The sequence below is a fragment of the Pseudobutyrivibrio sp. MD2005 genome (genome assembly GCF_000621865.1).
Taxonomy (GTDB): domain Bacteria; phylum Bacillota; class Clostridia; order Lachnospirales; family Lachnospiraceae; genus Pseudobutyrivibrio.
In genome coordinates, this window is sequence record NZ_JHXE01000009.1 from 115,344 (window position 1) to 173,014 (window position 57,671).

The window sequence follows — 57,671 nt, forward strand, 5'->3', positions numbered from 1 at the left end:
CAGGAGATTTAGAACAATTCAAATAAAAATCGTATCTACAATCATCTGTAAATCTTGAATGTTTTTCTATATTAGAAGGAAGCTTTTTATAATCTATAGATGCTTTATCTAACATTTCCCTGTATAGGAATTCTATATCTGACTGATTGGTGCGACATGCTACATAGTAAGCATTTCCATCTCCGTATGAGTTGCGGGTGATGGCAGGTAGTCCGGCGATATAATCATCGCCAAATTTCGCCAGTACATCAGCAGAAACATCCCTTAACATTTCCTGATAGTCGTAAACCTCCACAGAATGTGAGGCACGTCCTAGTTTATCAAGTATTTGGATGCTGTTTTTATCTTCAGGATATAGAGTGTCAATTTCTTCAGAACGAAGTCCAAACACATCTGATAATCCGTCGCCAGGGAAGCCGCCAAGATTGGCTAATAGGTCCTTATTGACATATCCGGTAAAGTAGGTTGCCATAAACTGACCTCCGGCATTTACAAAATCAGAAATCTTGGCACCAATTCCATCATGCAGGACATATAACATAGGGGCACATATTATTTTGTAATCATCCCAATCCATATCAGATGAAATGATATCAGGCTCCACACCTAGGCTCATAAATTCGTTGTAAATACTCATGCAAGTCTTATCAAAATTTTTTGTTTCATTAGAAAGAGCCCAAGCATCATCAATGGCCCAACGATTATCCCAATCAAAAAGAATAGCAACTTTGTTATTAGAAATTGAGCCGGCAACTTCTGATATATTTTTTAAATCAGAACCAAGAGCGGCCACTTCCTTAAAGATTCTGGTATCATTTGTGCCGATATGGTCAATTACAGCTCCATGCCATTGTTCAGAAGAACCTCTGCTTTTTCTGATTTGGAAATACTGAACGGTATCAGAGCCTGTGGCGATGGCCTGCATAGAAATAAGCTTGTGGACGCCAGGACGTCTATATTTGTTGTATGGCCTCCAGTTTACAAGGCCAGGCGCAGATTCCATCATCATAAAAGGCTGGTCCTTTTTCATGCTCCTAAATAAAGCGTGATTAAAGCTTCTCTCTAAAAGCTGATGGGCATCTGACTGCCAGCTGTTGTGCATTTCAGGATAATTGTCCCAGCTTATCACATCTATGAATTTGCTCATGTACCAGTAGTCATAATCATAGAACATTTCCATGAAATTGGTGGTAGTTGGTTCGGTTGCGCCTGCGGCTCTAAGCGTGTCTATTTCAAAGCGCATAAAATCTGTGGCAGACCATGTAGAGAATCTCTTCCAATCTAGATTGAGTCCAAGTACACAGTTTTCACCATTTGAATAAGGCGGATCGATTTGGTCGAAGCTGTTGAATCTGTGTGACCAGAAGGTTGTCCACCAGGCTTTGTTAAGCTTATCGATATCGTGGTCGTAGCGGTCTGCAAGCCATTCCTGGAATTTCTTTCTGCAGGTGTCACAGTAGCAATATCCACTTAGCTCATTAGAAATATGCCACATCAATAGACCAGGATGACCAGCGAAACGTTTAGCTAAGGCTGTATCGATGATATTTACTTTTTCACGAAATTCAGGGGACTGCATGCAATGGTTATGTCGCACACCGTGATGATTTCTAACACCTTTATCATCGCAACGCATTGCAGATGGATATTTTGCATCCAACCATGCTGGTCTTGCACCAGTAGGAGTGGCAAGTATTGTATAGATGCCATTTGAATACAGATTATCCATAATATCAGAAAGCCAGTCCAGATTGATTTGCCCTTCGACAGGCTCGTGAACTGACCATGAGAAAACACCAAGTGTTACACAATTAATATTAGCCTGCTTCATGAGCTTGATATCTTTCTCCAAAATGTCTGGGCTGTCCAGCCATTGTTCTGGATTGTAATCACCGCCATGTAGCAGGCCGTTTATCTGTGGAAATAATTTATTTGTTGTCATAATTTACCCTCTCCTTTTAAATGAATCTTATCATATAAAAGGAGCAAAAACGGATAAAAAAGAGCGGAATATTGTATATTTTCAATCACGCACAAATGTGTTTAGATTATTAAATAATTTAATAGTTTTTTGAACGATTGATAATGTCTTGCCTATCCCTTATAATAATTAGGAGTTTTGGCTGATATCAGCCTTAGAATGGAGAATTAAATGAAATATATTAACACCCTAAAAGAGGGAGACAGAGGAACAGAGACTTACTTATGTAAAAAGAAAACGCAGGGTATATCAAAGACTGGCAAGGCTTTTGAATCACTTACATTATGTGACAAGACTGGCACAATCGATGCCAAGATTTGGGACGTAGATTCAGAAGGCATCAGTGATTATGATGAATTGGATTTTATTACTGTAACAGGTGATATCACAAGTTGGAACGGCGCGTTACAGTTCAATATAAAAAGACTTCGCAAGGCTAATGCAGGCGAATTTGAAATTGCGGATTACATTCCTTCAAGCAAGAAGGATGTTAATGTGATGTGGAACGATTTGATGAGTCTTATTAATTCAATCAAGGCCACATACATGAAGGCATTACTTAAGAAATATTTTGTAGAGGACAAAAATTTTATCGAGCAGTTTAAGGCTCATTCAGCGGCTAAATCAGTGCATCACGGATTTACAGGCGGCCTTTTGGAACACACTCTTTCAGTTGCAACAAACTGTGATTACTTCAGCAAACAGTATCCATTTCTCGACAGAGATTTGCTTATAACAGCAGCTATTTTCCACGACATAGGAAAGGTTAAGGAGCTTTCTGAGTTCCCTAGAAATGATTATACAGATGAGGGGCAGTTGCTTGGTCACATCTATGTAGGTGCTAATATGGTAGACAGAGCAATCGATGAGATCCCAGATTTCCCAGCGGTAAAGCGCAAAGAGCTTATCCACTGTATCTTATCTCACCATGGCGAGCTTGAGTTTGGCTCACCTAAGAAGCCAGCCATTGCAGAAGCTATTGCACTTTCATTTGCTGATAACATCGATGCAAAGCTTGAGACTATCTACGAAGCTCTTGAAAATGTTGATGAGAACAACTTAACATGGCAAGGATTTAATCGTTTGTTGGATTCAAATATCCGTAGAACAGGTAAGAATTAATGAATAAAAATGATATTGTAAGACTTACAATTGAAGATATGTCCCTTGAGGGGGCTGGAATTGGTCACACTGATGGTGTGACCATTTTTGTAAAAGACGCAGTAGTTGGAGATGTGTGCGACGTCATTATCACAAAGGTTAAAAAGACCTATTGTTTCGCTGCATTGAAGGAGGTTGTTGAGGCTAGTCCATATCGCGTACAACCTGAATGTCCTAATGCTAAACAGTGTGGCGGCTGCCAGATTATGCAGGTAGCTTATGATAAGCAACTTGAAATAAAGGACAATATTGTTGCCAACAATCTAGTAAAGATTGGCGGATATTCTCGCGATTATGTTGAGTCTATCCGAGAGCCAATCCTTGGAATGGCTGAACCATTTCGCTATCGCAATAAGGCTCAGGTTCCTATTGGATTGGACAAGGAAGGCAAAATTATCGCAGGATTTTATGGTGCTAGAAGCCACAGAATCGTACCATCAGATGATTGTAAGATTTGCTCTAAAAAGAGTATGGATATCGTATATGCGGTAATTGATTATATGAATGAATGTGGTGTGATTCCTTATGATGAGGCTATAGGAAAAGGTGTGATACGTCATGTGCTTGTCCGCGAAGGCAAGGCTACTGGTGAGACAATGGTGTGCTTGGTGGTAAACGGAGAGTCACTTCCTAAAGTGGATTCCTTGGTCGCTCATGTGAAGGCAGTTGAGCCTGAGCTTGCATCACTTGTTCTCAATATTAATACCCGTCGAGATAACGTTATCATGGGTTACGAAACCAAGGTGCTTTATGGTAAGGAAGCCATCAGGGATACCATTACTCTTACAAATGGCGACACTATTGCCTTTGATATCAGTGCCAATTCCTTCTATCAGGTCAATCATGATCAAATGGAGAGACTGTATAGCAAAGCCTTAGAATATGCTGGACTGACAGGTGTTGAGGATGTGTGGGATCTTTATTGCGGCATCGGTACTATTTCACTTTCTATGGCAAAACATGCTGGGCGTGTAATCGGTATCGAGGTAGTGCCACAGGCCATCGAAAATGCCAAGGCTAATGCTGAGCTTAATGGACTCACAAACGCGGAATTCTACTGCGGCGAGGCGGAAGTAGTGCTTCCTGAAATCTACGAGAAGATGTCTCATCCAGATGTCATTATGGTAGACCCACCTAGAAAAGGCTGCGATGTGGTAGCTTTAGATACAATGGTAAAGATGCAGCCAACCCGCATCGTCTACGTCAGCTGCGACAGCGCCACCCTGGCCCGCGACCTGAAGCATTTGGGGGAAAATGGATATCATTTGCAGAAGTACACAGTCTGCGATCAATTTAGCCACACAATGCATACAGAGACAGTTGCGTTATTGTCCAAGAATTAGTCACAAGCTAGACTATGTGAGAAGGGATTGTTCTGATGAGCATTGGAAGCCTATTGAAGAGGCACTGAAGTTTTTTAAGATTGTATAGAATATGGATTATTAGAAAAGGCAGGTGGCAATCCTGTCTTTTTTAGTTACAGTATCTAAAGCTAATATATTATCTTTTGGGGCATACTTTCGAGACCAAGTATTTTAGATAACCTACCGGAAAATTTGATATAATATATATAAACTATCTTCAAAATTTTGAGGAAAACAATCTCCATAATAGATGTGTAAATGATAATTATAGGAGTAATTAGTATTATTTCTACCGCAACTATAAGGCGAAAAGCACATGAAATGTTTCAACATAGGTCATGACTACGATTGAAGCCGATGATATTCCTAAACAATCATAGGTAAGTGTGTTGGACAAGAAACATAAAATTGGATTTTGTGCGTAAATTAAACAAATTTTTGCCACTCATTGAGTGGCATTTTTCGTATCAAAATTTATTAATGACAACCAACCATAGCTATGATATTATATACGATAAATCGAATTTTTGAAACGGTTTGGCGATTTATTGTATAAGGAATATGGATAATCTAGGGCAGCTGATGTAGTGCAAAACTGGTTGAGAAATAGGAAAACACTAGATTTTTTATCTACATGGGTAGAAATATATACATTTCAAATTTTAGAGTGTTCGAATCTGAACACTTTAAAAAGAGGCGGAATTAGTTGGATTTGTACCTATTGTGTTTTATGTAATACTTAATCAATACAATATAATTCGTAATTTTTAGAGGAAGAACAATGACAATTACAGAACGCATTTTTAATCTTATAAAACAAAAAGGAATGACACAGAAAGATTTTTCAGTAGCCACTGGAATAGCGCCTAGTACAATTAGCGATTGGAAGAGGAAAGGATTTACCCCGTCGGCTGACAAGATTATGGATATATGTGGAGCGTTAAATGTATCGCCAGAGCAGTTGCTTACAGGCAAAGGAATTGATGATGAAAGTGTTAATGTATCTGAAAATCTATTCTTAACTAAGAAGGATTATGAATTGATAGAAATCGTACACAGCCTTAAAGCAGAACAGTCCAAAAGATTGATGGCGTATTTGAAGACATTGAAGCAATTGGAAGAATTAGAAGATTTTTAAACTAATAGAAAGGATTAATGGTAAAGATTAGGTGGTCAGATATAAATATACTTGCTATATACCTGCACTGCGTGTATAATTTGCTTATAGAGATTTATGATATTAGAATTTAAAAATATAGCCACAAAAAGAGTGTATGAGCAACATTTTGTTAAATCGATACCAAATGACGTGGCGAGAATAGCATTGCGAAAGCTTATAATGATAGATAATGCTAATTGTATTAATGATTTGAGAGTTCCTCCTGGAAATAGATTGGAAAAACTTTCGGGAGATAGAGAAGGACAATATAGCATTAGGATTAATGATCAATATAGAATCTGCTTCAAGGAACAGGATGGAGATTTTTATGATGTTGAGATAACAGATTATCATTAGGATTTTCTGTTGCTAGGAGGAAAAGAAAATGGCAGTAATTATTCAGACACCAACAATGGGTGAGATTCTAAAAGAAGAATTCATGGACCCATTAGGCATTTCTGCATACAGGTTGGCACACGAAATATTTGTGCCTGTTTCTAGAATACAGGATATAATTCATGACCGTAGACAGATAACAGTTGATACCTCACTGAGACTTGGAAAGTTCTTTGGAGTAAGTGACGATTATTTTTTGAAAATGCAAAATGATATAAACCTTAGAAACGCGAGAATAGAGTTGGAAGAGGAATTATCTAAGATTAGATTGTATAAATAAAAAAGAAACGAGTAACCTTTTAGAACCTATCACATCCCATAAACATCTCACAGAAAGTTTACATAAATTTACTTATTACACAACAATATATTTCCGAACGATTTTTCATCTCCAGTATCCCAGTCTTTTTTGTGGGCGTCTCTAATATCTTTCGCAATTTTCTTTAAATCAGATTCTGGTAAATCGCCAAAGTATTCATCACCATTAATAGTGGATTTTTCCATAGTTTTCATATAGAAGTCATCGTCAGGAATATCAGCTTTCTTTTTTATATGATCACGCATTTCAGTAATGTATGAATTAAGATAATCAATATAGGAACCTGCAAGATTATCCACATAAATCTGTAAATCAGACATAAGATTTCCAAAGGATGGGTGTTTGATTACTTCGCATAGAAGGCGGTTATTAATCTTTTTTTCTTTTAAAATTCTCACAGTATCATCATCTAAATGTAAATCATCGATGGATGATTTTGACTCGGTTAGATTATCTGTAATACCCATAAGGTAAGTTAGTGGAACATTATAAAAGTCCGCAAGCTTTTGCAGTATAGAAGGCTGCATTTCTTTGTATTCATCATTTTCATAATTACTAATGGTAGATTTTCCAAGACCAGTTGCAAAATGAGACATTTTTATCTTTTAGCAAATTAGAAGGAAAGTGCTTGAAATTGGAAAGAATAAAATAATAACAGTACAAGATATACCTATTACGGTAAGTGTTGGTGATGTGGATGATTTTATATGTATTACAGACATGGCAGCTGCTAGAACAGATGGTTCGCGAGCTTCCGATGTAATAAAGAATTGGATTAGAAATAGATCGACACTTGAGTACTTAGGAACTTGGAAACAAATGTATAATCCAAATTTTAAAGTGGTCGAATTCGACCACTTTAAAAAGCAAGCAGGATTGCCACTGTTTACATTGAGTGTTTTAGATTGGGTTGAATCTACGGATGCAATTGGTATGTATGTAAAGAAAGGTTCGTTCACCAGAGTTTCAATGTAAAGGATTTTATGAGCCAATAAAAAAAGTTGTTGAAGCTGCTCCAGAAGAACGAATTACAATTTTGAATGAATACCTTGAGAAAAAGTGGTATAAAAGCAACAGACAACAGTATTGGTATGATAGTCATAAGAGTGCCAATAATACATATTTTGGATATTGGAGTTTTGAGTCAGCAGCAGTAATGAAAATATTAGGTGAGGATGATTCATTGCTTAAAGACCAAAAATATTACCCTTATTATATGAATCATATGTAAGATTTGTAACGGAAAGGGAGACGGATTCAAAGATGTTAGTAAGCTAATAAGAAGCTTTAGATTTTAAACTTTATATAGAACGCGGTTAAAACAGGATTCCACATGGAGTCCTTTTTTGCTGTAAATGAATGAAATGGGGGTTGAGAATGATTTTTGACATCAAATTGACAAGTGTGATATTCTGAGAAGCATATGTTTTAGAATAAATTATTAATGAAAGGGGCTACGTACAATGGGAGTTGACGTAACTATTCGCAATAAGAAGCTCATAAAAAGGCCGCTGACTATATCCGATGTGGCAGGCAACAATCCTTATGGACATGCTGATGAGTATTTTAGGTTTGAGGACGGGCTTATACAAGGTGTTAATATCATTTATGATAGAAGTCATATCGGAAGAGGTTTTGAATTCAATTGGACTGGAGATGACCGGAACGAGATTTCATTAAGGTTAAACTATTTGTCTACTAATTACGATATCCATCTGTTTTATGATTGCATCAGAAATATCATGACCCGCTGGGGTGCAAAGGAATTTATGCAGGATGGTTCTAGCTACAGGCTGAGTGATATAGATGCATGTGAGGCAATGACTCGTGAAAATAATATTAAATATCTTTCAGAGCAGAAGGAAAGGGCCGAGGAATTTGGAACAACAATTATCCTAGGGGCACAAAATCCAGTAGTTCTTGAATGTAACGCTATTGCAGAATTTGCTGATAAAGGAAATCTTGAAGGTTATGCCATGCTTTTACATAACACTCAGGCTCAGGATTTGTATTATGCAGTTCCTAGGATTTACAGGACTGGACAGGGCACTTTCTTTGGCAATTACTCCGTAACAGCGACTGCAGACGCGGTATTTCCACTAAAAGCCTGCGCGCCTATATTATTCAAGAATCCCGATACAGGAGAAGATCCTGAATGTGATTTCTTTGCTGTGTCTTTCTATTCCATTAAGAAAGATGCCATCGTAGGCAGAATATCTTTTGATGACTTCAAAAAGGAAGTGGAGCTTGATTCGTTGCCTAGGTATGATGCAGAGCATGTAATCTTGCGCGACATGACCGAGAAACGCATTGACCAGATTGTAGCTAAAAATTATCCAGACCCATTAGCGTAGTTTTTATAGATATTTAAGCGATTAGATAATAGAAAGAGGAGAATTTATGGAAAGAATATTTGAAGATGAATTTACAGATTTACAAGCAGACTATATTTCGTTGTGTTTGGAATTTACAGAGAAAAAAGTAGATGAAATATACGTCTATATCTACAGAAATGAAGGTATGCGTATGTTTAATGCATTCTTTACAAAAAATGGGAAATATGTTTCAACTGCGGATATAGCTGACAAGGAATTTGTTTATGAATTTTTGCATGTTGGAATGGGCGATATACATAAATTTAAAGATTTATGTGACGAGTTTGGAAAGCCATGTCCTAATGAGTTTAAATTGATATACAATGTTAATTCTGGAAGCTTTGATGCTGATTATGGATATGAAGATTATTCGATTAAAGGTGAAACATCCGGAATGGAAGAATATGAAGTGTGGAAAGACGAAATAAAGGCACAGTTAGGAAAGTTATAATATATATTCTCACCTTACATCTCATTCGTTAAATTTTGCACCCACTTATATTTCCTAAATCGAAGCATTACCCATGGAATCTTGCCTACCTCATCAAGGCAGGTGCAAGCGTAGACAAGTAGCACAGGCCAGTGGAACACAAAAGCGCCAAGGAGGGCTAGAGGGATGGCGATGCCCCACATGCAGACAGCAAGGCTGTACATATCGAAAATGGTATCACCGCCACCATCCAAAACGCCATTGATGGTTACAGTGTTTACACAACGACCAATCATATAAATTGCCATGATAACCATCATACCTGTCAGGTATTTCTGGGCCACATCTGTTAGAACTACAAAATGAACAATGATAGGTGTGATGGCAAGGATTATAGCTGTTGAGGCTAATCCTATCACATATGAAATATTCTTTAATCTGATGCCATATTCTTTTCCCTTTTCAAGATTTCCGGCACCTAGTTCGTTTCCAACCATAATTCCTGCAGCACCGCCTACGCCATTACAAACACAGCACATTAAATCGCGCACAACAGCAGCTACAGAATTTGCAGCAGCGGCATCGACGCCCATGTGTCCCATGATAGCAGTGTAAGATGTAAAGCCTACGCCCCAGAAAAGCGAGCCTCCTAAAAGAGGTAATAGCTGTCGCATGAAATCCTTTACTAGCTGCTTATGTACAGAAAAGAATCTATTAATTGCTGGACGTATAAAACTGTCTTGACTAGATATGCCAATACATAATCCCAGCTCCACAACTCTTGCAATGGAAGTGGCTAAAGCGGCTCCATTTGCTTCCATCCTTGGGGCGCCCATAAATCCAAATATAAATATAGCGTTTAGAATTACGTTTAGGATAACAGCGCTGCTACTAATCCATGCACAAGGCAATACATGATCTGTTACTTTCATTATGGCAAGATAGCACTGTGATATACCGGTAATTAGATAGGACCATCCGGCAATTCGTAAATACGAACTGCCAATAGATATAAGCTCTGAATCGCTGGCAAAAATGTGCATTAAAACACCTGGTGTGATTTCACATGCTAAGAAAAATATGAGAGATATTATTCCAGCGGAAAACAGCATCAGATTAAATAAGCTTTTTAAAGTCTCTTTATCGCCTTTACCCCAATACTGAGCACCTAAAATCGATCCTGCAGCAGTAAGGGATGCTAGAAACATGTTTTGTACAAATTGAATCTGTGTTGCCAAAGAAACTGCTGTCATCTGCGCTTGTGCTACTTGTCCAAGCATTAAAGCATCACAAGCTGCTACAAGTGCAAGCATGAGACTTTGAAATGCGATTGGCAAAGATAGTGTTTTTAATTTCCAATAAAAATTGTCATTCATTAATATCTGACCTCTGTGCCTTATTTCTATAAATAACTATTGTCTGTAAATAATCATCAATTTATTAGTAGTTTATTAAATGACAATACTGCTGGTCAAGTTGATTGAAAAAAGTAATGTTTAGAATTGTGAAAAACACATCGAAAACCTTAGAAAATGGCTCATTAGGGTTGACGGTGGCATACAAGTAAAATATCATATAATAGTTAAAATATTGGAGGAATTCCATAATTCAAGGAGGGAATAATGAACACAATTACTTACATGACAGGTTTACTTACATTCTATTTGAAAGGAGAAATCTCTACAGATACTAACTTCTTAAAGCTTAGAATTCCTAACACAATCTTAGCTTTAATTCCACTTGGAGCACAGAAGGACATCATCCCAGTACAGCAGGTTGCTACAGTATCTACAAGCTTTAGACTTGAGTTCAAGAAGTTGCTTTACGGTCTATTAGGCGTTATCGTAGGTCTTGCTAGCTTAGGAAGTAGCGTTGTATTTGGTCTTCTCTTGGTATTATGGGGTGTTTCAGCTGTTATCACTGCTTTCATCACAAACTTAATCATAACAACAACTTCAGGAGTTGTCTACGGTGTACCTTTCTTAGTATTTGAGAAGGACAAGGCTAATCAGGCTGAGGCTATGATCAATCAGAGGATCGCTGCTAGATTACAGGATACAAACGTACGCCAGGTAACAGAAGCTCAGACAAACGCAATCGTTGACGCAATTGCAAACAAATAAATAGTTGATATTGCACCCTCATAACTGGAACTATATAATCCAGTTATGAGGGTTTTTTAATATACAAATCGCGAAAGAGGCACAATATGAAAAAAATATTATCTGCTGCCAAAATGCAGGCCTGTGACAACAAAACAATAGAAGACCATGGAATCCCATCACTGGTGCTAATGGAGCGTGCGGCACTATCTGTTGTTCAAACTATTGAAAAGGAATATCCAGAAGCGAATAGCTTTGCGGTAATATGTGGTCCAGGAAATAATGGTGGAGATGGAGTAGCTATTGCAAGGCTTCTAAAGTTGAATAGCAAAATAGTTAATTGTGTTGTAATAGGAAATCCAGAAAAGTTTTCTAATCAGCTAAAGCAGGAGATTTCTATAGCAGAAAGCTACGGCCTAAGCATTGAAAATAAACTCAACGAGCAAGCTATAGAACAAGCGGATATAACAATTGATGCAATGTTTGGAATAGGCCTTACCAGAGGCCTATCAGGTGATTATGAATATGCAGCAGTTATCATCAATCAGAACGCAAACAAGGTGTTTGCTGTGGATATTCCATCTGGATTTAATGCAGATTGTGGAAAGCTTTTAGGGGACACTGGCGTAGAGGCTGATGCAACGGTAACCTTTGCATATATGAAAAAGGGATTAGTGCTTGGAGATTGCAAGGCGGCTGCAGGAAAAGTGCATGTGGCCGATGTTGGAATCTATCTTGATGCAGAAGAAAAATGTGATTATATAGTTGAAAAAGATATTTTAAAGCTTATCAAGCCAAGGCCAGTAAATGCCAATAAAGGAAGCTGTGGGAAGCTGCTTATTATTGCCGGTAGTGAAAGCATTTATGGGGCCTGCTATTTATCTGCCAAAGCATCGCTTGTGACAGGAACAGGCTTGGTGAAAATCTACACTCACAAGAACAATATAATGAGTATTCAGCAAAATTTGCCAGAGGCCATGTACTTAGGTTTTGATTCTTATAATAAAAACGAATTGTCGAATCAGATAAATTGGGCTGACGCTTTATTGATTGGCCCGGGACTTGGAACTAGTGATGTATCAAAGAATATTCTAAAACAGGTCCTTGATGAGGCATCAGTGCCTCTTGTTATAGACGCTGATGGTCTGAATCTGCTTGCAGATGACGAAATGAAGAGCGCCTTTAAGAAAGCTGCAGCAAAGGTGCCGGTAGTAATTACACCTCACTTAAAGGAGATGGAGCGCCTGACTAATATTCCTGTAACTGATATAAATTATGAGATGGAAAAAGTGGCAACAAACTTTGCCAAAGAATATGGATGTATCGTAGTCCTAAAAAATCACACTACAACAATAGCATCTAGGGATAATATATGTTTTGTTACAAGCGGCAATGAAGCCCTGGCAACCCCAGGTTCTGGAGATGTTTTAGCAGGAGCTATAGCGTCTCTCATTGTACAGAAAGCTTGCCTAAACATCGAAGTGGATGTAGAGGCAGCCACCTATCTTCATGGTGCAGCAGGCACCATGGCATCAGAAAAATATGGTACCCGTGGCGTGCTCGCAACTCATATAATTGACCACTTAAATCAAATATGACTTCTTTCACAGTCTTTTCACACACTTGGCAAATATTTGTAAGAATAATTTGTTAGAGTTAGTGTATGTTAAAATCGTTTTTTAGATTTACAGAAAAGAGCAAAGTTGAAAATCAGCAAATTAGAACCTATTTCAATGAGTGCATGGACCCAATAAATAGGTCTAATTTGTTTATGCTAAGAAAAGTTTGTATGTATACTTCTCTTAGCTTAGTTTTCTTGCCTATTTTAGCTTCATTTATCATGGAAGATTATAGGATAACCTTTGCCCATTTGATGATTGTAGCTTTGCTTTGCGTCTATTTTTTTATAAATCTATATATCAGAAAGCATGAGTGGGATATCAGTACACATGTTACTGGTGTGACTTGCGGTATTTTTTATTTCACCCTATGTTTTAGCTTTATTCTGATGGATACAGTGGCATTTCCTAACTCTCAATGCATATGGACGCCGATGATAATAGTGGTATTTCCAATGGTGTATATTGATCGAATGTACAAATACGGAATTGAGGAACTGATTGTCATTATTGCCTTTATAATTCTATCTTATACCCAAAAGTCAGAAATCCATTTCTCAAGAGATATGTATACGATTTTGGCAGCATATGTATTATCTATGCTGTCTGCGCAAATTGTTCTTGAAATGCGTAGCCGTGAGGGGCTGGCCATGATTGAACTGAAAAAAATCAGTTCCCTTGATAAGCTGACACATGTGTTAAACAAAGGTGCATTGCTCCAGAAAATAGATGATTTTTATTTCAAAAAAGATGCCGATGTTGTATGCGCAATGTGCGTAATAGATTTGGATGATTTTAAACAGGTGAATGATAATTTGGGCCATAGTACCGGCGATTTATTGCTAGAGAGAGTAGGGCAGCTCCTTATAGATGGCTTCCGCTCTTATGATATTATTGGACGCTATGGAGGTGACGAGTTTGTTGTATTTATGCCTAATATGACAGATATAACAATTCTTCAGATGCGATGCAGAACACTGCAAATGTTTCTTACAGATTTTAGCGTAGGAAATGGAAAGCCATTTTCAGTAAGTATAGGCGCTATTATTGACGAAGGAAATCACTCAAGTGAAGATGTATTTAGAATGGCTGACGATGCCCTATATAAATCTAAGATTCGCGGTAAAAACTGCTGTACAACCTGGGTGATAGAAAAAAATAAATATTCAAATAAGCCACTATTACTATTAATTTCAAATGGAAAAACAGATGGTGCTGCGGAACTATACAGAAATGAAAATGATAGATTTGAAATTTTATCAGCTTTTACAGCAGATGATGGATTGCGTTATATTAGCCAGTACCATAGTCTGATAAGGCTTATTGTGCTTGAAACCTACTTGGAAAATCGTGAAAGTGAGATAGTTATCAATTATGTTAAAACCAGAGAAGGCTTTAACAGATTGCCAATACTGGCAGTAGCAGATACAGAAGAAAATAGTTACATGGCAAAGGATTTAGGTGCAGATGAAGTTCTTATGACTGATACACCTAAAGAAGTTTATAGAGATATAATTGGTAATTTAATAGGGATGTAAAAAATATGAATCGGCGGCAAGCACAACAGTGTCGCCGGTTTTTATTTTTAAATCAGAAAGTGGTACAAGAGCTTCCCCATCTCGCATAATCATAGCAGGCATAAATCCATCAGGCGCACCTATTTCTGCAACAGCAAGACCATTCCAGCAATGTGCGTCATTTACATGCACAGTTATCAAATCGATGTGTTCATCTCTGGCAAATTTATCAAGTAGCTTAACTCTTGAATAATGTTCAACGAATCCGGCACTGATAATACCAGTTGGGATGGCAACAACACCGACACCTAAGAAAGCGGTAATGATAGCCATAATTCGTCCGGCAACAGTGATAGGGTAGATATCTCCATATCCTACAGTGAGAAGAGTGGATACAGACCACCATATTCCAGAAAATGCATTTTGAAATACCTCTGGCTGGGCATCGTGCTCAGCATAATAAACTCCAATTGAGCTTGCAAGCATTAATATCAGCACAATAATCATAGATGACAATATCTGATTTTTCTTTTCATGGAGTACTGAAAAAATAACTGCGAAGGAATCATATTGTCCGTTGATTCTAAACAGGTGAAAAATTCTAATGATTCTAAGGATTCTAAAAGCAATAAAGCCAGAAAAAAAGAAAAATGGAAGTATTGTAAGTAAATCAACAACTCCATCATAGGAAATCAAAAACTTGGAAATAGCCTTAGATTTGGACAGGGTTGGATATAATAAATCCGCTGTCCAAATTCTAAGTGCGTATTCAATGCAGAAAATAATAATTGTAACAAGAGCGATGCTATCAAGGATAGGAAAATAAGCCGATAGATTGCTGTATGTTTCTGCAACCATAACAATGATATTTACAGATATTACAACAGTGATGAATATATCGAATATTCGACTTGCAATATCATCCTTATTTCCAATTTGAATAATGTTAAAAATACGCTGCTTGTCCAATGTAATTCTCCCCAATAAATTATCTATTACTTAAGTTTAAGTCCGTAGTAGTTTGCGATACCAGTTGCATCAGCAATACCAAGCTGCTGATACTGTTCAGGTGTGCTTAGGTGATTAACTCTGTCAGATGTATTTGTACAGAATGCGTGCTCAACAATGACTGCTGTGAATCCTGCTGTTTTAGCCTGATTAATAAGTGCGTAGTAATCCTTTGCACTTCCATCTGGATATGTGGCAGACTCAGAATCGCGAGTAACGATACCTGTACCATTTGGGCAATATTTCCAGTTGTTTACTGTTAAACCTGTTGTTGTAAGCTGACCTAAAATAGACTGTCCAAGAGCTGTACCCTTAGCAGCGATTGCTGGCTTGTAGTTAGCATTTGGAACGATTACCTTTGAGCCATTCTGAGATGCATCCAAATCTGGATCGTAGTCGTTGTGAAGGCTGACAAGCACATCTGCATTTACGGATTTTGCATAATTTACACGAGATGTAAGGCAAGATGCTTTAGAGTCAGGATTTGCACCATAAGGGCAATCGAAACCGTAGCGAGTCATGTAAACTGTTACGCCGTTGTATTTTTCTAACTCCTGCTTGCAGTAGTAAGCGATGTAAAGATTAGCAAGACCTTCTTCAAAGCCTTCGTAGTGACATCCCAGATGAGTGTTGTCGTGACCAGGATCAAGGACAACAACGATGTTTTTTGCTTTTGAAGTTTTAGCTTCTGAATAGATGGTGTTACTAGAAAATAGTAAGAGTGCACAAGCCATGCATGTGAGAATGCTTATGCATTTTTTTAGTATAGATTTCATTTTTGTTCCTCCCATAAATTTACTTAATTTTACCATAAGGCTAAACATGTTATCAAATTTATGTTGACATGGCGAAATCGAAGTTGTAATATAAACGCAACTTAATAAAAGATAGAGGTTGCGAGAAACAACAGTAATCTTGTTGATGGGACAGGCCCAGTAGATATGAGATGAAAGGGGATTTCGCCGAAGGAGAGCATTACCTGAAATTGCTTGTCCTGGGCATACGAAGAATATTCGTATGACTGTCATCTGACACAACAGTGTAGATGGGGAGCTATCATGGTGTTTGATTAGACTAGGCTGCTCATTTGCATGAGTAGCTTTTTTTAGTATATAGAGGAGGATTTGAAATGAGTATTTTTACAGGCGCAGCAGTAGCAATCGTTACTCCTATGAATAGTGATGGCTCTGTTAATTATGAAAAGTTAGATAATTTGATTGAGTTTCAGATTAAGAACAACACAGATGCAATTGTAATTTGTGGTACAACTGGAGAAGCATCAACACTTTCTCATGAGGAACACATTGATGTTATTAAGCACTGTGTAGACACAGTCAACAAAAGAGTTCCAGTCATTGCTGGTACAGGTTCAAACAGTACCGAGACTGCAATCTATCTATCACAGGAGGCTGAGAAGGCTGGGGCTGATGCAGTACTTCTTGTTACTCCTTACTACAACAAGGCTACTCAAAAAGGATTATATGTACATTTTAAGGATACTGCAGATGCAATTAATCTTCCTTGTATTCTTTACAATGTACCAAGCCGTACAGGCTGCAACATTCTTCCAGAGACAGCAGTAAAGCTTGCAACTGAGGTTAAGAATATCGTTGCAATAAAGGAAGCTTCAGGTAACATTAGCCAGATTGCTAAGTTGGCACAGCTTGCGAATGGCTGCATTGATATCTATTCAGGAAATGATGATCAGATTGTTCCAATCATGTCACTTGGTGGCTTAGGCGTTATTTCCGTACTATCAAATGTTGCACCACAGCAGACACATGATTTATGTCAGGCATGTCTCGATGGAGATTATAAGAAGGCTGCCAAGATGCAGATTGAAGCATTACCATTAATCGATAGTCTTTTCTCAGAGGTAAATCCAATCCCTGTTAAGAAGGCGTTAAACCTTATGGGATTTGAGGCAGGTCCTCTTAGAAAGCCGCTTACAGAAATGGAAGATGCAAATGCTAATATTTTAAAGGAGAACATGAAGGAATATGGAATTTACTAATACAGCATGGTCGCTGCTACCACCTCTAGTGGCCATTGTCTTAGCACTTATTACAAAAGAGGTTTATTCATCATTATTTATCGGTATTTTAGCAGGTGGTTTGCTATATGCTCATTTTAATATCACTGTTGCCATGCAGCACATCTTTGTTGATGGCATGATTGGCCAGCTATCAGATAGTTGGAACGTAGGTATTTTAGTATTCCTGGTAGTCTTAGGAAGCATGGTAATGCTTATGAACAGAGCAGGTGGTTCAGCCGCATTTGGTAAGTGGGCTGTCACTCATGTTAAGACAAAAGTAGGCGCTCAGATTGCTACTATCGTTTTAGGAATGCTTATTTTCATCGATGATTATTTCAACTGTTTAACAGTTGGTTCTGTAATGAGACCAGTTACAGATAAGCATGGTATTTCTCGTGAGAAGCTTGCATATCTCATTGATGCTACAGCAGCTCCAGTATGTATCATTGCTCCTATTTCATCATGGGCAGCAGCAGTTACAGGTTTCGTAGATGGAACAAATGGTTTATCGCTTTTTATCAGAGCAATTCCTTATAATTTCTACGCATTGCTTACACTTGTAATGATGTTTACTATTACATATTTGAACTTTGACTATGGCTCAATGAATCTTGCAGAGCTCAACCACAAAGCAAAGCTCAAGGAACGTAAGAAAAAGGATGCTGCCAGCTTGACAGGTGCTGAGGATCAGCCTCATCCTCCTGTTTCAGAGCGAGGAAAGGTAATACACCTTGTTCTTCCTATAGCAGCATTAATCATCTGCTGTATCATTGGAATGATTTACACAGGCGGCTTCTTCGAGGGAGCAAATTTCATCGATGCATTCTCAAATTCAGATGCATCTGTTGGTTTGGTTTATGGTTCTGTAGTTGCTCTTATTATTACAATTATCTTTTATTTAGCAACTAAAGTATTAGGCTTTAATGAATGTATGAATGCCATCCCTGAAGGCTTTAAGAGTATGGTACCTGCTATTTTAGTTTTGACATTTGCATGGACATTAAAGTCTATGACAGATTCGCTTGAAGCAGATCAATTTGTTGCTGGAATCGTTGCAAATATTGCAGATAACAGAGCATTAATGAGCTTACTTCCAGCCCTTGTATTCCTTGTTGGTATCTTCCTTGCATTTGCTACAGGTACATCATGGGGAACATTCGGTATTCTTATTCCAATCGTTGTTAACGTATTTGGTGGAGACGTAAATAATGAATTAATGATTATTGCTATCTCAGCATGTATGGCTGGTGCAGTTTGTGGTGACCATTGTTCACCTATTTCCGATACCACAATCATGGCTTCAGCTGGAGCAGATTGTAAGCATATCAATCACGTAAGTACACAGCTTCCTTATGCATTTACAGTTGCAGGTGTTTCTCTTGTGTCATACATTATTTCTGGATTTATCAGAAACTGGGCAGTATGTCTTTTGATTGGTATTGTTCTTATGATAGGTACATTGCTCTTTATTAAGAAAAATGCAAAGAATCCACTATAATAGTTTTATGTGTAGTATAATCTCCTTAGATATATCTAAGGAGATTTTTTAATGAAAGCTAGTTTTGACATAACTGGTACAGGGCTGAAGCTAATTGCCATGGTGACTATGCTGATTGATCATATCGGCGCAGGCCTGGTAGAGATTTGGTTAAAGATGAATTTGGAGACAGCCGATTACGAGCTGTATTATCAAATGTATCAGCTTGATATAATATTAAGGAGGATAGGAAGGGCTGCATTTCCCATTTTCTGTTTCCTTTTAGTAGAAGGCTTTTTACATACAAAAAATGTTAGAAACTATGCCATTCGCCTGTTGATAGTTGCCATTATTTCTGAAGTTCCATTTGATTACCTGTTTTTTGACAGTTTGTTCTACTGGAATCATAATGATGTTCTTTGGGAATTATTTCTGGGGCTTATTATGCTGTATATGTTTTCATATATTGATAAGCAACCACTTAATATTAATCTGATTTACGCAATGAGGGCTGTGATATTATTTGCAGCAATGGGAATAGCTCATTTCACTCGTTTAGATTATGGCGAAGCAGGTGTGTGTTGTATTAGCTCAATGTATTATCTGTATGGAACAGATAGATTTAAAAGATTGTTCTCCATGGCAATTGGAATATTGATTCTTACATTGATGGATGGAAAAATAGAGATATGGGCAGCGGTTATCCTCATCCCTATGTTTTTCTATCAGGGCCGTCGAGGCTTTGATAATAAGGCTTTAAGAACTGTATTTTACTTATTTTACCCGGCACATATTATTGCTCTTAGTGCTATAGCTTATTTTTTCTTAAGATAAGCTATAGACGAAGCAATTAATTTGTGATAGAATGCTGAAAGTTTGAGTAAATTTAAGGAGGATATGTATGAATTCACAAGCACCGATTAAAGATGCCTCGGCGTTAGGCACACCGAAAATGATGGTTTTAGGGCTTCAACATCTATTTGCTATGTTTGGGGCGACTATTTTAGTTCCCATTTTAGTAAACAGTTATTTTGAAGGCGAAGGTCTTTCCATTCAGGTCACTTTATTTTTCGCAGGTATTGGTACCTTATTTTTCCATCTTTGTTCTAAGTTCAAAGTTCCCGCTTTTCTTGGTTCATCATTTGCTTTTCTCGGCGGATTTCACACAATAGCTAATCTTAATACTGGTATTTTTAAAAACATGACAATGGGCGAAAAGCTTCCTTATGCATGCGGTGGTATCGTTGTTGCTGGATTGCTTTATTTAGTACTCGCACTTGTTATTCGTATGGTAGGAATCAAAAAGGTAATGAAGTTTTTACCTCCTGTTGTAACAGGTCCTATTATTATTTGCATCGGCCTTTCACTTGCGCCATCAGCAATATCTAATGCTTCGCAGAACTGGCCACTTGCACTTATTGCTCTTTCAGTTGTTGTTATCTTCAATATCTGGGGCAAAGGAATCTTTAAAATTATCCCAATTCTTATGGGCGTTGTAATTTCATATGCATGTGCCATTGCCTTTACAAAGCTTGGCATCACAAATGCAGATGGTTCAGCAATTCTTAACTTTGCATCTGTAAATAAGGCAGCGTTTATTGGCTTACCTGATTTCTTCGTATGCAAATTTGATTTATCAGCAATCTTAGTAATGGCACCTATCGCCATTGCAACAATGATGGAGCATATTGGAGATATGTCTGCTATATCAGCCACTGTTGGCGAGGATTTCGTAGTTAATCCAGGACTTCACCGCACACTTATTGGTGACGGTTTGGCAACATCTCTTTCAGCATGCTTCGGCGGACCTGCAAACACTACATACGGTGAAAACACTGGTGTATTGGAATTGTCAAAGGTTCATGATCCAAAGGTTATTAGAGTAGCAGCTTGCTATGCTTTAGTTCTTTCATTTATTCCAAAGATGGCAGAGATAATTGGCACAATGCCAAGTGCAATCGTGGGTGGAATTAGCTTCATGCTTTATGGTATGATAAGTGCAATAGGAATAAGAAATGTGGTTGAGAATCAGGTTGATTTTACAAAGTCACGAAATCTTATTATCGCAGCTGTAATTCTTGTATGTGGACTTGGTTTTGCAGACGGTATTACATTTACAGTTTTAGGTACAGATATCACCTTAACAAGCCTTGCGATTGCAGCAATTGCAGGAATTATGCTTAATGCAATTATCCCTGGAAGAGATTACGAATATGGTTCAATGGATACAATTGTTCCAGCTAGTGAGAAATTTAAAGCAGCAGACAAAGTATCTGGCTCTAATTAATATTAAGTTATACAAATAGGAGGAAATCTAATGGAAAAGTTAGATAATGTAGTAGAGTTAACACATCCTCTACTTCAGCACAAAATCACAATGTTAAGAGATAAGAACACAGGTACAGCAGAGTTTAGATCTCTTGTAGAGGAAATCGCTATGCTCGAGGCTTTCGAGGCTCTCAACGATTTACAGACAGTTGATATTGAGTGTGAAACTCCAATTGAGAAATGTATGGCACCTGTTATTGCTGGTAGAAAGATGGCAATCGTTCCTATTCTTAGAGCAGGTCTTGGTATGGTCAATGGTGTACAGAGACTTGTTCCTACAGCAAAAATCGGTCATATTGGAATGTATAGAGATGAAGAAACTCATATTCCTCATGAATATTATTGCAAGCTTCCTAGCCCAATCGAGGAGCGTCTTATCGTAGTTACAGATCCTATGCTTGCAACTGGTGGTTCAGCAATCGATGCAATCACACTTATCAAGCAGCATGGTGGAAAGCGCATTAAGTTCATGGCTATTATCGCTGCCCCAGAGGGCGTTAGAGCTCTTCATGAGGCACATCCAGACGTTCAGATTTACATTGGACACATCGATCGTGAGTTAAACCAGGATGCATATATTTGCCCAGGTTTAGGTGACGCAGGAGACAGAATCTTCGGTACAAAGTAAAGGAGAATGACTTGGAACCAATTACAATAGAAGTTGGTAAGAAGTTAATAAACGAAGGTGATCCAGTTGATAGCATGTATGTTGTTATCAAGGGCACCATTGAGCAACAATGGAAAGGGTACAAGCTTAGCCTTGGCCCTGGAACTGTTGTTGGTCTTTCTGATGCACTGAATCACCACTATGAAGCAGATTATACCGTTGTGGAGGAAGCAACGGTTATAAAATGCTCATACAAATCTATGGCTGATTTTGAAGGCATTTTTGAGGAGCAGCCTGTTTATATTTTTGGCTTTGCCAAAGGTGCCTTTAGACAGTGTAGAGATGTTTTTAAAATATACGATGACTTAAAAAAGAAGCTTGATGACTTCTATAATTTCTGCCGCGGTATAAATTCTGAGTACCGCAAACAATGTCGTGCTGTGGGAATGACTCCTGAGGAGCTTCCTTTGCTAGAAGAGATGGAACCACTTGAATTAAAGGGAGAAATCCTTAAATGGGAGCACGATTATATTGATAATCTCAATTCTATTCCCAACAGAGAAATCGAGGGCATATATGGAACCCGCACCGAAATCGTAAGCGGTGTAATCGGTATCAGCTGTGGCTATATGGCAAGAGCCATAGAATGTTCCGAAATTATGGGCATTTATCTGGATGAATTTTCCCCAACATTACTTGATGAAGATAAGAATGATATGTTTGAGCTTATCTTTAAACTTAGAATATATGCTGCTGAGCGAAATGCATCCCAGGACGATATCATTAAGCTCATGAAGATGCTTTATAAGTATTTATCTACTTCTGGCATATGCAATAAAAAGCTTCTCAAGAAGAGATGGGCAGAATACGATAGCCACGATTTCGTGGCAACAGCTGCGGCCTTTGACGAGGCAAAGATGCAAAAGCAGGCAGAATTCAATCAGTCATTTGAGCACATTTGCGAATTTGCAGAGATTGATGAAACTAAGACCAAAGAATACAAAGAGCAGCTTCAGGAATACCTTGCTCTAAGCGACAGAGAAGGCAAGGATGACAATGAGCGTCGCGTCCGCAAAAAGGCTGTGGATTTATTCTACGACATTTATCAGAAGGCTTTCTTCAGAGCTATCGAGCTGGAAAACTATGGAGGAGAGTTAGATACAATCCTTCTCATGTTCTTGAACTTTGGCTACATTGATTATGATGCCATGGGCGACGATTTAACTAACGAGCTTGCTGATTTAGCTGAGCGTCTTAGTAATCTATGCGAGAGTGAGCATTTATTTACAATCTATAAATGGTTAAAGGCTGTTTACTCAGGGGAGCGAGAGCCAAGCAGAAATGAGCTTGATCTTGACTACAGAGGCTACGTCCTGGAGGAACGAAAAGCAGGCAACATCTCCGAAGCTGATATGCCAAAATGGATGAGTGACCAGGAGCAGAAGGTTAAGTTTGAGATAAACAATTTCTTTATTTCAGCCAACAGAACCACATCAGGCAAGATGACATCATTCTGTCCGGTCCTTACGAAAGAAGACTTCGGCATGGATGTAATGCGAATGCTTCTTACAGAGTCAAAGCTCACCGAAGCCATGGATAAAATCGAGACAGTAGATTATCAAATTTTCCTACGTGAAGGCTTTTTCACAGATATGGATGCAAACGTAAAAAGCGAGCCATATCTCAAACGTGTTCAGCCTGATATCATCCTTCTGCCTAACTGTGGCATGCGTGCCATGATGTGGCAGGAATGTGGTGGAATCAAAGTGGATTCACCAGGTAGATTCGTATTCCCAATGTTTACATTTGATGACTTAGACAAGATGATGATATACTGCTGCGGCGCTTTCCGCTGGGAAATCTGCAGAAAAGAACAGGGCTCTAGATGGAATGATATCGGCAGCGATTGCCTCACATCTGATTTCTACGACTATTTCACTTTCTACAGGAAGAACAAAGAGCTTTCTGCAGACAACAAAGAAAAGGTTAAGGCTCTGCTTAAATCATCCCGCAACAACATGCGTGAGGCATTTACAAAGCAGTACACGATCTGGATCAATTTTGAGGCTCAGGGAAGTATTCGTCTCAACAAGCCAGAGCGAAACATCCTCAACAAGCATTGCACCTTTGCAAAGGCCTACCGTTCAAAGGTATCCAACCACCCAATGTACGAGCAGATGATTTCCCGTCACGAAATCAAATGCAGTCAGGCCTACAGCCACTTAAAGACAATGATCGACAGAGTCGAAAAGAATGATGGCACCGTACCTGACGAGGTAAAAAAAGGCTTGGAATATTTGCAGATGTAGGGTTCTATATGATTACCACTCACAAGAGTTGGATAGTAGTCCCGTCCACGCCCATACTGCAGCCCACTCTGCATACACGCGTGATTTTGCGAATATTGTTAGTTTTTCTTATGGGCCAAATTTATGCATTGCACATGTGTCTTGTTGCGGAATGAACCATTTTGAAAAATGTTTTTTATGTGGCGGACACTGAAGTTTTTATGTACTTCTCAGGCTGAGGGGACTTGGTTTCATATTACGCTTGCTAAGTAACATGACAAAGCAGGTTTTGCATATCTAGGTACCGTGGCACATTCAACATCGTGTTTTAAGTGACCACTTGCGCTGCCGTCCATGGCAGCGCATACCTATATATTGCAAAACCTGCTTTTATGTTACTAAGCGCGCTCCAAAATCAACCAAGTCCCCTTCAGTCTAAGAAGTACAAATTATAATATGCTGTGTGTCCGCCACAAAAAACTTTTTTCAAAATTGTACAGGCCTGCAAAAGACACATGTAAATAAAAATGCATAAATGGCCCATTAGAAAAACACAATATTCTTGCAATGCGCGTGTGTGCAGAGTGGGCTGTAGCATGGGCGTGGACGGGACAAGAAATAACCATGAGTGGTAATCATAAATGTGCGATAAAGTATTTACATACTACTTATTGTGTGGTATAACATAACTGTTCAAAGCATTGCAGAATGCGGAGAATAGTTATGTTATTTTTTTTATAAAGGGAGGAAATTTTATGACTTCATTAATTCCTATTATTGCCCTCATTCTTGTAGTAATTATGATAATTATTGCAGGTTATGTGAAGGCACCACCTGATAGAGCATATATCATTTCAGGTCTTAGAAAGAACCCACGTATTTTAGTTGGTAGAGCTGGTGTTAAGATTCCGTTCTTTGAGCGTGTTGATAAGTTGTATTTAGGACAGATGACTGTAGATATCAAGACAGAGCAGTCAGTTCCTACAAATGATTTCATCAACGTAAATGTAGATGCTGTTGCAAAGGTTAGAATCGGTACTGACCCAGCAGCTATCCAGCTTGCAGCAAAGAACTTCCTTAACAAGAATCCAGAGCAGATTACACAGGATTTGCAGGATTCTTTACAGGGTAACATGCGTGAAATTATCGGTACTCTTTCTCTTAAGGTGATTAACACTGATAGAGATAGCTTCTCTGATCAGGTTATGGAAAAGGCTTCTCGCGATATGAGCAAGCTCGGTATCGAGATTCTTTCTTGCAATATTCAGAATGTAACTGATGAGAATGGACTTATCAATGATCTTGGTATGGATAACACTGCTAAGATTAAAAAGGATGCAGCTATTGCAAAGGCTCAGGCTGATAGAGACGTAGCTATTGCCCAGGCAGAAGCTGATAAGGCTGCAAATGATGCAAGAGTTACAGCACAGACAGAAATCGCTGAAAAGAACAATGCACTTGCTATCAAGCAGGCAGAGTTAAAGCAGCAGGCTGATACAGCAAACGCTGTTGCCGATGCAGCCTATTCAATCCAGCAGCAGGAACAGCAGAAGACAATCGAGGCTGCTACTGTAAATGCGCAGATCGCTAAGGCAGAGCGTGAGGCAGAACTGAAGCAGAAGGAAGTAGTTGTTAAGCAGCAGGAACTTGCAGCTCAGATTGAGAAGCAGGCAGATGCTGAAAAATATCAGGCTGAAAAGAAGGCTGAGGCAGAACTCATTCAGAGACAGAAGAAGGCTGAGGCTGCTAAGTACGAGCAGGAGCGTGAGGCTGATGCTAGAAAGGCTCAGGCTGAGGCTCAGAAGTATGCAGCAGAGCAGGAAGCAGCTGGTATCAAGGCTAAGTATGATGCAGAGGCAGCTGGTATCGCAGCAAGAGGTAAGGCTGAGGCCGAGGCAATCAAGGCAAAGGGTCTTGCTGAAGCTGAGGCAATGGAAAAGAAAGCCGAAGCTTACCGTAAGTACAACGGCGCTGCTATGGCAGAAATGATGATTAAGGTAATGCCTGAAATCGCAGCTGAAATTGCTAAGCCACTTGCAGCCATCGACAAGATTAACATCTACGAGACAGGTGACTCTGGCGAAGGCGGAGCAGCTAAAATCTCTGGCAACATGCCAGTAGTACTTAAGCAGGTTTTTGACACAATGAGCGAAGCAACAGGTGTTGACCTTGCTGAAATCATGAAGGCTAATACATACGACGCTAAGGTTAACAAGAATGTTAATATCACAGGCGCAGATGTAGCAGTTACAACAACTGACGCTGAAAACTAAACAATAAATAAATTGCCCCTAGGAAATTTCCTAGGGGCATATTTTATGTGGAAATTAGCGAGGTGTAATAAGTGACTGTAAGTCTACGCCTGCAGCTGCGCTAGCCTGCGCAATGTAGCCTGGGTCTGCGGCATTTTTGTAGAAGTCGTAGCCCATTTTGTGAGAGGCATCAGTGTTGCAAAGGCCAGAAACCATGCCTTGAGCAATGTCTCCGACGTGATCCATCTCACGAGAAATAACAAGGCCATCGATGTAACGATTATTTTCAGCCACGAGGTATGCGTATACTAAAGATGCAGCTTGGAGGTTTTCTCCGTTTGCACTTGTGTAGCCAACTTCTGAACACTTAACTGTTCGTACAGCACCAGTTGGTGAAAGCATATCTGCTGAACACATAAAGTCTGTCAGCACGTCAATGTTTGCCATAGTAACATAAGCTGAACTCTGATTGTGTGATACGCCACCACCTGTAGCCCATGCATTTGGAGCATACAAAGGTGCATTGTAAGGATGCACAGCAAGTCTCCAGTCTACATTACCCTGACTTTTCATAATGTTGTTAAACTTAGTTACAAATTCTTTTCCTGAGATATAGTATGATGCTTCAGCACGTGCCCACTGATGATCAATACAGCAGTACACATTAGCAGTTGCATTTTCTGATTTAATTCCGTTGTACATGATTCTAAAAGCGTTAGCGTATTCATTCATGAATACATCATTAGAACCACAATTCATATAGTTCCAAAGCCACCATGCATTAACTTCATTACCGATGATAAAGTTATCAACCTGTCCATTTGCTCCACCAGCATAGTGTCTGCCAAGGAATGAAGCAGCTTCAGCAAGAGCGTTTACACCTTCAGTTGTGTGGGCATTTAATCCATAATAATTATGCGCACCCAGGCCGTCAGCGGCATAAGGATTGATATATCCGCCAGAATTAACATCTGCAAGTACGATAACGTTTACTTGCATACCCATTGAATTGTATTTTCTTACAGAATAATCGTATCCTGCAAGCTTGCCAGGATTGCTTATTACAGATAAAGGAATGTTAAGATTAACCTGTTTTACACCTAAATCTGCAGGCTGATTTAAGTCTGCAATATTCTTCTCAAGTGCAGGAAGAATTCCCTTCTTACCAAAATCCATACGAGCTGGTGCAGCAGATGCACAACCTTCTGGATTTGTAATGTACATAGAATTAGAAACAGGAGTTAAAGCTCCACCACTTATAACACATACAGTAAATTTTTTGAAAAGCATTGAATTAGCAGTGCCCTTAGCAAGAGGAACTGAAAATGTAGCAGTGCCTGCAGCCTGAGCTACATCCACTCCGCTTGGAGCTGTTTGATTTGCATCTGACGCTATTAGATGATACTGCCCATCCTCTGATGCAGCAGAACCACTAGCTGTAACAATTACATCTGACCCCTGTATAACTACACTACCAATTGTCACAGATGTAGAAGACTTTGCTTCTGCAACTGAGGATGACGTTGCACTAGCCGTCGCAATTATAATCAATGCGAAGACAATGCTAAATATTCTCTTAGTTAACTTTTTCATGTTCATTGCTCCTTTCGAGTAAAAAACGGTACAAACCTTAATATATACCCAAAGCATTAAAATTATGTGAAATATCGTGGGATAATTTGTTACCATTCGCAGTCATCATAGACTAAGGACATCCTTATAGCTAAAGAATGCTTTTTTCTGTGAAGGTATAATCTTGGGCTGATATGGGAGGTGGTTATACCTTTTATAATTTATGAGGGATTAATATGAAGTCAAAAAGGTATAACCAGAGTGGGAATTTATGGCGGGTTATACCTTTTTGTGGGCAATGAGACACTATATTGAAGTCAAAAAGGTATAACTAGCGAGTGATATTATGGAAAGTTATACCATTTAGTGAGCTATGGAACATTATATTGAATCTAAAAAGGTATAACTAAGAGCAATAATTATAGATGGTTATACCTATTTATTCAGCAAGTACAGCCTGTGAAATTTTTTTTGTTACCAATTTTTGAATTGTGTGTTCATTGATGGAAGAGGGTTCTGTATAATTGAAGACAGTTAAATTAACAAATCGGGCTTTTGGGGGCAAAGGAGAATAAATATGTGGTTTTATATTATGATGTTTATCTGTAACTTATTAATTCCGATTGTCATGTTGATATGTGGATTCTTTATGTCCAAATATCCGCCCAAAGAGATTAATGGAATTATTGGATACAGAACAACTATGTCCAGAAAAAATATGGATACATGGAAGTTTGCACATGATTATTGCGGTAAGTTGTGGCTTAAACTCGGATTGCTGTTATTAATTCCGACAATTATTATTCAGATACCTTTTTCACATTCGAGTGAAAATGCAATTGGATATATGACACTTATTGTTGAAGGAATACAGTTTGTGGCTATATTGGGTTCAATTGTGTTTGTGGAAAGAGCTCTTAAGAAAACCTTTGATGAAAATGGTATCAGAAGATAAATTCAAATGTAAATGGATCTTTTATTGATAAGGCTGTTTCAATATCATTTTCTGCAAGTTTTTCGAGGAGTAACTCTGGCTTCTTACTTATACCAGCTCTAACATACAGGTTAGTAGGTATCTGCCTTCGCAATTCTCTAACAGTCCATGTTCCCTTTATGCATTCTAATTCATAAAAGAATCTTTCAAAAGAATCTTCTATTTGTATAATTTCCCTTATATGTGAAAAAGAAAGTCTGCTTATCAAGATTTCAGGTGGAATTTCAAATTTGTGAGACACTGTCTCACAAATCAAATAAATAATAGTGGTTCCTAGTAGGGTTCCCTTTCGGGGGACTGTGAGTGACCAAAGAAAATATGCACGAAATTTTTGTGAAAATTTTGTGGCAAAAAGAGAAAAGGGGGAAGGGATGTTGACGAAAATGGGGGGGATAAGCTATGATTCTACTTAGTTACTGGAAACGTTCCCAGTAACGGTTCCAAAAAGGGGATATTATGACAATAAAAGATATAGCTCGTCTTGCAGGGGTGAGCGTTAGTACAGTTTCTAGAGTATTAAATGATCACCCGGATGTAAGTGAAACAGCAAAAGAAAAGGTAATGCAGGTTGTGGCGGAATATAATTACATTCCAAACACAAATGCAAGAGAATTAGGAAAGACATCAACAGATAATATTGGAGTGGTTGTGAGAGGTATGTCCAATCCATTCTATACAGATATTATCACTGCCATTGGTAGATGTATTGAAGATGCAGGATATACAATGGTGCTTCAGCAGATTGGAGCAGGTGATGATGAAATAATGACGGCTGCCAGAATGGAGCGTGATAAGCGTCTGCTAGGCCTCGTCTTCCTTGGTGGTAAGTTAGATTACACAAAAGAACAGATGAAAAATATCAATGTGCCTTATGTTTGCTGCACATTTAGTAATGAATATGGAAACCTTGATGATAAAGATTATTCAAGTGTTTGTATAGATGATAAACAGACGGCTTATGAGGCTGTGGAAAAACTGTTTAAGTTGGGACACAGAAAGATAGCAGTTTTGTTGTCTACAATAGACGATGGCTCTATCAGTCAGCTGAGATTTTCTGGTTATGAAAGGGCTCTTAAGGATTTTGGCTTAGAGGTAGATGAGGATTTGATCATCGAAGTTAATAGCTATAATATCGCAAATGCGTATCAGGAAATGAAGAAATGGCTGAAGAAGGAGCATGAGTGCACAGCCCTGTTTGCAATATCCGACAACATGGCTATGGGAGCAATGAAGGCGCTGAAGGAGGCTAATAAAAAGGTTCCTGATGATATGGCAGTTATCGCTATTGATGGAATCGAAGCATCAGAGTATATGAATCCGGAGCTTTCTACATTGTGCCAGCCAATGGAAAAAATAGGAAAAGAAGCTGGAAAGCTTTTGATAGATATTATTCAAGAGAATAAGACAAATAAACATATCATTCTAAAGACTAGTCTTAGAAAAGGGGAGACACTTAAATAATTACCTGGTTTTTACATAAGGATGTAAGAATCCTTGTGTTGAAGCAAATATAATGTTATGCACAAAGGAGAGTGTAAGAAATGAAGATGAAGAGAGTATTGGCATTGGGGTTAATAGCTTTAATGTCGACAGCTGCATTTGCAGCATGTGGTTCGTCAAATTCTGGGGACGCAAATGAGGGAGGCCAGGTTTATTATCTCAATTTTAAACCAGAGGCTGATGAGGCTTGGCAGGAGATAGCTGCTAAGTACACAGAGGAGACAGGTGTACCAGTTACAGTAATTACAGCGGCGTCCGGTACATACGAAGAGACATTATCCTCTGAGATTATTAAGGATGAAGCTCCTACATTATTCCAGGTAAATGGACCTGTAGGTCTTGAAAACTGGAAAGACTATTGTTACGACTTGAAAGATTCATCTCTTTATAATGAACTTACAAGCGATTCATATGCATTGTATGACGGGGATGCAGTTGCAGGAATTGGCTATGTAATCGAATCTTATGGACTTATCGTAAACACTGAGTTATTAGAAAAAGCCGGTTACACTTTAGATGATATTGCAAGTTTTGATGATTTAAAGAAGGTTGCTGAGGATATTACAGCACGTTCTGATGAACTTGGATTTTCAGCATTTACATCAGCAGGAATGGACGGTTCATCTGACTGGAGATTTAAGACACACCTTGCAAACCTTCCAATCTATTTTGAGTATCAGGACAAAGGCATCAACTCAACAGATGCAATTGAAGGAAAGTACTTAGATAACTACAAGGCAATTTGGGATTTATACATCAACAATGCAACATGTGCACCAGGGGATTTAGCTGGTAAGACAGGTGACGATGCTGAGAATGAATTTGCAAATGGTCAGGCTGTGTTCTTCCAGAATGGTTCGTGGGAATATAAGCCATTGACAGAGAAGGGCATGACAGATGATCAGCTTGCAATGATTCCAATTTACATTGGCGCAGGCGATGAGGCTAAGCAGGGACTTTGCACAGGTACAGAGAATTACTGGTGTGTAAACTCTGATGCTTCAGAGGAAGATATTCAAGCTACAATCGACTTCTTAACATGGATGGTAACATCTGATGAAGGAACAGCAATGCTTTCAGATCAGATTGGTGTTATCCCATTTAAGAATGCAGCTGAAACAACAAATTTATTTGTTCTTAATGACAAAGCATATACAGATGCTGGTAAGGTACCAGTTTCTTGGAACTTTACAACAATGCCTTCAGAGGAATGGAAAAATGGTGTTGGCTCAGCACTTACATCATACGCTGCAGGCACAGGATCATGGGATGATGTTGTGAAAGCATTTGTTGATGGTTGGTCATCAGAATATGCAGCAGCACATTAGTGATAATAGTTTTTCTTCTTTTTTATTCTTCTAAATAAGGAGGGCAAATAAAGCCCTCCTTGAATTTTGAAAGGGACATTATGGAAAAAGCAATTAGAAAGTATTGGCCTGTATTTGTGCTGCCTACTCTTGCAGCATTCTGTGTTGGATTTATATATCCATTTGTTCAGGGGCTTTATTTATCATTTTGTAGATTTACAACAATTAAAAAAGCAACATTTAATGGAATTGATAATTATGCGTATGCGCTAGGAGATGGCGAATTTTGGCATTCTTTCTGGTTCACAGCGCTTTTCACTGTGGTTTCAACAGTGCTTATAAATGTTATCGCATTTACGATAGCGTTAGCTCTTACAAATAAAATTAAGGGCTCAAATATCTTCAGAACAGTATTCTTTATGCCAAACCTTGTAGGTGGTATTGTTTTGGGATATATTTGGCAAATCTTATTAAATTGCGTATTGGCATCATTAGAAAAACCGCTACTAGCACTTAATCCAACCTATGGTTTTATAGGTTTGACCATTCTTATGTGCTGGCAGCAGATTGGTTACATGATGATTATATATATAGCTGGTCTTCAGTCTATTCCAGATGATTATATTGAGGCAGCTAAGATAGATGGCGCTACAACAGGACAGATATTGTTCAAGATTAAAATCCCAAATGTTATGCCATCAATAACAATCTGTAGTTTCCTAACTATCACAAACGGATTTAAGTTGTTTGATCAGAACCTTGCATTGACAGGCGGTGAGCCAGCTCATGCATCAGAAATGTTAGCACTTAATATTTATAATACCTTCTACAGTCGTTCAGGACCTCAGTGGAAAGGATATGGACAGGCTAAAGCGGTTATATTCTGTATTATGGTAATTATTATCTCCATGATTCAGTTGAAATTTACTAAATCAAAGGAGGTACAGCAATAATGAAAACAAAAGAAAATGTGGCAAGAATAATTGTCTTTATCATACTTTGTGTACTTGCGGTGGTTTGGGTTTATCCTGTATTTATGATTTTAATCAACTCCCTCAAGGGCGAAGCATTTATAAGTACAACATCGGTATTTCAGATTCCGGATGCAAAAAGCTTTGTGGGCTTAGCAAACTATACTAATGCATTATCATCTAAGGGATTTGCAGCAGCATTTGGCTACAGTTTAGTAATAACACTTTCTTCTGTTGTGTTAATCCTGATTTGTACATCCATGTGTGCCTGGTATATTACACGTGTTCGCGGAATTTTCCCAAAAGTGTGTTATGCTTTATTTGTATTTTCAATGGTAGTACCTTTTCAGATGCTTATGTTTACACTGTCATCAACAGCTGACAGAATGGATTTAGATACTCCATTTAATATCTGCATTATTTACTTGGGATTTGGCGCAGGCTTGGCTGTATTTATGTTCACAGGATTTATGAAGTCTATTCCTCTGGAAATTGAAGAGGCAGCAATGATAGATGGCTGTAATCCTATACAGACATTCTTCCAGATCGTACTACCAATACTTAAGCCAACACTTATTTCAGTGGCAATTCTCGAAACTATGTGGCTATGGAACGATTATTTACTTCCATACTTAGTATTAGACAGAAAGAAATATATGACAGTCCCAATTCTTATCCAGTACTTCAGAGGAAGCTACGGACATGTTGAAATGGGACCAATGATGGCATGTATTATGATGACAGTTTTACCAATTATAATAATGTACATTTGCCTACAGAAATATATTATTAAGGGCGTTATTGCAGGAGCAGTAAAGGGATAGGAGAAAACATATGAAAAGAAGCAGTGGGATTTTACTTCCTGTATCATCATTACCATCACCTTATGGAATAGGAACATTTGGTAAGGCAGCATATGAATTTGCAGATTTCCTAAAGGAATCGGGACAGAAATATTGGCAAGTATTACCACTAGGGCCAACGAGCTATGGTGATAGCCCATATCAAAGCTTTTCAACTAATGCAGGAAATCCTTACTTCATTGACCTTGATATGCTAAAGGAAGATGGACTTTTGACAAAAGCTGAGATAGAAGCGGAGAATTGGGGAACAAATCCTCGCTATGTTGATTATGGCCAGATTTACATTAGTCGCTTTAAAGTTCTTCGCAAGGCCAAAGAGCGTGGCTACAAGGATATGATAGATGAGGTGAATAGCTTTAAAAATGATAATCCCTGGGTAGAAAATTATGCCCTCTTTATGTCACTTAAAAAGCATTTCGACCAGCGCAGCTGGCAAGAGTGGCCAGAAGAAGATATTAGAATGCATGAGAAATCTGCAGTAGAAAGATACACAAAAGAGCTTTCGGATGATATTGAGTTCTTTATCTTTATTCAATATCTGTTCTTTAAACAGTGGGATAAACTGAAAAAATATATAAATGGCATTGGTGTTGAAATCATAGGTGATTTGCCGATTTATGTGGCATTGGATTCCTGTGATGTATGGGCAGAGCCAGAGTTTTTCAGCTTGGATGAAGAAAACTATCCAGTAGAGGTTGCAGGTGTTCCGCCTGATTATTTCAGCGCAGATGGACAGCTTTGGGGAAATCCATGCTACAATTGGAAAGCTATGAAAGCAGATAACTACAATTGGTGGATCCGAAGAATTGCAGGGGCAGTAAAGCTTTATGATGTTTTAAGAATAGATCATTTTAGAGGCTTTGATGAATACTGGGCAGTTCCAGCAGGAGATGACACTGCAAAGAATGGAAAGTGGAAAAAAGGCCCAGGCATGGATTTGGTAGGACTTTTGTCTAAAGAATTTTCTGATACCCAGTTTATTGCTGAAGATTTGGGGGAGCCATCGCCTACCGTTGTGCAGCTTCTTAAAGATAGTAAATGGCCTGGCATGAAGGTACTTGGATTTGCCTTTGACTCAGGCGAACCAAATAATTACCAGCCTCATTCCTATGATAAAAATTGCGTATGCTATACGGGCACTCATGACAATGCACCTATTATGGAATGGTACAAAGATGCTAAAAAGCAAGATAGCAATTACGCTAAAAAATACATGGGAATCTCATTGTTTGAAAGATTCAACTGGGGGATGATTAGAGGCGGAATGAGCTCTGTTGCAGATCTTTTCGTGGCTCAAATGCAAGACTATTTGGGACTTGGAAAGAACAATCGCATAAATGTGCCTGGAACAAAGAGTGGCAATTGGCAGTGGAGATTGTTGGAAGGTGAAAATACTTCCAAACTGGCAAAAAAGATATATAATCTAAGTGTTATGTACGAACGTTGTGCTTTTTCCAAAGAATTAAAGTAATATAAAATCCATGTGTTAGACGTTAATGTTTATCACATGGATTTTTTGATTTCTACTACTTTGTGTGGTAAACTTGACCGAGATTCGATTTGACATGGAGGATAAGGCATGAAAAATAAATTAATAGCAATGACACTTATGGCCACTATGGCTATCTCTCTTATAGCATGTGGAAAAGATAATAAAGATTCAGATGAAAAGAAGAAATCTGAAAAGGAAGCAACAACAACTCAAACAGAGATTGAATACAATGTAGATGATTACGTAACATTAGGAGATTACAAAGGAATAGAAGTAACTCTTGATGGAAATTATGAATATACTGATGAGGGCTTTGATGAATATGTTCAAAGCACAATCAATAGTGAGGCATTATTTGTAGAAGATAGCACTCAGACAGAAATCAAAGAGGATTCTATTGTCAATGTTGATTACGTAGGTTCACAGGATGGTGTGGCCTTTAACGGAGGCTCTGCAGAGGACCAAATGATAGATGTTGCAAACAATTGTAGCGCTGGTTCTATGTCAGGCTATATTGAAGGATTTACAGCTGGTCTTGTAGGCCACAGTGTTGGCGAGGAAGTGGCTTACGAGGTAACATTCCCAGAGGAGTATCAGAACGAGGATTTAGCCGGCCAGACAGTTACATTTACATTCCAGGTAAACTACATTGCAAAGGCCATTACATCAAAGTCTGATTTGACAGACGAAATCGTTTCTGAAAACTTTGGCTATGATACAGTAAAGGAATACCTTGCTTATCTAAAGGAGCAGTACACAAAGACTCTTGAGGATAACCTTGCTAACGATAAAGAGACTGCAGTACTTAATTCAATAATCAACAATTCTACAGTTTCAGAAATCCCAGAAGAATTACTTCAGGCTCGTGTTGATTTGATTTTATACACACAGGATCTTCAGTATCAGTCTTATGGTACAACAATGAAGGACTACGCTGAGTCTATGGGATATGATTACGATGAAATCGTTTCACAGTTGACAGAGAGTGTTAAGGAATCAACAGAAACAGAAATGATTCTTGAGGCCATTGCAAAGGCAGAGGGATTAGAAGTTGATGAAGACGGATATAATGAATTTATTACTCCTATCTATACACAGATGGGATATTCAGATTTAGATTCATTCTATACAGCATTTTCAGTTGATGGATATGGCGGAGAAAGATACTTTAAGCTGGCATATCTTACTGAAAAGGCAACAGACTTCTGTGTAGAAAATGCAGTAGTTAATTTTACAGACTCAGATGCTGAATAGGAAAAAGCTTTATATTTTTTGGTAGCTGTAGTATAATTTACACTAGTTTTTTGGGTCTAAATGGTAAAGTTGCCATTAGGACTTAATATAATAAAAGGAGAAAACAAATGGAACACATCAAGACACTTAACACAAAGAGATTACAGAACACAGTTAAAGAAGGCGGATGTGGTGAGTGCCAGACATCATGCCAGTCAGCTTGTAAGACATCTTGCACAGTTGGAAACCAGAGTTGTGAGCACAAGAACTAATTTTACATCATTTATTTAATATTTAACCACCAGGCCGGTCCTCTCTATTCAATAAAAGAGGAACGGTCTATTGTGCGTTTATGAAAGGACTATTTTTAATTGATACATCAGTTTAAAAACAACGGTTACAATGTTGTCATAGATATAAACAGTGGTGCAATCCATGTAGTGGATGAAATCACATACGATTTTCTTGCTTTCTGGCAGGAGCAGGGAGAAGAGGCAGCTGTTGCCTCAATGAAGGAGAAACATCCAGAGGTTTCTGAAAAAGAAATCGAAGAAATCAGATTAGAAATCAAAAAGCTAATTGAAGAAGGTTCATTATTTACAGAAGATAACTACGAGCCACATATAGTTGATTTTACAGCTCGCCCTACAGTGGTAAAGGCTCTTTGTTTACATATAACACACGATTGTAATTTGGCATGTAAATATTGCTTCGCAGAAGAAGGTGAGTATCACACAGGTAAGCGTGAGCTTATGAGCTACGAAGTTGGTAAGCAAGCACTTGATTTCCTTGTAGCTAACTCAGGAAGCAGAAGAAATCTCGAGGTAGATTTCTTTGGTGGCGAGCCACTTATGAACTGGCAGGTGGTAAAGGATTTGGTTGCTTACGGTCGTTCCCTTGAAAAGGAACACAACAAAAACTTCCGATTCACACTTACTACAAACGGAGTTCTTTTGAACGACGAGATACAGGAATTTGCAAATAAAGAAATGGGCAATGTAGTATTAAGCTGCGATGGTCGTCCAGAGATTCATAACATGATGCGCCCATTCAGAAAAGGTGCACCAAGCTATGAAATTGTTATGCCAAAGTTCAAAAAGCTTGCAGATTCAAGAAATCAGGATAAGTACTATATCAGAGGTACATTTACAAGAAACAACTTAGACTTCTCTAAGGATGTTTTACATTTAGCTAATGAGGGCTTTAAGCAGATATCAGTTGAGCCTGTTGTTGCACAGGAGACAGATGATTATGCTATCCGAGAGGAAGATTTACCAAAGCTCTTTGAAGAATATGATAATCTTGCAGCAGAAATGATGCGTAGACAGGGAACAGATGAAGATTTCAATTTCTTCCACTTCATGATTGATTTGGAAGGTGGTCCTTGTGTATACAAGAGATTGTCTGGCTGTGGTTCAGGTACTGAATATATGGCGGTTACTCCTACTGGAGAATTATATCCATGCCATCAGTTTGTTGGAAACACAGATTTTTGCTTAGGCGACGTTTGGTCTGGGGTTAAGAAAAAGGACGTTGTCAATGAGTTCAAACACTGCAATGTTTATGCAAAAGAAGAATGTAAGAATTGTTTCGCTAGATTCTACTGCAGTGGTGGTTGTGCAGCTAATGCCTACAATTTTACAGGCAGCATCTTAGGTAACTATCATGTTGGATGCGAGTTGCAGAAGAAGCGTATTGAATGCGCTATCGCTCTTAAAGTACATGAGAGTGCTATAGCAAATTAAATAATAAGGAGAATAAACATGAAACGTTTAAAAAAGGGACAGGGGATTGCCTGGCTGATTGCGTTTGTAGTGATTCTAGGAATACTTGGTTACTACTCAGCAAATGTACTAACAGGCACAATTAAAAAGAATGATGACAGCCTTAAGCTAGGTCTTGACTTAGATGGTGGTGTCAGCATCACATACGAGGCAGTTGGAGATACACCAACAGATGAGCAGATGGAAGATACAATCCTAAAGCTCCAGCAGCGTATTGAAAATGATTTGGGTGAGGAAAGCTCAACAACAGAAGCTAATGTTTATCGTGTAGGCGATAAGCGTATCACAGTTGAAATTCCAGGTGTTTCAGATGCAAATGCTCTTTTGGAAGAGCTTGGTACACCAGGTACACTCTACTTCATATCACAGCATGATTTAGAGGGTAATACCAATTACACAATCAATGGTACTGATGCAGAGGGCAACATCGATGGTACTCTTAACTACGACATTCAGACACTTATCGACAATGGCTCAGTTATTGCTACAGGTACTAATGTAAAGAGTGCACAGGCAGGCACACAGGATAATCAGACTACAAAAGCTACAGAGTATGTAGTTCAGCTTACATTTGATGATGATGGAGCAGAGGCATTCTCAACAGCTACAACAGCAGCCGCACTTACAGGCGATACAATTGCTATTTACTACGACGGCAAGTTCGTTTCAGTTCCACGAGTTAATGAGCCTATTACAAATGGTAGCTGCGTAATCGAAGGAATGGATTCATATGAAGAAGCTCAGAAGCTTGCTTCGTATATACGAATCGGTGGCCTTGATATAGAGCTTCAGGAATTAGAGTCTCAGGTGGTTGGTGCTCAGCTTGGTTCTGATGCACTTCGTACATCACTTATCGCAGCAGGCGTTGGTCTTGTACTCGTAATGTTATTTCTGATGGGTATGTATTTAGTTCCAGGTGTTGTTGCTTCACTTGCACTTGCTCTTTATACAGCGATGTTAATCAGCATCCTCAAGGGCTTCGACATTACACTTACACTTCCTGGTATCGCAGGTATGATTCTTTCAATCGGTATGGCGGTAGATGCTAATGTTATCTGCTTCGCTCGTATCCGTGAGGAAATCAAAGCAGGACGTCCTGTTATTTCAGCAATTGAGACTGGTTTCTCAAAAGCTCTTTCAGCTATTTTAGATGGTAATATCACAACACTTATTGCAGCAGCAGTTCTTGGAGTATTAGGTTCTGGTTCTGTAAAGGGATTTGCAATCACACTTGCACTCGGTGTTGTTTTATCAATGTTTACAGCACTTGTTATTACTCGTATCCTTATCAATTCATTCTATGCACTTGGCGTTCGTTCGCCTAAGGCTTATGGAAAGGCTAAGGAACCTACAAAGTTCAACTTTGTTTCAAAGAAGGCTATCTTCATTACAATTTCAGTTGTGATTATCGCGGCTGGCTTTGTTACAATGGGAGTTCGCAAGGTATCTAGTGGCCAGGGACTTAACTATTCACTTGAGTTCTTAGGTGGTACTTCAACAACAGTTGATTTCAACGAGACATATTCACTTGATGATTTGGATGCAAAAGTTGTACCAGATATAGCTTCAACTCTTGGCCTTTCAGAGGGAAGCATTCAGACAACAACAGTTGATGGAAGCAACCAGGCAATCTTCAAGACTCGTACACTTACACTTGATGAGCGTTCATCACTTAACACAATGTTTGAGAATAAGTATGCAGTAGAAGAGAAATCAATCACTTCTCAGAGTATTGGTTCTACAATCTCAGGAGAGATGCGTAGCCAGTCATTAATAGCCGTATTAGTTGCAGTACTTTGCATGCTTGTATACATTTGGTTTAGATTTAAGGACATCAGATTTGCATCATCTGCAATCATTGCTCTTATCCACGACGTACTCGTTGTTCTTGCTCTTTATGCAATTGCACGTATCTCTGTTGGATCAGCATTTATTGCTTGTATGCTTACAGTTATCGGTTACTCTGTTAACGATACAATCGTTGTATTTGACCGTATCAGAGAAAACCACAAGGCAATCAGAACAGAAAATGCTGAGAACCTTGCTGAGCTTTGCAACAGTTCATTAGCTCAGACATTGTCACGTAGTATTTCAACATCAATTACTACAGCAATCATGGTACTTATGCTTCTCATCTTAGGTGTTTCATCTATCAGAGAGTTCGCATTACCACTTCTTGCTGGTGTAATTGCAGGTACATATTCATCAATCTTTATTGCTACACAGCTTTGGTACATATTCAAAGTTAATTTGGCAAAGAAGAACTAAGCTAAGATTAGGAGATAAGAAATGATTGACATTAAGTTTTTACGTGAGAACCCAGACGCAGTAAAAGAAAACATTAAAAAGAAATTCCAGGAGCATAAGTTAGGTCTTGTTGACGAAGTAATCGAGCTCGACGACAAGAGACGTGCTACTCAGCAGGAAGCTGATGATATGCGTGCTGAAATGAATAAGGCTTCAAAGCAGATTGGTGCTCTTATGGGTCAGGGAAAGAAGGAAGAAGCTGAGGCAGCTAAGAAAGAAGTTGCTGAGCTTAAGCAGAAGATTAAGGATTTAGAGCCAGTTGAGAAGGAGCTTGCTGATAAGGTTGAGGAAATCATGATGAAGATTCCTAACATCATCGATCCTTCAGTTCCAATTGGTCCAGATGATTCATGCAACGTTGAAATTGAGAAGTTTGGTGAGCCAGTTGTTCCTGATTTTGAGATTCCATATCACACAGATATCATGGAAAGATTCAACGGTATCGATATGGATGCTGCTGGTAAGGTTGCAGGAAATGGTTTCTACTATTTAATGGGAGATATTGCTAGACTTCATTCAGCAGTTATCTCATACGCACGTGATTTCATGATTGATAGAGGATTTACATATTGCATCCCACCTTTCATGATTCGTTCAAACGTAGTTACTGGTGTTATGTCATTCGAAGAAATGGATGCCATGATGTACAAAATCGAGGGTGAAGACCTTTACCTTATCGGTACATCAGAGCACTCAATGATTGGTAAGTTCATCGATACACTTAACGATGAAGCAAACCTTCCATATACACTTACAAGCTACAGCCCATGCTTCCGTAAGGAAAAGGGTGCCCACGGTATCGAAGAGCGTGGTGTTTACCGTATCCACCAGTTCGAGAAGCAGGAAATGATTGTTGTTTGTAAGCCAGAGGATTCAAAGAAATACTACGATGTTCTTTGGAACAACACAGTTGATTTATTCCGCAGCTTAGATATTCCTGTACGTACACTTGAGTGCTGCTCAGGAGATTTAGCAGATCTTAAGGTTAAATCTTGCGACGTTGAGGCATGGTCACCACGTCAGAAGAAGTACTTCGAAGTTGGTAGCTGCTCTAACCTTGGCGATGCTCAGGCTCGTCGTCTTAAGATTCGTGTTAAGGGTGAAGACGGCAGCAAGTACTTCGCACACACACTTAACAACACAGTTGTTGCTCCACCACGTATGCTTATCGCATTCTTGGAGAACAACTTACGCGAAGACGGTAGCGTAGCTATCCCTAAGGCTCTCCAGCCATATATGGGTGGCAAGGAAGTCCTTATTCCCGTAAAATAGAATAATATCTTCTATTGACAAAATAATAATTTGAATATATTATGCCGGGATAGAAGTAGTACAAAATGTAAATGAGCAAGTAGCATCTAAGTTATGGCAAGCGCGAGTAGGGGCTGCCGTGCCGAGCGTGGGAAGGACCTACGCCGGCGGGAGGGTTCCCACGCGAGAGTGCGGAGGGTGCCCTACGGGAGCACGGAACACTTGGTTGCTACTTGCATTTTTGGGGTTTTTGCAATGTAGTTTATTGTAAGAATTAAGAAAAGAGAAGTATATGTCAGTACAGAGTAGAGAAGATATTAGAAACATTGCCATTATCGCACACGTAGATCATGGTAAAACTACACTTGTAGATGAGCTTTTAAAGCAGTCAGGTGTATTTAGAGAGAATCAGGAAGTGGCAGAGCGTGTCATGGACTCAAATGATATTGAGCGTGAGCGTGGTATCACAATTCTTTCTAAGAACACAGCAGTATACTATAAGAATACAAAGATTAACATTATTGATACACCAGGCCATGCCGATTTCGGTGGTGAGGTTGAGCGTGTACTTAAGATGGTAAACGGTGTTGTACTTGTAGTAGATGCCTTTGAGGGTGCAATGCCTCAGACAAAGTTCGTTCTTATGAAGGCGCTTGATCTTGATTTACCAGTTATCGTTTGTATCAACAAAATCGATAGACCAGAGGCTCGTCCAGACGAGGTTATCGATGAAGTATTAGAGTTATTCATGGATCTTGATGCATCAGATGAGCAGCTTGATTGCCCATTTATCTATGCAAGTGCCAAGGAAGGTTTTGCAATCAGAGACCTTAATGAAGAGCATAAGGATATGACAGCGCTCTTCGAGACAATCCTTGATTACATCCCTGCACCACAGGGTGATCCAGAGGCTCCAACACAGGTACTTATTTCAACAATCGATTACAACGAATACGTTGGACGTATCGGTATCGGTAAGGTAGAAAATGGTTCTATCAAGGTTAACCAGGATGCAGTTGTTGTTAACGCACATGATCCTGAAAAGAATAATAAGGTTCGTATTTCAAAGTTATTTGAGTATGACGGACTTAATAAAGTAGATGTTGATGAAGCACAGATTGGTTCAATCGTAGCTATTTCAGGTATTGCAGATATCCACATCGGAGATACAATTTGTGCACCTGATGCACCAAATCCAATTCCTTTCCAGAAGATTTCTGAGCCTACTATTTCAATGAACTTCATTGTAAATGATAGCCCACTTGCTGGTCAGGAAGGAAAGTATGTAACATCACGTCACATCCGCGAGCGTCTTATGAAGGAGCTCAACACTGATGTTTCACTTCGTGTTGAGGATACAGATTCACCAGATTCACTTAAGGTTTCTGGTCGTGGTGAGCTTCACCTTTCAGTTCTTATTGAGAACATGAGACGTGAGGGATTTGAGTTTGCTGTATCAAAGGCCGAGGTCCTTTATCATACAGATGAAAAGGGCAGAAAGCTCGAGCCAATGGAGAGAGCATACGTTGACGTTCCAGACGAGTTTACTGGAGCAGTTATTGAAAAGCTTTCTCAGAGAAAAGGTGAGCTTCAGAATATGACACCTATTACAGGTGGATACACTCGTATAGAGTTTAAGATTCCAGCACGTGGCCTTATTGGTTACCGTGGAGAATTTATGACAGATACTAAGGGAAATGGTATTATCAATACTATTTTCGAGGGATATGAGCCATACAAGGGAGATATAGCTTATCGTAAGCAGGGTTCTCTTATTGCATTTGAAACTGGTGAGTCAGTTACTTATGGTTTATTCTCAGCTCAGGAGCGTGGAACACTGTTCATCGGACCAGGCGAGAAGGTTTACTCAGGAATGGTTATCGGACAGAGCTCACGTGCAGAAGATATCGAGCTTAACGTATGTAAGAAGAAGCATCTTACAAATACTCGTTCATCATCTGCTGATGAAGCGCTTACACTTGTTCCACCTAGAGTACTTAGCCTTGAGCAGGCATTAGATTTCATTGATGTAGATGAGCTTTTGGAAGTAACACCAGAGTCTCTTCGAATCAGAAAGAGAATTCTTGATCCTCTCATGAGAAAGAGAGCTAGTATCAGAAAGTAGGACAATCATGGAAAAGGGAACAATACAAGTATACTACGGAAGTGGACAAGGTAAATCCGCAGCAGCACTTGGTAATGCCGTTCGTCTCGCATCCGAGGGAATGAAGACTACAATCATCCAGTTTCTTAAATCAGAGGCTAGTTCAGAGTATTTTGAAAAGCTTGAGCCTGAAATCAAGCTTTTCAGATTTGAACGTTCAAAGGATGGTTTTGAGAGTCTTACAGAAGAGCAAAAGCAGGAGGAGAAAATCAATATCCTTAATGGGCTTAACTATGCTAAAAAGGTATTAGGCACAGGAGAGTGCGACCTGCTTGTTCTTGATGAAATCCTCGGAGTTGTGGATGAGGGAATAGTTTCAGAAGAAGATATAAAAGAAGCAATTGAGGGACGTGCTATTAATACTAGCGTAATCCTTACTGGTCTAAACATTACACCAGGAATATTTGAAATTGCAGATAATGTATTAAACATCAAGCCAGAGAAATAATTCTCTGGCTATTGTTTTTTAATTTAAATTTCTATAAACTATGTACAAATACGAAAATAAGAGGTGAATCAAATGACAAAAGCAGTTATGCACGGCTGTAACGGCCACATGGGAAGAGTTATTACTGATTTGTGTAAGGCAGATAGTGATATCGAGATAGTAGCAGGTGTCGATAAATTCAAAGATGTCGCTAATGACTATCCAGTATTTGATACAATAGAAGATGTAAATGTTGATTTTGACGTAATCATCGATTTTTCAAATGCTGCAGCTGTTGATGGGCTTCTTGACTTTTGCGAGAAAAACAATAAGCCAGTTGTATTATGTACAACAGGTTTGTCAGACGATATGATTGCCCACGTAGATACAGCTAGTAAGAATGTTGCAGTGCTTAGATCTGCTAACATGTCACTTGGTATCAACACATTATTTGATTTATGCAAGAAGGCTACTCAGGTTTTTGCAGATGCAGGATTTGATATTGAAATAGTAGAAAAGCATCACAATCAAAAACTTGATGCTCCTAGTGGAACAGCGCTCGCTCTTGCAGATGCATGTAATGATGCCTTAGATGAGAAATATGAATACTGCTATGGACGTGCAGACAGAAGAGAAAAGAGACCAACAAATGAAATCGGTATTTCAGCTGTTCGTGGTGGAAATATTGTTGGTGAGCACGAGGTTATTTTTGCGGGACTTGATGAAGTTATTACAATCAAGCACACAGCATATTCAAAGAGTGTTTTTGCAAAGGGCGCAGTAGAGGCAGCAAAATATTTAGCAGGAAAGCCAGCAGGCTTATATGATATGAAGCAGGTAATTGCAGATAAATAATTGCAAATCCTGTAGATACGGAGAGGGAAACTTATGTATATTCAGCTCAATTCACAAATAATATGTTATGAAAAGACCGGCGAGGGGGCGCCGGTTATTCTTATACATGGAAATAAAGGCGATCATCACACTTTTGATGAGCTGGCTGAAACAATGAGCAGAGAGCATACTGTTTATGCAATGGATTCCAGAGGCTATGGAGAAAGCGCTACACCAAAAGAGTACCACTATGCTGATATGGCAAATGATGTAATCAATTTGATAAATGCATTAGATATTGAAAAGCCATATCTGGTGGGATTTTCTGATGGAGGGATAATTGCTCTTCTTGTGGCAATAAAGGCTAGCGACTTGTTATCTGGAATTGTGTGCTGTGGAGCAAATCTTAATCCAGCAGGTATTCATCATAGAGATTTAAGGGAAATGAAAAAAGAGTATAAAAAGACTAATGACCCAAAAACTCTTATGATGTTAGTTGAGCCGGATATAACACCAAGCGATTTACAGGCCATTTCAGTTCCAGCCCTAATAATAGCTGGTGATGATGATTGCATTAAGGAAAAAGAAACAAAAAAAATTGCAGCTAATATTAGAGAAGCCAAGCTATTGATTCTTGAAGGGGAGAATCATTTTAGCTATATAGTAGGAACAGATAAGCTATACCGCTACATTAGAGGCTTTTTGGGGTGAAAGAAATGCTTGTTTTTGTGTCTCTCACGTGATAGAATTGTTATAAATTTGTGAATAGATGTAAAATGCTGTTCATATGTAACGGTCGTCATTTAGCGAATAGAGGAGACTATGACACAGAATCAGAGTAATAGGTTACCAGTAGTAGCCAAAGTGAATATTGTTATTATAGTTGCTGCAGTATTGTTTTTAGTATTGTGTTATTTCAGTACTAGAGAAACAGCAGCAGTTTCGCTGACAGAATCTATCGAACCATTTGGCTGTGCCAACTTAGAGGATGGTTCAAGAGAGTATTTCCTTGATTTAAGGGATTACGATTATCATTATACGGGAATTAAGTTTTATACATCACATCAGATTGTTACTGTCTACAATGCAGGCAGAGAAATATATTCATTTAATAAAACAGGAGGAGCTTTTACTTCAACCACTGGTTCAAATTGGAACTTCATACCGGTTAACGAAAGAATGATTCAGATTGCTGTAATTATCAAGCCTATTTATGGAATAGTTGATAATCAGGTTCCAGAATTTTTCATAGGCAGTGCATATCAAATGTACGACGAAGTTATGATTGCATCCATGCCTAGGTTTATAGTCAGCTTACTCATTGTCATCATGAGTATATTGCTTTTTGTTTATTATTATCTAATGCATGAAAAGCAAAAGCTTACAAAAGAATTATTGCATTTAGCATGTTTCTCTCTATTTTGTGGAATATGGTCTTTGAACGAGACAGATGTTACATTGTTATTATCAAGTAATAAAATTGTGGATTCAATCGTTCCTTACTTATGTTTGATGCTTGTTATTCCACCGTTTATACAGTTTTTTGACAGTTATCTTAGTATTAATTGTAGTCATGTTAAAAAATATATAATCTGGGCATCACTAGTTCAGTTTGTAGTGCTCACGACACTGCACTTTATGAAGATTGCAGAGTTCAGAGAGACACTTATAATAATGCAGGTTATGCTTATTATTGCTTCGCTTTATATGGTGGCTGGTGTGATTGGCCAGATTGTCATGAAGAAGTACTCTAGACGTCTAGAAATATGTGCTATCGGTTTGAGCTTATTTATGATGACTATAATTGTAGATGTTGTTCAATACTACACTAAAAAGGGTGATGCCGATAGAACTGGTCGTTATGTATTCTTGATTTTCATCTTCTTGATAGCATGGGATATGATAAAGGAAGCCAATGAAGTTATTGAGAAGGGAAAAAGAGCTAAGCAGCTTGAAATCTTTGCTCTTACAGATAGCATGACAGGTCTTCTTAATCGAAATGCCTTTGAAAGTCATGCAAAATCAGCAGATAGCTTAGACGGAGTAATCGCTGTTGTTGCTGATGCAAATGGATTGAAATATTGCAATGATACATTTGGACATGAAGCCGGCGATGAGTATATTACATTAGTGGCCGATGTTTTCAATGATGTATATGGAAAGTACGGCAATTGCTATAGAACAGGTGGAGACGAATTCTGCTGCATTATACAGGAAAGCAATCAGGTGAATATCGAGCGCCTTAGAAAGATGTTCCTTACAAAGATTCATACGGCAGATTTGGAAGGTGGCCATGAATATAATATTGGTGTTGCCATTGGTGATGCCTGCTACGATTCAAAAGTAGATGGCGATTTCCGCTCGCTGGTAAAACGTGCAGACGCATGTATGTATGAAAATAAACGTTTAAGCAAAACATCTTAAAAATAAAGATGAGCTAGCAAGTGCTAGCTCATTTTTTAATGTACATCGGTATTATTCATCCACTCAACGATGGTATCCATTCCCTCCTCAGTGAATGGCGCAGTCATAATCAGCTTCTGATCATCAGGAGTGTTCTCAGAACTAAATGGGCCCTTCCAAAGAGAAGCTTTAAATAAAGGTTCCTCGGCGCCCTCTTCCTGATACTTTTCAATTTTAAAACACTTATTTCCGTCGCTCCCGGTGAAAGAAGGAGCTTTTTTGTAATATCCAATTGGTAATAGTCTTTTTCGTTCAATCATATGTCTATTTTAAAGAAACTGAAAGACTTTGTCACTAAAGAATGATAAAATAAAATTAATATTTATAATAGTATTAGGAATATAATCATTCTTGAAACTTGCTAGAGTTATACGGGGGCACGAATGGAAAAAGGAAAAATTTTTAGAATTGTTTGTGGCATTATGATTGCTATAATTGTTGTCATTTTAGTAGCATTGTTTGTTAGTGATGACAATTCTAATCCAAATGCAGACATTGATTTGAATGTTCCATATGCTGATACAGCATCGTGGATGGAGCATATTTCAGATGACGCATATCTATCGGAAATCACTATCCCAGGCACGCACAATAGTTGCGCTAGAAACATTAGCCTTGGATATTCAAAGCGTTGCCAGGATACCAGCATTTCAGAGCAGCTCAATAATGGCTATCGCTATTTAGATCTTAAGGTAGCCATGGATGAGACAGAAAACGGTAATAGAATTAAGCTTGTTAATGGCACTTCTAATTGCTATGCTTCAGGCGAGTTTTTCTCTGATTATCTGTATTTTGATGATGTGTGTCAGGATATTTACAAGTTTTTGCAGGAGCATTCTACAGAAACAGTTATTGTGAGCATCAAGATAGAGGATGAGGACCATGAAGTAGCAGATGTTGAAAAGCTTCTTGTAGATGAGATTCAGGCTAATCATGATTACTGGTACACAGAGGAAGAAATCCCTACCTTGGGAGATGTCAGAGGTCGCGCAGTTCTTGTTTCAAGATACGAGGATAAAGCTGCAACAGGTGTCGTGGGAATTAATATGATATGGACTGAGCATGATAATAAGGTTCCTGCAGATATTCCTTATGAGCTTTTTGTTTATGATGACTATAGAGTGTGGGTTCAGGACAGATACAAATATTCAGTTGAGGATAAATACGAAGCTGTTGTAGATGGTCTTGAAAATTGCGAAGCAGATGAAAACACTCTGTTCCTTAATTTTATCAGCACAAATGGAGATGGTCTTATTGGACACCCACTTGGATATGCTAAAAACCTTAACGAATTACTGATGGATTATGACTTAAAGGACAATACAAGCTATGGAATTATAATCGTAGATTTTGGTGATTCTAATCTGGCAAGACATATATATTACACAAATTCGTTTTAGAATATAAAGAAAGTTTTTAGGAGGATATTGTATGGAGAATTATTTAGAGAAGGACATTAATCCGATATTGCTTGAGTTCCTTGATTTGGATTCCTTTGAAGAAAAATACAAGCTCTTAGTTGCAACACCTATAATGGATTTTGATGATTTGCTAATTGACAATATGGCATCATCTATTGATGTCGTAATTGATGATGGCGATATTGATAGCAGAGTTCAGGAACTTAAGGTATGTGTTAGAACGCGAGCTAAATACGAAACAACTAGATTTCGTAGGTAATTATCTGAATATTTAGTGTTGTAAATTTCAACAAAATATTATCTTTGAAATTTTGCAAATCTACAAAATTATGGATACCCTCTTTACAGAGCGGTATCCATAATGTAAAGTATGTGCATAACTTAATTCGGATTGTTACTGCGCTATAGCAGGCAAGACTGAATCATAACCGGAGGGCCTAATAGGAGGCCTGTATTCTTGGTATGGTTTGGTCATTTTTTTTTGAGAATACACTTATGAAGATAACTAAGATACTTAATAACAATGCTGCATTAGCAAAAGATGAAAATGAAAATGAAATAATATATACAGGCTGCGGCATATGTTTTCAGAAACGTGCTGGGGATGAGATTGACGAAAGTAAGATAGAAAAGACTTTCGTTATGGAAAAGTCTAACGAGCAGTTCTTGCAGTTGGTATCTGAAATGCCTTATGAAGAGATTCAGGTTGCAGATGAAATCATTAAATATGCATCAGAAAAACTGGAAAAAAGATTGTGCAATAACATCTACATTACGTTAACAGATCATTTGGGATTTGCGATAGAACGAAGCAAAAGCGGAACATTCCTTAGAAATAAGCTTTTGTGGGAAATCAAAAACTATTATAAAGTTGAATATGATTTAGGGTGCCATGCACTTGAAATCATAAAAGAAAAACTTGGAGTTGAACTTCCGGAAGATGAGGCAGGATTCTTTGCTTTACACATCGTAAATGCAGAATTAGATGGAAACATTCATCACATCATGGAAGCTCCGGAAATCATAGATGACATAGTTAGTATTGTAAAATACACTTACAATAAAGATTTGGATGAGAATTCCCTTTCCTACGAAAGATTCATCACACATCTAAAATACTTTTTGCAAAGAGCAGAAAGAAATGCTTATTACGAGCCCGAAGCAGAGGGCATGTTTGAAATCATAAAAGAAAAATTTCCAGAAGCATATCGATGCGCATCCCGTATCAAAAGCTACATGGAGACCAAATTTCCAGAAAAATTAACAGATGAGGAAATGCTCTACTTAACAGTGCATATTGCTCGTATTACTGGAAGAAACAATTAACCAGGGATGGTTACGGCGTTGGAGTCGGCTACACCCGTACGATTGAAAATAGTCTATATGGCTATTTTTAATTCGTGCGGGTTTTTTATTTTTAGAAACAATCAGCCCAGTGCGCAGGGGCTGTCTTGTAAATAGATTATTCAGATTCAAAGGAGAAGAAATTATGGCAAGCAAATATGATGGCTTGGCCCGCATCATTATTCAAAATGTTGGCGGCAAAGATAACATTGAAAGTATTACACATTGTATTACAAGATTAAGATTTAGTCTTAAGGACGAAAGCAAAGCAAATACAGATATTCTAAAAGAGACAGATGGAGTTGTAACAGTAATTCAGTCTGGCGGTCAGTATATGGTAGTAATCGGAAATCATGTTCCACAGGTTTTTGATGCAGTGATAAGTGTTGGCCACTTAGAGAGTAAGTCTGCATTAGCAGCTAATAATGATATAGAATCATCAGAAAAGAAAAACCTCTTCAACTCATTCATTAGCGTAATCACAAGCGTATTCACACCATTCCTTGGAGTGCTTTGTGCATGTGGTATTTTGAAAGGTGTGTTGGCACTTCTTACAGCCACAGGAGTTATGTCAGCTACAGGCGGCAGTTACAATATTTTATATTCACTTGCAGATTCAGCATTTTACTTCTTGCCACCTATCCTTGGTATGACAGCGGCAAAGAAGTTCAAGCTTCCAGAGATGGAAGGTTTAATTATTGGACTTGCACTTGTATATCCATATTTGACAGGTGGAGCAGATGATATCAGCAACTTATTTGGAATTCCAGTTTCAATGCCACCTTCAGGAGACTATACATCATCAGTTATTCCTGTAATCCTTGCAGTTGCATTTGCTGCATGGTTTGAAAACAAGTTTGTTAAGAAGATTGTCCCAGATACAATAAAGCTGTTCTGTGTGCCTCTTATCACATTGTTTGTAACATTCGTTTTAACAATGTTTATTATCGGACCAGTAGCATCAACAATCGCAGGTGCACTGTCATTATTCTTTGAAACATTAAATACAGCAAGCCCAATCCTTATGGGAGTAGTAGTTGGATTCTTCTGGCAGATACTTGTAATGTTTGGCCTTCATTGGTCATTGGTTCCAATCGCTTTATCAAATATGGCAACTGCAGGTCAGGATATTATTCTTGTAGCAATGTTTGGAACAACTTTTGCACAGACAGGTGCAGTACTTGGTATTTGGCTAAAGACAAAGGACGCTAAGATTAAGTCCCTTGCTCCAGCATCAGTTATTTCAGGATTAGCAGGTGTAACTGAGCCAGCAATTTATGGTCTTACGCTTCCAAAGAAGGCACCATTCTTCCGTACATGTGCGGTAGCTGGTGTAGCAGGTGCAGTACTTTGTACACTTGGAGTTAAATGCTATAATATGGCAGGATTAGGTGTATTTGGTTATCCAGCATATGTAAATCCAGCAACAGGTGATACACACGGAATGATTATTTCAATCATCGTATCAATTGCATGTATTATTGCAGGATGCATTGTTGAGTTAATCTTTTACAAGGATGATGCTCCAGCAAAGAAGGAAGCTAAGAAGGAAGAGAGAATCCAGGATGCATTAGGAGCAGAAATCATTGCTGCACCAATCAACGGTGAAATTAAGGATTTATCAGAAATCGAAGATGCTGCATTCTCTTCAGGAGCAATGGGCAAAGGAATTGCTATCGCACCAACAGAAGGAAAGGTGTATGCTCCAGCAGATGGAACTATTTCAGCATTTTTCCCAACAGGACATGCAGTAGGTATCACAACAAATGATGGTGCTGAGATTATCATCCATGTTGGTATGGATACAGTAAAGCTTCAAGGCCAGGGCTTTGAGCCAAAGGTAAAGCAGGGTGATAAGGTTAAAAAAGGTGATCTATTACTAGAGTTTGATATTGATTTTATTAAAGCTCAAGGCTATCCTGTGGATACACCAATTATTATCACAAACACAGATAAGTATGCAGATGTTATCCCTACAGATGCTGATAAGGTAAATGTAGGTGAGAATCTGATTACATTAATCTAAGTACTAAATAGAAATCCAGTAATTTTGAAAGTGAGGCTATAATATGAAAACATTTAGAAAAGATTTCTTCTGGGGCGGCGCAACAGCTGCAAATCAGTTTGAGGGTGCATGGAATGTGGACGGAAAGGGTCCTTCTGTTTCAGATATGTGCACAACTGGTTCGAAAGATACACCAAAGCGCATTACAGCAACAATTGAGGAGAATACTTTATACCCTAGTCATGAAGCAATCGATTTTTATCATCATTATAAAGAGGATATTAAGCTGTTTGCAGATATGGGATTCAATGTTTTCCGTTTCTCTATTGCATGGACAAGAATTTTCCCAACTGGAATGGAGAAGGAGCCAAACGAAGCTGGCCTTAAGTTTTATGACAATGTAATCGACGAGTGTAGAAAATACAACATCGAGCCATTCATCACTATTTCACACTATGAGATGCCATATGCATTAGTTGAAAAATACAATGGCTGGTATGGAAGAGAATGTATTGAATTGTTCGAGAGATACTGCCATGCAATCTTTGATAGATATAAGGATAAAGTGGTATACTGGCTCACATTTAACGAGATTAATGCGGGAACAATGCCTATGGGTAATGTTCTTTCATTAGGTACTGTTCAGGGTTACACAGGACCAATCACTGGAGTAAAGGATGATCCAAAGATTCGTTATCAGGCATTACATCATCAGTTTGTAGCAAGTGCAAGAGTTGTAAAATATGCTCATGAAAATTATCCACAGTTTAAGATGGGTAACATGATTTGCTTTATGACAACATATCCAGCTACATGCAAGCCGGACGATATGTTAAAGGCTCAGCGCGAAATGAGAATGAAGAACTGGTTCTGCTCAGATATTATGGTAAGAGGTTATTATCCAGAATATGCAGACCGCTACTTCGAAGAAAACGATATCAACATTAAGATGGAAGAGGGAGACCTTGAAATCCTTAAGGAAGGTACTGTAGATTTCTATACATTTAGCTACTACATGAGCATCTGTGCTTCTACAGATGAGAACGAAAAGCTTACAGGTGGTAACCTTATGGGCGGAGTTAAGAACCCATACCTTGAGGCAAGTGACTGGGGATGGCAGATTGACCCTAAGGGACTTCGTTGGACTTTAAACTCAATTTACGATAGATATCATATTCCGATGATGGTTGTTGAGAATGGACTTGGTGCTCTTGATACAGTAGAGGCTGATGGTTCTATCAATGATGATTACAGAATTGACTATCTAAGAAAGCATATCTTAGAAATGAAGGAAGCTGTTAAGGATGGTGTTGATTTAATGGGTTACACACCATGGGGATGCATCGATTTAGTTAGTGCATCAACAGGCGAAATGGCTAAGCGCTATGGTTTCATTTATGTAGATAAGCATGATGATGGAACAGGTACACTCTCTCGTAGTAAGAAGAAATCTTTTGATTGGTTCAAGAGTGTAATCGAGTCTAACGGTGAGAATATCTAATAGCAATAATTGCAAAATGGATTATATGTAAGATTTTACATATTTTTCGGTAAAATAAATAAAAAGCGGGATTTGCGTTTTGCAAATCCTCTTTTTTTTGTATAATAATTGCGTGTTGTTTATGTTTATCTATAGTGATTAGGAGGACATTTTTTATGGCTATTGATCTTAAACAATACTTAGATCTTCCACATGGCGATATGCCAGGTGACAAGGTAGAAATAGGCGAGGAACACGTTAAAAAGGCTCTTGTAATTATGGACCCATTAATGGAGAAATTGGAGCCATTACTTGAGGGCGGCAAGGCAGTTATTGCTGTTTGCGGTGGCTCAGGTGTAGGTAAGTCAGAGACTGCATCTCTTATCAGTCACATGTTGAGAGAGCACGGCATTGGTGCTTACACTATGTCAGGAGACAATTACCCTAGACGTATTCCTATGTACAATGATGCAGAGCGTCTTCGTATTTTCCGTACAGCAGGTGTTAGAGGCCTGGTAAAGAACGGCGAAGGTACAATGGAGCATTTCGATCTTCTTCGCAAATGGCAGGAAGAAGAGACAGATGCAGACAAGACTCATGTAGAGGAGTGCCCATGGGCAGCATCTTATCTTGAGGCAGGACGCAAAGGCCTAGAAGGATACCTTGGAACTAAAAACGAAATTGATTTCGACGAAGTATCAAGTATTGTAAAGGCTTTCAAATCTGGCCAGAATAAAATCTACCTTAAGAGAATGGGTAGAACAGACTCCGAGCTTTGGTATGAGGAAGTTGATTTCTCAAACATTCAGGTTCTTGTAATCGAATGGACTCATGGAAATAGCGATAATTACGAAGGAGTGGATATTCCAATTCTTCTAAACAGTACACCAGAGGAGACATTAGCTCATCGTAGAGCTAGAAACCGTGATGGTAAGACTGATAGCGCATTTACCATGCTTGTTCTTGAACTTGAGCAAAACCTTTTGAAATCACAGGCTCATAAAGCTCAGATTATTCTTTCAAAAGCAGGCGAACTGCTTACATACGAGCAGTACGAAGCCTTAATGAACTAATTCGTATATACGAATAATAATTCTTGAGTTATTTAAATTATTAGAGGAGGCAGTAGGCATCAAGCTATAGTATTCGATGAGTCTGTAGCCGACAAGCTATTATTTTACTAAAGCGAGACGTGTTGTCGAGCTTAGTAAATATAATGCTTGTAGGCGTAACAGACGGACTACAATGCTTGTAGCCGTAACTGCCGGATTTTAGTAACAGGCGGACTTTAGTAACTGCCGGTCTACAGTGGAGGAATAAAATGAGTAATGGACCTATGCTTAATGCGTACCCAGATTCTATGGGTGGCACATTAGATGATATTGTAAAGGTTTTGAATAAGGATGATTTAAAGGATGTATTTGAGTCATTCTATATTCTACCAAGTATTTTTAATACAGATTTAGATAGAGGCTTTTCTGTAATTGATTATGGCATCAATGAAGAGCTTGGAAGCAGAGAAGCAGTTGAGGCAATCAAGAACATGGATATTGATCTTAAGCTTGATTTCATCCTTAACCACGCATCTGTATTATCAAAGGAGTTTCAGGACATCATCAAAAACGGTGATGAATCAAAGTATAAGGATTTCTTTATCGATTGGAATAAATTCTGGGAAGGCTGTGGCCAGATGACAGAAGCTGGTTATATTCAGCCAGATGAGAAATATATCAAGGATATGTTTTTCAGAAAGCCAGGCTTACCAATTCTTATGGTAAGATTCCCAGATGGAAGAAATGTACCATATTGGAACACTTTCTATCAGGAGGTACGCTACAAGAAGCTTGAAGCAGAAGACTTGATGGAAAAGATGGACATCCAGTATGTAGCAGCTACTAGATTAGCAGAGTGTGTTAACGCTCAGATTGATGAGGGTAAGGCTGTTGCTGAGCTAGAGCTTGGTAAATATGAAAAGTATCATGATGCAGTTGTTGATTTATTAGAGAGCAATCGCAGATATTTAGGACAAATGGATTTGAACATCAAATCACCACTTGTTTGGGAATTCTACGAGAACACTCTTAAGACACTTGCAGGATACGGTGCAAAGATCGTCAGATTAGATGCCTTTGCATACGCTCCAAAGGAGCCAGGCGAGAAGAACTTTTTGAATGACCCAGGTACATGGGATTTACTTCAGAAAGTACGTGAGTTGGCAGATAAGAACGGTGTAACACTTTTACCAGAAATTCATGCCAGCTATGGAGAGAAGATTTATGAGCTTGTAGCAGGTAAAGGCTACATGACATACGATTTCTTCCTTCCAGGACTTCTCATTCACGCGATTGAAAATCATGATAGTTCACTTCTAGTAAACTGGGCAAAGGAATTAGTTGAAAAGGACATTCGTGTAGTAAACATGCTTGGATGTCATGATGGAATTCCTCTCCTTGATTTAAAGGGACTTTTACCAGAAGATGAAATTCAAAAGATGATAGATACACTTGTTGCTCGTGGCGGATTTGTTAAGGATCTTCATGGTGCAAAGAATATGTACTATCAGGTTAATGCAACATACTATAGTGCACTTGGTGAGGACGATAAGAAGATGCTCTTTGCGAGAGCAATTCAGATGTTTATGCCAGGTAAGCCTCAGGTATGGTACCTTGATTTGTTTGCAGGAAAGAATGACCACGAAGCTGTAGCACGTGCTGGAGCCGGTGGACATAAAGAAATCAACAGAACAAATCTTTCGTTAGAGCAGATTGAGTCAGATCTTCAGAAGGATGTTGTTAAGAAGCAAATCGAATTACTTCGACTTCGTAAATCTCATCCAGCATTTGGATTTGATAGCAAGCTTTCTATCGATACAAATGGTTCAGTTACATCCTTTACATGGACAAAGGGAGCTGATTCCATAACACTTAAGGCAGATTTCGCTAGCCTTGAATACGAAATTGTAAAATAATCAAAAAGTCATTCCTTGCAGGGAATGGCTTTTTTTTATAGTTTTTTTTGTATACAAAAAAGAACAGAAAATGGCAAGAAAAGTCAAATGCTGATGATATTTTTATGTTATAGTATTGATTGTGAAAAAATAAACGATATTTTTTATCATTAATAGTATGGATTTAAAAGCAAAAGATTTATTAGAAAAACTTAAGATAGAACATTCACTTTCTACAGATGAGTACGAGTACTTGTTGGCTAATAGGGATGAGGAACTGATGGATTTGGCAGCAGGCTATGCCAGAGAGTTTCAGAAACAGCACTATGGCAATAAGGTCTACATACGTGGCCTGATAGAGTTTACCAATTTCTGCAGAAACGATTGTATTTATTGCGGAATCAGACGCGATAATATGAACTGCGAGAGATATCGTCTTTCAGCTCAGACTATTATAGACTGTGCCAATCAGGGGTACGAATTAGGCTTTAGGACAATCGTGCTTCAAGGCGGAGAAGATTATACCTACAGTGATGATATGCTTTGTGACATCATTTCAGCCATCAAATCATCCCATGAGGATATGGTCATTACACTGTCTATTGGTGAGCGTAGCAAAGAAAGCTATCAAAAGTATTATGATGCTGGTGCCAGAAGATATCTGCTCAGACACGAAACAGCTAATCCGGAATTATATAGAAAGTTACATCCTGCGGAGATGTCATGGCATAATCGCATGGAATGTTTGAAGAATCTTAAAGAAATAGGTTATCAAACTGGTGCTGGATTTATGGTGGAATCCCCAGGTCAGACCAGCTACGATTTGGCCATGGATTTAAAATTCATAGAAGAGTTCAAGCCAGACATGTGCGGTATCGGTCCATTTATTAGTCA

General features: G+C 38.6%; 51 protein-coding genes and 1 riboswitch (2 of these 52 cut by a window edge). Of the genes, 43 read left to right on the forward strand and 8 right to left on the reverse strand.

The window, feature by feature from the left end:
• Positions 1 to 1,942, reverse strand: the 5' portion of a protein-coding gene (locus T498_RS0103355) for a beta-galactosidase (protein ID WP_028234698.1). 107 nt of this gene lie to the left of the window's left edge; 1,942 of the gene's 2,049 nt are visible here — the first part of the coding sequence; its start codon is at positions 1,940 to 1,942; the stop codon falls past the left edge of the window.
• Positions 1,943 to 2,152: 210 nt separating this feature from the next.
• Between T498_RS0103355 and T498_RS0103360 the strand changes: the two genes are divergently transcribed.
• The 5 genes from T498_RS0103360 (at position 2,153) to T498_RS0103380 (ending at position 6,341) form a co-directional block, all read left to right on the forward strand.
• On the forward strand, positions 2,153 to 3,103 hold the full coding sequence (locus tag T498_RS0103360) for a 3'-5' exoribonuclease YhaM family protein (protein WP_028234699.1): 951 nt from the start codon (positions 2,153 to 2,155) through the stop codon (positions 3,101 to 3,103).
• The gene (gene rlmD / locus T498_RS0103365) at positions 3,103 to 4,485 is read left to right on the forward strand and encodes a 23S rRNA (uracil(1939)-C(5))-methyltransferase RlmD (protein ID WP_028234700.1); all 1,383 of its coding nucleotides are present in this window, start codon (positions 3,103 to 3,105) and stop codon (positions 4,483 to 4,485) included. The genes T498_RS0103360 and rlmD overlap by 1 nt, the downstream gene beginning before the upstream one ends.
• 802 nt (positions 4,486 to 5,287) lie before the next feature.
• Entirely contained in the window at positions 5,288 to 5,644 is a 357-nt protein-coding gene (locus tag T498_RS0103370) for a helix-turn-helix domain-containing protein (RefSeq protein ID WP_028234701.1), read from the forward strand.
• Positions 5,645 to 5,740: 96 nt separating this feature from the next.
• Positions 5,741 to 6,022: a type II toxin-antitoxin system RelE/ParE family toxin gene (locus T498_RS0103375; protein WP_028234702.1), complete on the forward strand. Its 282-nt coding sequence runs from the start codon at positions 5,741 to 5,743 to the stop codon at positions 6,020 to 6,022.
• 28 nt (positions 6,023 to 6,050) lie between these two features.
• Positions 6,051 to 6,341, forward strand: coding sequence for a HigA family addiction module antitoxin (locus tag T498_RS0103380; protein WP_028234703.1), 291 nt, complete (start codon positions 6,051 to 6,053; stop codon positions 6,339 to 6,341).
• A 68-nt stretch (positions 6,342 to 6,409) separates the two neighbouring features.
• On the opposite strand, the gene T498_RS14715 is transcribed toward T498_RS0103380, so the two are convergent.
• Positions 6,410 to 6,976, reverse strand: a complete 567-nt coding sequence (locus tag T498_RS14715) for a helix-turn-helix domain-containing protein (RefSeq protein ID WP_036977727.1) — start codon at positions 6,974 to 6,976, stop codon at positions 6,410 to 6,412.
• 28 nt (positions 6,977 to 7,004) lie between these two features.
• Here T498_RS14715 and T498_RS14720 point away from each other — a divergent pair, with 28 nt between their 5' ends.
• The 4 genes from T498_RS14720 to T498_RS0103400 all read left to right on the forward strand — a co-directional run bounded on the left by T498_RS14720 (position 7,005) and on the right by T498_RS0103400 (position 9,206).
• Positions 7,005 to 7,355: a KilA-N domain-containing protein gene (locus T498_RS14720; RefSeq protein WP_051524568.1), complete on the forward strand. Its 351-nt coding sequence runs from the start codon at positions 7,005 to 7,007 to the stop codon at positions 7,353 to 7,355.
• 16 nt (positions 7,356 to 7,371) lie between these two features.
• Positions 7,372 to 7,611, forward strand: a complete 240-nt coding sequence (locus tag T498_RS17270; protein ID WP_081779669.1) for a PoNe immunity protein domain-containing protein — start codon at positions 7,372 to 7,374, stop codon at positions 7,609 to 7,611.
• Between the two features lie 232 nt (positions 7,612 to 7,843).
• On the forward strand, positions 7,844 to 8,734 hold the full coding sequence (locus tag T498_RS0103395; RefSeq protein WP_028234704.1) for a DUF4299 family protein: 891 nt from the start codon (positions 7,844 to 7,846) through the stop codon (positions 8,732 to 8,734).
• A gap of 46 nt (positions 8,735 to 8,780) precedes the next feature.
• On the forward strand, positions 8,781 to 9,206 hold the full coding sequence (locus tag T498_RS0103400) for a hypothetical protein (RefSeq protein ID WP_028234705.1): 426 nt from the start codon (positions 8,781 to 8,783) through the stop codon (positions 9,204 to 9,206).
• A gap of 14 nt (positions 9,207 to 9,220) precedes the next feature.
• Here the strand turns inward: T498_RS0103400 and T498_RS0103405 are convergent, their stop codons facing one another.
• A complete protein-coding gene (locus tag T498_RS0103405; RefSeq protein WP_036977729.1) occupies positions 9,221 to 10,561 on the reverse strand; it encodes an MATE family efflux transporter in 1,341 nt (446 codons plus the stop codon).
• Positions 10,562 to 10,807: 246 nt separating this feature from the next.
• Here T498_RS0103405 and T498_RS0103410 point away from each other — a divergent pair, with 246 nt between their 5' ends.
• From T498_RS0103410 to T498_RS0103420, 3 genes are all read left to right on the forward strand, one after another.
• Entirely contained in the window at positions 10,808 to 11,308 is a 501-nt protein-coding gene (locus T498_RS0103410; protein ID WP_036977731.1) for a hypothetical protein, read from the forward strand.
• A gap of 86 nt (positions 11,309 to 11,394) precedes the next feature.
• Positions 11,395 to 12,885 carry a bifunctional ADP-dependent NAD(P)H-hydrate dehydratase/NAD(P)H-hydrate epimerase gene (locus T498_RS0103415; RefSeq protein WP_028234708.1) on the forward strand — a complete coding sequence of 497 codons (1,491 nt, stop codon included), beginning with the start codon at positions 11,395 to 11,397 and terminating at the stop codon, positions 12,883 to 12,885.
• A 65-nt stretch (positions 12,886 to 12,950) separates the two neighbouring features.
• Positions 12,951 to 14,444, forward strand: a complete 1,494-nt coding sequence (locus T498_RS0103420) for a GGDEF domain-containing protein (protein WP_028234709.1) — start codon at positions 12,951 to 12,953, stop codon at positions 14,442 to 14,444.
• Here the strand turns inward: T498_RS0103420 and T498_RS0103425 are convergent.
• Both T498_RS0103425 and T498_RS0103430 read right to left on the reverse strand, forming a co-directional pair.
• A complete protein-coding gene (locus T498_RS0103425; RefSeq protein WP_242839201.1) occupies positions 14,430 to 15,392 on the reverse strand; it encodes an ion transporter in 963 nt (320 codons plus the stop codon). The two genes, T498_RS0103420 and T498_RS0103425, sit on opposite strands and share 15 nt — an antisense overlap.
• Before the next feature lie 26 nt (positions 15,393 to 15,418).
• Positions 15,419 to 16,207 carry an N-acetylmuramoyl-L-alanine amidase gene (locus tag T498_RS0103430; RefSeq protein ID WP_028234711.1) on the reverse strand — a complete coding sequence of 263 codons (789 nt, stop codon included), beginning with the start codon at positions 16,205 to 16,207 and terminating at the stop codon, positions 15,419 to 15,421.
• Positions 16,208 to 16,311: 104 nt separating this feature from the next.
• Positions 16,312 to 16,495: riboswitch (Lysine riboswitch) on the forward strand.
• A gap of 65 nt (positions 16,496 to 16,560) precedes the next feature.
• Between T498_RS0103430 and dapA the strand changes: the two genes are divergently transcribed.
• From dapA to T498_RS0103465, 7 genes are all read left to right on the forward strand, one after another.
• A complete protein-coding gene (dapA, locus tag T498_RS0103435) occupies positions 16,561 to 17,445 on the forward strand; it encodes a 4-hydroxy-tetrahydrodipicolinate synthase (protein WP_028234712.1) in 885 nt (294 codons plus the stop codon).
• The gene (locus T498_RS0103440) at positions 17,432 to 18,964 is read left to right on the forward strand and encodes a Na+/H+ antiporter NhaC family protein (RefSeq protein ID WP_028234713.1); all 1,533 of its coding nucleotides are present in this window, start codon (positions 17,432 to 17,434) and stop codon (positions 18,962 to 18,964) included. The genes dapA and T498_RS0103440 overlap by 14 nt, the downstream gene beginning before the upstream one ends.
• Positions 18,965 to 19,015: 51 nt before the next feature.
• Positions 19,016 to 19,777: a TraX family protein gene (locus T498_RS0103445; protein WP_028234714.1), complete on the forward strand. Its 762-nt coding sequence runs from the start codon at positions 19,016 to 19,018 to the stop codon at positions 19,775 to 19,777.
• Positions 19,778 to 19,844: 67 nt separating this feature from the next.
• Positions 19,845 to 21,230 carry a uracil-xanthine permease family protein gene (locus T498_RS0103450; RefSeq protein ID WP_028234715.1) on the forward strand — a complete coding sequence of 462 codons (1,386 nt, stop codon included), beginning with the start codon at positions 19,845 to 19,847 and terminating at the stop codon, positions 21,228 to 21,230.
• A 30-nt stretch (positions 21,231 to 21,260) separates the two neighbouring features.
• Positions 21,261 to 21,899 carry a uracil phosphoribosyltransferase gene (upp, locus tag T498_RS0103455; protein WP_028234716.1) on the forward strand — a complete coding sequence of 213 codons (639 nt, stop codon included), beginning with the start codon at positions 21,261 to 21,263 and terminating at the stop codon, positions 21,897 to 21,899.
• 11 nt (positions 21,900 to 21,910) lie between these two features.
• Positions 21,911 to 24,187, forward strand: coding sequence for a cyclic nucleotide-binding domain-containing protein (locus T498_RS14725; RefSeq protein ID WP_051524569.1), 2,277 nt, complete (start codon positions 21,911 to 21,913; stop codon positions 24,185 to 24,187).
• Positions 24,188 to 24,921: 734 nt separating this feature from the next.
• Positions 24,922 to 26,439 (forward strand): flotillin family protein, encoded by a 1,518-nt coding sequence (locus tag T498_RS0103465; protein WP_036977733.1) that lies wholly within the window; start codon positions 24,922 to 24,924, stop codon positions 26,437 to 26,439.
• Between the two features lie 54 nt (positions 26,440 to 26,493).
• Here T498_RS0103465 and T498_RS0103470 read toward each other — a convergent pair whose 3' ends face one another.
• Positions 26,494 to 28,011, reverse strand: a complete 1,518-nt coding sequence (locus T498_RS0103470) for a DUF5722 domain-containing protein (protein WP_028234718.1) — start codon at positions 28,009 to 28,011, stop codon at positions 26,494 to 26,496.
• A gap of 556 nt (positions 28,012 to 28,567) precedes the next feature.
• On the opposite strand from T498_RS0103470, the gene T498_RS0103475 reads away from it, so the two are divergent.
• A complete protein-coding gene (locus T498_RS0103475; RefSeq protein WP_028234719.1) occupies positions 28,568 to 28,945 on the forward strand; it encodes an SdpI family protein in 378 nt (125 codons plus the stop codon).
• On the opposite strand, the gene T498_RS0103480 is transcribed toward T498_RS0103475, so the two are convergent.
• Entirely contained in the window at positions 28,935 to 29,225 is a 291-nt protein-coding gene (locus tag T498_RS0103480) for a DUF1016 N-terminal domain-containing protein (protein ID WP_242839202.1), read from the reverse strand. The two genes, T498_RS0103475 and T498_RS0103480, sit on opposite strands and share 11 nt — an antisense overlap.
• A 215-nt stretch (positions 29,226 to 29,440) precedes the next feature.
• Here T498_RS0103480 and T498_RS0103485 point away from each other — a divergent pair, with 215 nt between their 5' ends.
• The 15 genes from T498_RS0103485 (at position 29,441) to T498_RS0103555 (ending at position 47,541) form a co-directional block, all read left to right on the forward strand.
• Positions 29,441 to 30,445, forward strand: a complete 1,005-nt coding sequence (locus T498_RS0103485; RefSeq protein ID WP_028234721.1) for a LacI family DNA-binding transcriptional regulator — start codon at positions 29,441 to 29,443, stop codon at positions 30,443 to 30,445.
• Between the two features lie 80 nt (positions 30,446 to 30,525).
• A complete protein-coding gene (locus T498_RS0103490; protein ID WP_028234722.1) occupies positions 30,526 to 31,812 on the forward strand; it encodes an ABC transporter substrate-binding protein in 1,287 nt (428 codons plus the stop codon).
• A gap of 80 nt (positions 31,813 to 31,892) precedes the next feature.
• Positions 31,893 to 32,744: a carbohydrate ABC transporter permease gene (locus T498_RS0103495; RefSeq protein ID WP_028234723.1), complete on the forward strand. Its 852-nt coding sequence runs from the start codon at positions 31,893 to 31,895 to the stop codon at positions 32,742 to 32,744.
• Positions 32,744 to 33,586 carry a carbohydrate ABC transporter permease gene (locus T498_RS0103500; protein WP_028234724.1) on the forward strand — a complete coding sequence of 281 codons (843 nt, stop codon included), beginning with the start codon at positions 32,744 to 32,746 and terminating at the stop codon, positions 33,584 to 33,586. Before T498_RS0103495 ends, T498_RS0103500 begins: the two co-directional genes overlap by 1 nt.
• Positions 33,587 to 33,596: 10 nt before the next feature.
• A complete protein-coding gene (gene malQ / locus T498_RS0103505) occupies positions 33,597 to 35,096 on the forward strand; it encodes a 4-alpha-glucanotransferase (RefSeq protein ID WP_028234725.1) in 1,500 nt (499 codons plus the stop codon).
• A 108-nt stretch (positions 35,097 to 35,204) separates the two neighbouring features.
• Entirely contained in the window at positions 35,205 to 36,371 is a 1,167-nt protein-coding gene (locus T498_RS0103510) for an FKBP-type peptidyl-prolyl cis-trans isomerase (protein WP_028234726.1), read from the forward strand.
• 107 nt (positions 36,372 to 36,478) lie between these two features.
• Positions 36,479 to 36,622 (forward strand): six-cysteine ranthipeptide SCIFF, encoded by a 144-nt coding sequence (scfA, locus tag T498_RS14730; RefSeq protein WP_033151787.1) that lies wholly within the window; start codon positions 36,479 to 36,481, stop codon positions 36,620 to 36,622.
• A gap of 99 nt (positions 36,623 to 36,721) precedes the next feature.
• Entirely contained in the window at positions 36,722 to 38,095 is a 1,374-nt protein-coding gene (gene scfB, locus T498_RS0103520) for a thioether cross-link-forming SCIFF peptide maturase (protein WP_028234727.1), read from the forward strand.
• A gap of 18 nt (positions 38,096 to 38,113) precedes the next feature.
• Entirely contained in the window at positions 38,114 to 40,402 is a 2,289-nt protein-coding gene (locus T498_RS0103525) for a protein translocase subunit SecDF (RefSeq protein WP_028234728.1), read from the forward strand.
• A 21-nt stretch (positions 40,403 to 40,423) separates the two neighbouring features.
• Complete coding sequence (gene serS, locus T498_RS0103530) at positions 40,424 to 41,713, forward strand: serine--tRNA ligase (RefSeq protein ID WP_028234729.1); 1,290 nt, start codon at positions 40,424 to 40,426, stop codon at positions 41,711 to 41,713.
• 271 nt (positions 41,714 to 41,984) lie between these two features.
• Complete coding sequence (typA, locus tag T498_RS0103535; RefSeq protein WP_028234730.1) at positions 41,985 to 43,817, forward strand: translational GTPase TypA; 1,833 nt, start codon at positions 41,985 to 41,987, stop codon at positions 43,815 to 43,817.
• Positions 43,818 to 43,824: 7 nt separating this feature from the next.
• Positions 43,825 to 44,304 (forward strand): cob(I)yrinic acid a,c-diamide adenosyltransferase, encoded by a 480-nt coding sequence (locus T498_RS0103540; RefSeq protein ID WP_028234731.1) that lies wholly within the window; start codon positions 43,825 to 43,827, stop codon positions 44,302 to 44,304.
• Positions 44,305 to 44,376: 72 nt separating this feature from the next.
• Positions 44,377 to 45,138, forward strand: a complete 762-nt coding sequence (dapB, locus tag T498_RS0103545) for a 4-hydroxy-tetrahydrodipicolinate reductase (protein ID WP_028234732.1) — start codon at positions 44,377 to 44,379, stop codon at positions 45,136 to 45,138.
• A 33-nt stretch (positions 45,139 to 45,171) separates the two neighbouring features.
• The gene (locus tag T498_RS0103550) at positions 45,172 to 45,828 is read left to right on the forward strand and encodes an alpha/beta fold hydrolase (RefSeq protein WP_028234733.1); all 657 of its coding nucleotides are present in this window, start codon (positions 45,172 to 45,174) and stop codon (positions 45,826 to 45,828) included.
• 111 nt (positions 45,829 to 45,939) lie between these two features.
• On the forward strand, positions 45,940 to 47,541 hold the full coding sequence (locus tag T498_RS0103555; RefSeq protein WP_028234734.1) for a GGDEF domain-containing protein: 1,602 nt from the start codon (positions 45,940 to 45,942) through the stop codon (positions 47,539 to 47,541).
• A 35-nt stretch (positions 47,542 to 47,576) separates the two neighbouring features.
• Here T498_RS0103555 and T498_RS0103560 read toward each other — a convergent pair whose 3' ends face one another.
• Entirely contained in the window at positions 47,577 to 47,840 is a 264-nt protein-coding gene (locus T498_RS0103560) for a hypothetical protein (RefSeq protein ID WP_028234735.1), read from the reverse strand.
• Between the two features lie 123 nt (positions 47,841 to 47,963).
• On the opposite strand from T498_RS0103560, the gene T498_RS0103565 reads away from it, so the two are divergent.
• The 8 genes from T498_RS0103565 to hydE form a co-directional block, all read left to right on the forward strand.
• Positions 47,964 to 48,980 (forward strand): phosphatidylinositol-specific phospholipase C domain-containing protein, encoded by a 1,017-nt coding sequence (locus tag T498_RS0103565; RefSeq protein ID WP_028234736.1) that lies wholly within the window; start codon positions 47,964 to 47,966, stop codon positions 48,978 to 48,980.
• 31 nt (positions 48,981 to 49,011) lie between these two features.
• Positions 49,012 to 49,260: a hypothetical protein gene (locus T498_RS14735; RefSeq protein WP_051524570.1), complete on the forward strand. Its 249-nt coding sequence runs from the start codon at positions 49,012 to 49,014 to the stop codon at positions 49,258 to 49,260.
• A 236-nt stretch (positions 49,261 to 49,496) separates the two neighbouring features.
• Positions 49,497 to 50,327: a BglG family transcription antiterminator LicT gene (gene licT / locus T498_RS0103575; protein WP_028234737.1), complete on the forward strand. Its 831-nt coding sequence runs from the start codon at positions 49,497 to 49,499 to the stop codon at positions 50,325 to 50,327.
• Positions 50,328 to 50,490: 163 nt separating this feature from the next.
• Entirely contained in the window at positions 50,491 to 52,371 is a 1,881-nt protein-coding gene (locus T498_RS0103580; protein ID WP_028234738.1) for a beta-glucoside-specific PTS transporter subunit IIABC, read from the forward strand.
• A gap of 43 nt (positions 52,372 to 52,414) precedes the next feature.
• Complete coding sequence (locus tag T498_RS0103585; protein ID WP_028234739.1) at positions 52,415 to 53,851, forward strand: glycoside hydrolase family 1 protein; 1,437 nt, start codon at positions 52,415 to 52,417, stop codon at positions 53,849 to 53,851.
• Positions 53,852 to 54,006: 155 nt separating this feature from the next.
• Positions 54,007 to 54,903: an adenylyl-sulfate kinase gene (locus tag T498_RS0103590; protein ID WP_036977734.1), complete on the forward strand. Its 897-nt coding sequence runs from the start codon at positions 54,007 to 54,009 to the stop codon at positions 54,901 to 54,903.
• Positions 54,904 to 55,151: 248 nt separating this feature from the next.
• The gene (locus T498_RS0103595) at positions 55,152 to 56,798 is read left to right on the forward strand and encodes an alpha-amylase family glycosyl hydrolase (protein ID WP_028234741.1); all 1,647 of its coding nucleotides are present in this window, start codon (positions 55,152 to 55,154) and stop codon (positions 56,796 to 56,798) included.
• Positions 56,799 to 56,955: 157 nt separating this feature from the next.
• Positions 56,956 to 57,671: the 5' portion of a [FeFe] hydrogenase H-cluster radical SAM maturase HydE gene (hydE, locus tag T498_RS0103600; protein WP_155951008.1), read on the forward strand. Its footprint extends 340 nt past the window's final position; 716 of the gene's 1,056 nt are visible here — the first part of the coding sequence; its start codon is at positions 56,956 to 56,958; its stop codon lies off the right edge, out of view.

What these genes read in the sequence shown, in the direction of transcription:
- T498_RS0103360 (WP_028234699.1), top strand. Translation starts at nt 2,153, where the DNA reads ATGAAATATATTAACACCCTAAAAGAGGGAGACAGAGGAACAGAGACT.
- rlmD (WP_028234700.1), top strand. Translation starts at nt 3,103, where the DNA reads ATGAATAAAAATGATATTGTAAGACTTACAATTGAAGATATGTCCCTT.
- T498_RS0103370 (WP_028234701.1), top strand. Translation starts at nt 5,288, where the DNA reads ATGACAATTACAGAACGCATTTTTAATCTTATAAAACAAAAAGGAATG.
- T498_RS0103375 (WP_028234702.1), top strand. Translation starts at nt 5,741, where the DNA reads ATGATATTAGAATTTAAAAATATAGCCACAAAAAGAGTGTATGAGCAA.
- T498_RS0103380 (WP_028234703.1), top strand. Translation starts at nt 6,051, where the DNA reads ATGGCAGTAATTATTCAGACACCAACAATGGGTGAGATTCTAAAAGAA.
- T498_RS14715 (WP_036977727.1), bottom strand. Translation starts at nt 6,976, where the DNA reads ATGTCTCATTTTGCAACTGGTCTTGGAAAATCTACCATTAGTAATTAT.
- T498_RS0103395 (WP_028234704.1), top strand. Translation starts at nt 7,844, where the DNA reads ATGGGAGTTGACGTAACTATTCGCAATAAGAAGCTCATAAAAAGGCCG.
- T498_RS0103400 (WP_028234705.1), top strand. Translation starts at nt 8,781, where the DNA reads ATGGAAAGAATATTTGAAGATGAATTTACAGATTTACAAGCAGACTAT.
- T498_RS0103405 (WP_036977729.1), bottom strand. Translation starts at nt 10,561, where the DNA reads ATGAATGACAATTTTTATTGGAAATTAAAAACACTATCTTTGCCAATC.
- T498_RS0103410 (WP_036977731.1), top strand. Translation starts at nt 10,808, where the DNA reads ATGAACACAATTACTTACATGACAGGTTTACTTACATTCTATTTGAAA.
- T498_RS0103415 (WP_028234708.1), top strand. Translation starts at nt 11,395, where the DNA reads ATGAAAAAAATATTATCTGCTGCCAAAATGCAGGCCTGTGACAACAAA.
- T498_RS0103420 (WP_028234709.1), top strand. Translation starts at nt 12,951, where the DNA reads ATGTTAAAATCGTTTTTTAGATTTACAGAAAAGAGCAAAGTTGAAAAT.
- T498_RS0103430 (WP_028234711.1), bottom strand. Translation starts at nt 16,207, where the DNA reads ATGAAATCTATACTAAAAAAATGCATAAGCATTCTCACATGCATGGCT.
- dapA (WP_028234712.1), top strand. Translation starts at nt 16,561, where the DNA reads ATGAGTATTTTTACAGGCGCAGCAGTAGCAATCGTTACTCCTATGAAT.
- T498_RS0103440 (WP_028234713.1), top strand. Translation starts at nt 17,432, where the DNA reads ATGGAATTTACTAATACAGCATGGTCGCTGCTACCACCTCTAGTGGCC.
- T498_RS0103445 (WP_028234714.1), top strand. Translation starts at nt 19,016, where the DNA reads ATGAAAGCTAGTTTTGACATAACTGGTACAGGGCTGAAGCTAATTGCC.
- T498_RS0103450 (WP_028234715.1), top strand. Translation starts at nt 19,845, where the DNA reads ATGAATTCACAAGCACCGATTAAAGATGCCTCGGCGTTAGGCACACCG.
- upp (WP_028234716.1), top strand. Translation starts at nt 21,261, where the DNA reads ATGGAAAAGTTAGATAATGTAGTAGAGTTAACACATCCTCTACTTCAG.
- T498_RS0103465 (WP_036977733.1), top strand. Translation starts at nt 24,922, where the DNA reads ATGACTTCATTAATTCCTATTATTGCCCTCATTCTTGTAGTAATTATG.
- T498_RS0103470 (WP_028234718.1), bottom strand. Translation starts at nt 28,011, where the DNA reads ATGAAAAAGTTAACTAAGAGAATATTTAGCATTGTCTTCGCATTGATT.
- T498_RS0103475 (WP_028234719.1), top strand. Translation starts at nt 28,568, where the DNA reads ATGTGGTTTTATATTATGATGTTTATCTGTAACTTATTAATTCCGATT.
- T498_RS0103485 (WP_028234721.1), top strand. Translation starts at nt 29,441, where the DNA reads ATGACAATAAAAGATATAGCTCGTCTTGCAGGGGTGAGCGTTAGTACA.
- T498_RS0103490 (WP_028234722.1), top strand. Translation starts at nt 30,526, where the DNA reads ATGAAGATGAAGAGAGTATTGGCATTGGGGTTAATAGCTTTAATGTCG.
- T498_RS0103495 (WP_028234723.1), top strand. Translation starts at nt 31,893, where the DNA reads ATGGAAAAAGCAATTAGAAAGTATTGGCCTGTATTTGTGCTGCCTACT.
- T498_RS0103500 (WP_028234724.1), top strand. Translation starts at nt 32,744, where the DNA reads ATGAAAACAAAAGAAAATGTGGCAAGAATAATTGTCTTTATCATACTT.
- malQ (WP_028234725.1), top strand. Translation starts at nt 33,597, where the DNA reads ATGAAAAGAAGCAGTGGGATTTTACTTCCTGTATCATCATTACCATCA.
- T498_RS0103510 (WP_028234726.1), top strand. Translation starts at nt 35,205, where the DNA reads ATGAAAAATAAATTAATAGCAATGACACTTATGGCCACTATGGCTATC.
- scfA (WP_033151787.1), top strand. Translation starts at nt 36,479, where the DNA reads ATGGAACACATCAAGACACTTAACACAAAGAGATTACAGAACACAGTT.
- T498_RS0103525 (WP_028234728.1), top strand. Translation starts at nt 38,114, where the DNA reads ATGAAACGTTTAAAAAAGGGACAGGGGATTGCCTGGCTGATTGCGTTT.
- serS (WP_028234729.1), top strand. Translation starts at nt 40,424, where the DNA reads ATGATTGACATTAAGTTTTTACGTGAGAACCCAGACGCAGTAAAAGAA.
- typA (WP_028234730.1), top strand. Translation starts at nt 41,985, where the DNA reads ATGTCAGTACAGAGTAGAGAAGATATTAGAAACATTGCCATTATCGCA.
- T498_RS0103540 (WP_028234731.1), top strand. Translation starts at nt 43,825, where the DNA reads ATGGAAAAGGGAACAATACAAGTATACTACGGAAGTGGACAAGGTAAA.
- dapB (WP_028234732.1), top strand. Translation starts at nt 44,377, where the DNA reads ATGACAAAAGCAGTTATGCACGGCTGTAACGGCCACATGGGAAGAGTT.
- T498_RS0103550 (WP_028234733.1), top strand. Translation starts at nt 45,172, where the DNA reads ATGTATATTCAGCTCAATTCACAAATAATATGTTATGAAAAGACCGGC.
- T498_RS0103555 (WP_028234734.1), top strand. Translation starts at nt 45,940, where the DNA reads ATGACACAGAATCAGAGTAATAGGTTACCAGTAGTAGCCAAAGTGAAT.
- T498_RS0103560 (WP_028234735.1), bottom strand. Translation starts at nt 47,840, where the DNA reads ATGATTGAACGAAAAAGACTATTACCAATTGGATATTACAAAAAAGCT.
- T498_RS0103565 (WP_028234736.1), top strand. Translation starts at nt 47,964, where the DNA reads ATGGAAAAAGGAAAAATTTTTAGAATTGTTTGTGGCATTATGATTGCT.
- T498_RS14735 (WP_051524570.1), top strand. Translation starts at nt 49,012, where the DNA reads ATGGAGAATTATTTAGAGAAGGACATTAATCCGATATTGCTTGAGTTC.
- licT (WP_028234737.1), top strand. Translation starts at nt 49,497, where the DNA reads ATGAAGATAACTAAGATACTTAATAACAATGCTGCATTAGCAAAAGAT.
- T498_RS0103580 (WP_028234738.1), top strand. Translation starts at nt 50,491, where the DNA reads ATGGCAAGCAAATATGATGGCTTGGCCCGCATCATTATTCAAAATGTT.
- T498_RS0103585 (WP_028234739.1), top strand. Translation starts at nt 52,415, where the DNA reads ATGAAAACATTTAGAAAAGATTTCTTCTGGGGCGGCGCAACAGCTGCA.
- T498_RS0103590 (WP_036977734.1), top strand. Translation starts at nt 54,007, where the DNA reads ATGGCTATTGATCTTAAACAATACTTAGATCTTCCACATGGCGATATG.
- T498_RS0103595 (WP_028234741.1), top strand. Translation starts at nt 55,152, where the DNA reads ATGAGTAATGGACCTATGCTTAATGCGTACCCAGATTCTATGGGTGGC.